Source organism: Proteiniphilum sp. (assembly GCF_034927365.1).
Taxonomy (GTDB): Bacteria; Bacteroidota; Bacteroidia; order Bacteroidales; family Dysgonomonadaceae; genus Proteiniphilum.
Window position 1 is genome coordinate 1 of the sequence record NZ_JAYFQD010000012.1, and the last position, 49,105, is coordinate 49,105.

Consider the following 49,105-nt stretch of genomic DNA (forward strand, 5'->3'; position numbering starts at 1 on the left):
GTAAAGCGTTACAAGTGTGGAAGGTTCCACATCGCACTGGTAGGTATAGCCATTCTCATAAAATGTTTTGGTCGTATTGTAATAATACGTTTGTGCAGCGATACCCAAAGGGCATACCAGCAAGGCAAATAAAATAACTTGGATCTTTTTCATAATCAACAATTTTTTGAGAGTTTGCGTAAATTTTTAAAGATACCCAGTCCCGGATTACCGAAGTCAAACGGGGTATTGTAAGCGGGGATTTGTTTTAATAGGGGAACCGTGTTATTCAGTATATGTGATTCCAACGATAAAGTTGATTGCCCTGGACGGAGATCCCCTTTCGGTGTTATGTAGTCTTTTAAGGTTGAAATAGATTTATAAGATTTATCCAACTCACCCCATTCGTTCCATTTTTTACTTCCAATGGCATCTAAATAGAGATAGTGGGCGTACCGGGTTTCAATCTCCTGGTTCAGAAGGGAATTCTTGTAAGAATCCTGTGTCTCTTGGTATGCCTGATAAGCGTGCCACATTTCGTGGAAAAGTTGGTCGTTTTCCATATTCATGCTCAGGGAGATTTTGCCGGTTGCATAGTTAAATGCCGAATCATCCCCGGGAATAAATTCAATAGGCAATGTTTTTCCGTTAAGGGAGTTTTTTAATCCGTTATATAATCCTTTCCCCAAACAATTCTTGATGATCTTGTCAAGCATCTTTTCTATTTCCTTCCAGTTTTCCTCTGTCATTTTTGAGTTTCGAAATATTTCTTTGGGATTCGCTTCGCCCGTATCGGTATCCTGTTCCGGATTTGTATTGTTATTGGAACTGCTTCCACCACCGCCGTCGGTGTCGCCGAACATGCCGTTATAACCACCGCCGCCGCTACCGTCACTGCCGATATCGAGTGTGGGAAGATAATAAACTGTCTTGCAATTTTGTCCGTGTACCTCAATGTCTAAGACGGTTATTACCCATGAAGCACAAATTTCAATTTCAATGGGGGAGGCGTTTCCCGCCCTGAGTGCCCCCTCTCCGGTATCGGCATCCGAGTATAGCCAACCGTTCACAAACTCGTCCTGCAGGCTGTAAAACAACACAAGCCCCCTGAGATTGCTGTCGCGGCTCAGGTAGTTGTTGTTTCCGGATAAATCCGTCCCTTGGATATACTCTGAATCAGGCGCTATCGCCATTTTAAACCCGTATATTTCGCCTGTTTGATTGTTTTGCAAAATTACCAGCCGGAGCAGTTGTTGCATTTCGCCACCGCTGTTTGCCGCTTCATTTATCGCCTCAATGTTACCAAAGGTGATTTCCCCGTTTTCATACTCCCATGGCAACTCCACCACCGACCATATGGAGTCATTGTGAAGCGTTGCCAAGTCCCAGTCAAGCAAAGGTTTCAAAGCGTGAAGCGTGCTGTCTCCGCTTCCGGCCAAGCGTAACCCGACATTATCACCCCTGTTTACATGTGTCTCATACCAGCTTTTTGCCTTAGCATCACCGTGAAGAGAAGAAATAAAACTAATTTTTGTTTTTCCATAGATAATTTGTTTTTATAGTTGAGTTCCCTGCGTGAATTTATCCGCATCCCGTACGGAAATGAGTTACAGGAAATAAAGAACATCCCGTTGAGACGATATTCCGATTCTTTGGACATAGTGAAAAAAGATTAGACGCCCCAAGTTAATAAAATATATTGATATATGTATAAATATACGCAGATTTTTTAAGATTTTTATACGGAAAATCCATGTTCGGGTTTCCGGGATGAAAAAGTGGAATAGCTCCGATTTTATTCTTTTGAGTGAAAAATCGGGGTGTTGAAATAAGTTCAATTAATATCTGTCAGGTGGAGACGTCTGCCGTGCCGATACGAAAATTTGGCGAATTTCAGTAATAGTTGCTTCCTGTCGGTGGAGTCGGATTCTACGAAGGCGCAATCCTGGATCACTATTATTAGAGCGGTGGAAATCAATATTTTCCACCGCCCGCGACAAATAAAACCAAATCTAACCAGATGACTGTATAAAAACTTTATCTTGACTCTTTATAGGTATATACTTCCGTAAATTTACTCCGTTTTGCCCCGCTTTGTATTAAATAATACGTGATGTGAACGCTTTTAGTTTCCGGATCGTAATAATTATTGGCTTCCGGCTCAATCTCTCCGGCACGACCGGATGCATTGGTTCCCTGTCCATAGTAATTGGTTACAGCTGCCGCTTTATTGGTAGTTGTGTCAAATTTAAAAATAGGGCTCCAGTTTCCATAATATGAGTAACCACTTCCGGTATAAAAATAATAACGGTATGGATTGGATATCGTGCCGGCAGGAATACTTTTTAAATGGACCTCAACCGTGCTGGCGCTTGTAGTTACAAGGTGTACCGTTAAAGGATAAACACCTACAAATGCAGCGTTTGTATAATCCTGGAAAGATCCTTCGACCGTATAAACACCATCATATTTGTTTTTAATGCCAATGGGGAACACGCCTTTACCGTAATTACCACTTATAATCCCAGATGTGACAGACTCGATACTTATACCCAACGCATAAGATTCAAAAAAATCGTCTTCGGTATATTCCGGAGGAAAAACATTGATAGTAAATACAGCCTTTTTTTCTCCTTTGGGGATCACGACTGTGTAACTGTCCACGTCAAACAAATGCGAGGGGAGCACGGTATAATCATTCTCCTTGATTGTGTCTTGATCGTTATGTGTCTCTATTATTTTCGCGTCAAATTTTAACGTTACGGTAATATCTTCGGGAGCTCCATTGGCGCCCGTATAGTTAACCGTTATAGGCCATTTTGCTATATCGTCTGCCTCTAATGCAGTTGACTTCAGCGAATAAGGAGTTGAAGTGCTTCTCGCCGGCAAATCAGCCAATTCCACTATTCCGTGCGAACCGTTGTCTTGAAAGACGCTTTCGGCATCGTTGACGCAAGAAAGAAGAAAGATGATGGATAAAACCGCAAGAAAGCCGGTTATTATATTCTTACTATTTCGTTTCATATTTATGCTATTTTATATTGTTTTTGAAAAATCAATCTTTATCCCAAAAAACAGGGTCTGAGAAGGCATTGGCTACTTTGGGCACGTTGGCGTTCAGGTTGTATTCCGCCTGCGGGTAAATCTGCCGTACCGGCAATTTATCGCTGCGGGTGGACTGCGACCGTATCGAAACGAATGTTGTTGTGGCATTCGTGCCGCTTATCCGGGGATAAGTTGTCCTTCTAAACTCATTCCACGCCTCATGCCCGTGAATATAATTCAAGGCAATGTATTTTTGGGTAATGATAGCCTCCAGACGCTGTGCGTCGGTCGTTGCCGCATCGTAATCCGCTAAATAATTACCGGCGTTTTCAGCCAGGTATTCGCCCAAGTCGGCTTCGGGATTCACGCCTTCGATATACGACCCGTTTGCTTTCTGGTTTAAATAGTCGAACGAAGCGAGGATCCCTTTTTCGAAATTCGTTTTGGCGTCGCCATCAAGGGTATGTCCGGTCAGTGCTGCTTCCGCGAGCAGGAAATATGTTTCGGAAGCCAAAAAGATGGGTTGCGATTGTGTGCGGTCTTTAAAAAGGCCGACCCGGGTACCGTCGTCATCTGCCACACCGGTTCCCGTCCAGGCATAATCAGGTGAATTAGGATTGTTCGTTTCGTCGGCCAATTGCCCCGAAGCGACACTGGGATACCCTTTATAGATCAGCGCTCCTCTTACATCATCCTGCAACACTGTTCCGTTATAAAACGTCAACACATATTTGGAGGGGATATAATAATTGGCGGCAGTAGTAATGGAACCGGCAATTGAACTATGCAATCCGGTCCAGTAAGGGTTTTGCGTACTACTGGCACTATAACCCGGGTTGACCGAGACGTCATCCTTGAGAAAGCCATCGGCGCTGAAAGTACTAAAAGCGCTCTGTACAAACGAGTCAATAGTTGTTCCGGAGGCTCTTACCAATAATCGCAATTTAATGTTGTTGGCAAACTGTTTCCACTTGTCAGGGTTGCCGCCGAACAGCGGATCGGAATACTCTTTGATGGCCAATACGCCGACCGCTTCCGCATTCTCATTTATTTCGGTGATCGCCGCATCGATCTCCTCTACCAAAAGTCGATACACTTCGGCGTCATCGTCATAAGCAGGCGTCAGATTCTCTTTCCCCTGAAGGCCTTCTGTCCAGGGTGCATCGCCATAGGTATCCACCAGGAGTTGATAATTAAACACTTTCAGGATACGGGCAACCGCAGCGAAGAGCGCATACTGGGGATCATCCTGTGCCTCCGTGATAATATACTGGTAATCGCGCAGATTTCCGAACACATTGTTCCACAGACCGGTATTATCGGTACTGGTAAAATTGTACGTGTAAGTACTTCCATATCCCGATATTCCCTTACCGGGCAATTGATATCCGACAAGAAAAGAACCGTACGAATTGTAGGTAACAATATTGCTTGCCGTACTTGCCAATGCCGCCGGCAATATATATTCGGGAGTAACCAGCGAAGCCGTCGGGCTGTTCGGATTGTCGTTGATATCCAGGTCGCAAGAATGGAATAAAATCAAACTTGCCGCCAATAAAATAATAATATATTTTTTCATATTCTTTTGATCTTTAAAATGTGAGTGATACGGTTGCCCCGAAATAGCGCGTCGGTGGTGTCTGGCTTAATGTGGAAACGCCGATTGCATTATTGTCGTTGGCGCTGTAATCGGGGTCGGTATATTCGTTGTCGGAGGAAGCCCACAGGAACAAGTTCCGTCCCTGCAGACTGATAGAAGCTGCCTGCAGCGGTTGTAACTTCCGGATCAGACGGTTGGGAAGTTGATAAGATAACTGTATCTCACGCCATTTCCAGTAATCTGCGGAGAATACATAGTTACTATATATTCCGCGATTATAGGTTGAGGAGGTCCAGAATCCCGAACCACCATCAGAAACGGTGATACTGGTATTTTCCACATAAGCGCCGGCTTTTTCATCCCAATAAGATGAATTGGGGAAAACAAAACGTTCGCGGTTATAGTAAGCACTGCGTGCGGAAGCGCCTGTAAAGTCCAATGTGGTTCCCAAATCAATGGCCGCCGCATAGAATCCGCCACGATACTCAAACAGGGTACTCAATGTGAAATCCTTCCATCGGACACTCAGGTCAAGCCCCAGGCGATGTCTCGGTGTCGTATTCCCGATAATCCGGGTCTCGCTGGCTTTCGATGGGTAACCGGTATTCACATCTACGATCACTCTACCCTGATCGTCACGGGCATAATCGCTGACAACGATCTGGTTCAATTCATACCCTTCCTGGGCATAAATCACACTGCTGCCGTTAATGGATATCCGGTCATCGGCATTGTCATCATCGAACAGTGTGACCAGTTTATTCTTATTATGGGTATAATTACCTCCTACGGTCAATGTCCAATCCTGCGTTCTGATCGGCGTAACGCGCAATGCCGCTTCTATCCCCCGGTTGGTCACTTCTCCCGTATTGATCAGGTAACTTGTAAATCCCGAAGAGGGGGATATTCCCGCGTAAACCGCTTGTCCTGTAGTGCTGGTAGCATAGTAGTTAAATTGCGCGTCTACCCTGTTGTTGAACAGTTTGAATTCGGTGCCGACTTCCCATCCGGAAGTAATTTCGGGTTTCAAATCATCCGATACCAGCGTACCGCTTTGCGAGAGGTAGGTGCCTTTGGAATAGCCGGTAATCGAACTGAAAGTCGGATCGGTAGCGTAAGGATTTAAATTCACATTACCGGTCTTGGAAAGTGCTCCGCGTATTTTCAGATAATCCAATACGGAGTTGTCTTTAAGCGTCTCGATCGCATCCGTGGGAATAAACGATATGTCTACTGACGGATAAAAATATGCCCGGTTTTCTTTTTTCAATAGAGAAGTGTAATCCTGACGCCCTGTGACATGCAAAAACAAATAGTTTTTATAACCGGCAAGGAAATCTCCCCAAAAACCGAGATTAATGTACCTTGAAACGGATTCTGAAGTGGAAGCTTCACCCACCCGGTTGCTTAAGTTATACAAACCGGGAATCAGCAATGCCGAAGCGCTTGCCGAAGTTGATTTTGAATTATATCCGTTGTAGGAATATCCCAGGATCAGGTTCAAGGAAAGATCACTGACTTTTTTATTCAATCCTACCTGGAAGTCATGATTTACCCGCGATGTATTATAATGCGCATCTCCGACAGAACCGGCCTGATTGGTACGTCCTACGGTATTGACCGAATAATCGCTGTAGGTAACTTTAGGCGTCCAGTATTTATTCTGATAATAGCGTTCGGAAATAGCACCCCTATACAACAGGTACAACCAGGAAACAGGCGAATACTTCAGTTCTGCTTTCCCGGTCAGATACGAGTTTTTTGTATCCTGTCGGTGTGTATCGGCAATCCAGTACGGGTTCCAGTACCAGGGATTAAACCAACCGTCGGGAGTCGCATATTTGTTGTTCTTCCAGTCCTTATAGCTTAATACCGGAATATTGGCCGGAATATTCAGCAAATCGCCATACACCCAGTTTGTTGCGTAAGTGATATCGTAATTATTTTGCACGTAATTGGCCGAATAATCGATATCCAGGTTAGACAATATTTTCCGGGTGCCATTCAACCGGGCAGAAAACCGGTTATATCTGTCACCGGGAGTAGTGCCGGTAGCATTCAGGTATTGCCCCGAGAGGTAAGTGGTTGATCTTTCATCGCCGAAACTGACGGATAAATCAGACTGGTTCTGTATGCCTGTCTCCCAGAAATCGTACCGGTCATTTACCGGACTATAGACTACGGTTTGCTGGTCTCCGTTTTCGAGCGGGTATCCCAGTTCACGCGTAGAACCATCGAAAGGCGGGCCGTATTGTTGGTTTTCCTCCCGGGAATACACTTGCCCGTCAGCAGTAGCACCGGCCCCAAACCGGTCCTGCAGCTTCGGGAAAAAACTCACCTGTTGCGCGGTGGTTGTCTGGGAAAACCGTATCACCGGTTTACCCGCTTTACCTTTCTTGGTGGTAACCAGCAACACGCCATTGGAAGCTTCCGATCCATACAGTGCGGCCCCCGAAGCGCCGCTAAGCACCTGTATTTCCTCAATATCTTCCGGGTTGATATTGTTCAGGATGTCGGCCGACACAATCGCATTATCAATGACGATCAGCGCTTCGTTATTACCGGTAAGCGAGCGGTTCCCCCTCAACACCAACCGATAGTTCGGATTTACACCACTGCTAATAGCATTTACCTGTAATCCCGGGACCTTTGCCGTCAGTCCTGCCGCAATAGAGACCGGCTTCGCGGCCGTCAGTTCCGCCGCCGTAATTTTTGTGGCGGTGTACCCCTGTTCTCTTCTTGTCCGGTGAATACCGCCGGAGACGACCACCACTTCGTCCAAAACTGCAACATCGGACTTCAACTCGACTCTTACGTTCGCACTTACCGGAACCTCCTGCGTGACATAACCTACATAAGAGATTACCAGCGTGCCGCCGGTGGGAGCCAGGAGGCTGAAATTGCCGTCAACATCCGTCACCGTACCTCTTGAGGTACCTTTGATATGAATCGTAGCGCCGATCACCGGTTCGCCCGATTCATCCGAAACCGTTCCCCGCACCTGTGTCTGTGCAGTTACAATCACTATCCCCGTAAAGAACAGTGCCCAAAATAATAATAGTTTCTTTTTCATACTCTACTTTTTTAATTAACTACTTCTAAATAAAACTTTTTTCTTTTTTATATGTAAACCTGAAATTTGCTATCTACAGATCGATTCATCTTTTACTTCTTACGGTTACCGGAAATAAAACTAATCGGTACCCCCCCAAAAAAAACTCCCCCGAAAACGTATCGGGGGAGTTCTTTCTCTTTTGCTTTTTCCTCTTCTATCCGACACGACGGTGCTTCCGCGACATGCACATATACATACCGCAACACATCATCATACACGAAATGTTGTTCCCCTTGTTGTTATATCGGATAAAACGGATTTCCATTATGCTCTTTTCCCTGTATAATTTTTGATAACCTCTGTTTACCTGCTGTTTTGATAACCTGAAATAAAAAAGCCCCTCCGAACTGCTATTGCATCGGAGGGGCCGTTATATGAAAATTGATTCTATGTTACGACAGAAAATATTCTTTTCCGGTTTATCCCGATACAATATGCCTGCATGGCATGGACATACACATGCACATGCACATGTACATGCAATACATCATATTGTGGGATGCATTGTATGCATTGTGATCGTACAGGATAGAATCGTTGTTCATCGTTTTGTGGTATCGTTTATTTCAAATACTTTTCCAGCGCTTCGGTTAATTTTTCTCCACGCAGATTTTTTTCGATGATCTTTCCTTCGGGATCTAACAGGAAATTGGAGGGAATGCTCCGAACGGCATACGACGCGGCCACTTCATTTTTCCACCCTTTCAGATCGGAGACCTGTGCCCAGGCAAGCTTATCGTCACTGATCGCCTTGAGCCAGTCTTCTTTCGATTCGTCCAACGAAACACCCAGGATTGTAAAGTTCTTATCCTTGTATTTCTCGAAAGCCTCCACAACAAAAGGATTTTCACGCCGGCAGGGGCCACACCACGAAGCCCAGAAATCCACCAGTACATATTTACCCTTGAAATCGGAGAGGGATACCGGATTTCCGATAGTGTCGTTTTGGGTAAATCCTGGTGCTACGGCACCGATAACTGTAGCGCGCAAAGCGTCTAATCTCTTTGCATATCTCTGTCCCAGGGCTGTATTCCTGACTTCCGGCGTCAGTAGGGAGAAAACGGAATCGTATGTCGCAATTTCCGGATCATGCCCGAGATAGACCGGGAGCGCTTTCGCCAGGGTGATATAAGAATCTTTATGGCTGTTCAGAAAATCATAGGCGACAGCTTTTTCCTTCTCTTCTATCGCATTCCATTTTTCATCGAGTTGCTGTTTAAATTCTTCCGATTTTCGTTGTTCCTCGGTGGCCGAATAATATTCTTTTTGTAATGCGGATTTCTCATCCTGGAAAACTTGTACCAGCGCATCATATTCTTTCGAAAGATCATTGAGTGGAGAACCGGTGATTTCTGCATTTTTGATGGAATCGGGACTTGTTAGGGTGATCTTTCCTTGTTCAACAAACAGAGTCAACCGGTCTCTCAATTTTCTGGAATACGTTTCAGTTCCTTCGTGGTCAATGGCTATTGTTGCCGAAAAAGGAGCGGAGTATTTTCCGGAGAACCGGAATTTTCCCTCTTCAATCAACACGGAATCAACCACCGTCTGTCCCGAGTCATTTTGAAATTCAAAAAATGCCTTCGCCGGTTTTTCCGACGCACCTATCGTCGCATGTATTTCATAAGCAGCTTCCTGCTTTTTACATGCAAATAAAACAAGAGCGCTCAACAGCGCAAAAAAAGCTGTTTTCTTCATCTGAGTAATTTTTATTATTGATATTTGTAATTTTTTAAATCGATATATTGAAACATAAAAAAAGCCCTCCAAACATGTATCGGAAGGGCTTTCATATTCTATTATTCTTGAATATCCCGGCTTATCCGACACAACAGCGCTCGAACATCATGCACATAGGGCAACACATTGCTCTGGATGCATTAAAACTCCTGTTGTTATGTCGAATAGAAATATGATTCATTTTAGCATGAAATTTTACAAAAGTTTACCCTTTTAAAGAAGGATTGGCAAATATAGAATAAAATAATAATATGTTCAAAATAATAACTTATTTTTTAACATTAATTAGTTTTATGTTGTGAATATTTCAATATCATTCCCGCTTTTATCCGTTCAATCTTTCATCATCCGCTTCCATTTGAAATAGCCGAATACCGAGATCACCGAGTAAATCGCGAAAAGGACAGAAGTAGGATAGAGGCCTTTCCATACATACAACCCGCAGGAGATAATGTTCACCAGAAACCATAATCCCCATTGTTCAAGATATTTATGGGCAAGCATCCACATGGCGAGAATACTCAGTGCGGTGGTAAAGCTGTCGCCATAGGGGACGGGGCTGTCGGTAAACCGGATCAGAACAAACGCCATCACTGCAAAAAGTGTTGTCCCTATCACCAAAAGCGGCAAGATATAGCGACGGGGTGTATGGCTGATCGGCAGCCCGGAATCTTCCGATTGCGATTTGGTCCACCGCATCCAGCCGTAGATACTGGCGAAGAAGTAGTAGACATTGATCCCCATATCTGCATAGAATTTACTCTGGAAGAAAATCCATACATAGAGAATGGGCATCAGTACGCCTACCGGCCATAACCATTTGCTGGCTTTGTATTCCAGATATAAATAAAGCAGCCCGATAACGGCACCGATGATTTCGATAGTCTGCATTGATTGTTTTTGTGTAAAGGTAAACGGATTTTTCCTGCAAAAGGAGAAAATCCGTTTATTGTATATAATATTTTAGAATCTGATAGTAATATTTGCCAATGCATTGGTACCTGCCTGGGGAAAGTAACGTTTTTCGTTTACCCGTTTTCCGTTCAGGTAATAGCTATCGTAATTATAGCCGTTGGTTTCATATTCCACATTAAACAGGTTGTTTACCCAGACACCCAGTACCACCGATTCAACGTGGGGGATTTTAAAGGAGTAGCTTGCCCGCAGGTTATTTACGAAATAGGCATCGATACTACGCTCTTTGCTCGAGGTATTATCCAGATACTGTCGTCCTACATAATTGCTGTGCAATGCTATTTCAAAACCGCGGTATGAGAAAGAAAGGATGCTGTTGGCGACAATGTCGGGTGAGTAGGCGATATCTGTGGTGCCCAGTTCATTGGAGCGCGCTTCAATCCATTCTTCGTTTTCATCGTAAACAGCCACATCCTGCTCGACAAAATTCTTTATCTTATTTTGACTGAATGTGATATTGGCATCCCAACGCAACAGTGGACTGATTTGCACGCCTCCGGTCAGTTCGACCCCCGTACGGTAGCTGTCGGGGATATTGGATGTGAGTATTTCCCCGATTTCACTGATCTTTCCTGTGAGGATCAGTTGATTTTTATATTTCATGTAATAAACGTTTGCCCCGAAGCTCGCGATAGATGATTGATAACGGTATCCGACTTCGGTGTCATACAACCGTTCACTGGTAGGGTGTTCGTTAGGTCCTGCATCGGTATAGTTGTTCCGGTTTGGTTCACGGTTAGCTACGGAGAAGGATGCGTAGAGGTGGTTATGATTATCCAACCGGTAGGTGGTTCCTACTTTAGGGTTGAAGAATGAGAAGGTATGCCTTTGTGTGATGTCACGCATAGCATTCTCCGTTTCGTCGAACTTGTCATCCCTGCCTTGCATATCGTACTTAATATAGCGATATTGTGCATCGGCATATATAAGCAGGTTGCGTACCGGTTCCACATTCAGTTTCAGGTAAATATTGGCATCTGTCTTCTCTCCGGTATTACGATACCAATCCTTGTCGGAGTCGAAGTTTTTGTTCGGGTGGCGCACCCATAATACTTTGCCGAAGTGATTGCCATCGTAATTGTTGGCACCGCCACCGAAAATCAGTCCGAAACGGTCTTGTGTGTAATTCAGCGCAAAGGTAGCTCCGTAAAAATCGTTATCAAGCCATTTCTGGCGGATAAGATCTGTCTTTTTCCGTTCCTCCCCGTTTTCCACGACAGGAGTGAGCAGGTACTCCACATATTTCCTGCCTGTACGGTACTCCTCATAATAGCCTTTTCCCGCTGTATAATGTAAAGCCGCATTCATATAGAGGGATGGAGAGAACTGGTGGGTGGCATGCAACTGATAATGCGTTTGTGTATAATTATCGGTCTGGTTATCGTAGAACTGTACATTGCCATCGTCGTCGATATATTGTCCCATCTCGTTGTAGGTGCGGGTATAGTTCAGCGGATCGCGTCGTACCAGATCCAGATCTACACCATTCCAGGCCAGGTATGTTTTCTGCTTTCCTCCGAATGTGACGAATTTAAGGATGGTATTATCACTCAGATATGCACCCGAGAGATAATAGGAATGCATGTCGACCGATGCCCTGTCGACATATCCGTCGGAAGCAATTGTGGAGTACCGTCCGTCTATGGCGAAATGGTTCCCGATAAGTCCTGTTCCCGCTTTCAATGTGTTGCGGTGGGTATTGAACGAACCGTATGATGAGCTAATTTCGGCATAAGGTATACGACTCACATTTTCGGTTTGCATATTCACACTTGCTCCGAATGTAGCGGCACCGGTGGTGGAGGTACCCACGCCCCGTTGTATTTGGATGGAGGAGAGGGAGGAGGCAAAATCGGGCATGTTGACGAAGAAGGCACCATGTGATTCTGAATCGTTCAACGGTACACCGTTTATAGAGATATTTATACGGTTAGCATCAGTGCCGCGTACCCGAAAATTGGTGTATCCTATTCCCGCACCGGCATCCGATGTAACAATAACTGATGGTTCGAGCAACAAAATATAAGGGATATCCTGTCCCGAATTCCGTTCGGAGATCGCATCCTTAGATATGTTACTGTGCGTTACGGGTGTGTTGGTACCTACCCGCGTAGCTGAAACAATCACCTCTTCCAGTTGAATTTGACTCAATGAGTCGGAAGGCACTTCATCTGCCTTTACCTGTGAAACCAATGCCAACAGTATTGCCGGCAATAAAAAAACCTTTTTCATTTACTTTTAATTTTAGGATGGACAAAGCGATTGGCGATGTACATCGTTGGTTAGTGAAATAAAAAAGGGGATTTGTAAAGATATATACCAGAAAACCACGAATCGTGGACTTTATTTCCCTACGCCGGCATTACCCGGATCAGGTGATTTGGGTATGATCTCAGCCCGTTTATTTGGGCACCCCCTGTCGAATAAGAGAACAAAGATAAGACTTTTTTGTTCAGAAAAAGCCATTTACCTCATCTTTTTAACATTCAGGATGGTTCTGATGAGAAAAATAACCGACTGGATAGATGATATTTTTGGATTTATTTGTAATTTCGTTCGGTAAAGTAAAATTTTCGGTTTTTATCTGACTTCTCGGTGTCAGGCAGGTAGATAAATTCTCTGCCTTGGGAAATTTCGATTAAACGAAAATATAAAAACAGGGTCTAGTAGGTATATGAGTGATGAAGAAAAACTGGTAGCGGAAGAACAGATGGTCGAGAATGAGTTTCAGGCGCTTTTGAACGATTATCTGAATTCAAATCACCGACGGAAGGTGGATGTGATCACCCGGGCGTATAATATGGCGAAAGAGGCACATAAAGGTGCACGCCGGCGTTCGGGAGAACCTTATATCATGCATCCCTTGGCAGTAGCCCGTATTGTTTCTAAAGAGATGGGCTTGGGTTCTACTTCTATTTCTGCAGCTCTCTTACATGATGTGGTCGAGGATACCGATTATACCGTGGAAGATGTCCGTGCTCTGTTTGGCGACAAGATTGCGCAGATTGTGGATGGGCTTACGAAAATATCCAAGGGGATGTTTGGTGAGAATGTGTCGGCACAGGCGGAGAATTTCAGGAAATTACTGTTGACTATGTCGGATGATATCCGGGTGATTCTTGTCAAAATTGCCGACAGACTGCATAATATGCGTACACTTTCGTCGATGGCGTCCGCCAAACAGTACAAGATAACCGGAGAGACATTGTATATTTATGCCCCGTTGGCGCATCGCCTGGGGCTTTTTGCTATCAAAACCGAACTGGAAGAACTCTGTTTTAAGTATGAACATCCGGAGACCTATGCCGACCTGACAAAAAAGATTGAGGAGACAGCTCCACAGCGCAACAAGATTTATGAGAACTTTGCTGTTCCCGTAGTCAAAGCGCTTGATAAGATGAATATAGAGTATGAGATGCGGGCACGTGTCAAGTCGGTCTATTCCATCTGGAACAAGATGCAGGCCAAAGGGATCGAGTTCTCCGAGGTATACGACCTGTTTGCGGTACGTATTATTTTTGAGGTGTATCCCGGTATGGATGAGAAAAAGCAATGCTGGGATATCTATTCCGCCATCACAGATATATATAAACTTCGTCCTGACCGTATCCGTGACTGGGTGAGTCACCCCAAGGCCAACGGCTATCAGGCGCTCCACCTGACGGTAATGGGGCCAGACGGGAAATGGATTGAAATACAGATCCGGAGTCGGCGTATGGATGATATTGCTGAAAAGGGTTTTGCTGCCCATTGGAAATATAAGGAAAACAGAATTGAAGAAGATAATGAACTGGATAAATGGTTGAAGACTATTCAGGAAGTATTGGCCAATCCTAATCCTAACGCTATCGATTTTCTGGATACGGTGAAGATGAATCTCTTTTCGTCTGAGATTTTCGTATTCACTCCCAAAGGAGAGATAAAAACCTTACCCCAGGGGGCGACGGCACTTGATTTTGCCTATACTATCCATACTCGTGTCGGAGATCATTGCTTGGGAGCCAAAGTAAACCATACTCTGGCACCGCTTAGTCAAAAACTGAGTAGTGGTGACCAGGTAGAAATACTCACCTCGCAGTCGGTCGATCCGCAGCCTGAATGGCTCAATTTTGTGACAACCGCCAAAGCGCGCACCAAAATTGAAGCTTCATTGCGAAGACAACGTCGACAAATTGCAGAGAAGGGTGAGAAAATGCTTGAAGAACTGTTCGAACATGAACCTATTGATAATGTTCTTCTTAACAAGATACTTCAGTCATATAAAGCCGAAAACAAGGAAGACCTCTATTTTTTGATAGGTAACAATGATGTTATGCTCCCTTCCGATAAGGATGCTTTTTTTAAGTTGAAAGTAGAGGAGGAGAAGCAGGATAATCTTTTCGTGAGGTATATGAAGCAGGCGATGAATGCGATAAAAAAAGCACCACCTTCTGATCAGAGAAATGTGAAGAGCGTGCAGAAGGAATTTGTGTCGCCTGTTATACCGGAAGAGTCGTTTGGTGAGAAAGAGAAGATAGACCGGAAGGCTGTTTTTCAGCTTACGGAGACCAATTTCCGCAAGAATTTTATCGTTTCTTCGTGTTGTAATCCTCTTCCTGGTGATGATGTATTCGGGTATGTAACCGAGAAGGAAGAGGTTGAAGTACATAAGCGTTCCTGTCAGACCGGCCTGAAATTAAAAGCCAATTTTGGCGACCGCATCATTGCAGTGAAATGGGGTGATTATCGCCAATATTCTTTTTTGGCATCCATCGTTTTTACAGGGATAGATCGGGTAGGGATATTAGGTACTATTCTGTCAAAACTGTCCGAAGATGTAGTGGTTAACATACAGAGTGTGAACGTTTCTTCCAATGACGGAATATTCGAGGGCGTATTTAACATCCATGTCCATAGTGCGGAAGAGGTAAACCAACTCTGTGCCAAGATAGCAAAAGTGGACGGTGTAAGCACCGTCCACAGATCTACTATTTAATTCTTTTTCTTTTCTTGCCGAACAGCAGGGAGGGAATCTTTCGGATAGCAAAGGCAATAAGCGTCGGTCTGGCTACTTTCCATGAAAGAGATCCTATGAGTGGAAGATTCGACATGATGAGGTTTAACCAGGGATTGGCTCTCTTCGTTATAAAAGGTGTGACTGAGTAGGATGACCCACTTGATAAATTGTCTATCGTCTCAGCCAGTTTTGCTTTTACTGAAGAAGAGATACCCTTGGTAAGCATTGTACCCCAGTTGTCGTTCAGATACTGCAATTGATAAGAGAGCCGTTGACTGGCAATGCCCCGCTCCTCACGTAACCGTTTCTTTTCCAGCCGAAGTTCCTCCAGTGGAGTTAGTTTATAGGTGCTCATTGATCACTTTTTTTATCGTCCTTGTCATCCTGTCTTATCAAAAAGCGTATCACACCGTTGGTCACTTTTTTATTGAAATGCTTTTTAAAGAGTAGCATAATCAGTAATACCAAAACGGAGAACGCCGACACAATGCCGAAACCAGCCCACAAACTGTCAAGCAGTTCACCCAGATAGAGGGCTGCGGTTACCAGTGCGAAAAAAAAGGCCACCAACGCAATCCCCGCTACAATCAATCCAAAACTGATTGATGCTGAGGCCAGGCTTATTTTCTCGTACACCTCCAGTTTGGCAAGTTCGAGCGAACTGGAGATGTATTTCGAAATATCATCCCGCATTTCCTCGAATAGCGTACTTACTTTTTTCTCTTCCATCGTTTTGTTCGGTTGAAGGATCGGATATTATTGTTTTGCCAGTTCTTTCTTTGCTATTTCGGCTATGTCGTCAATATCTTCCTTTAAATCCTGTACTTCGCTTTTTCCTCTGTAGATAGCGGTTTTTACATTAGCTCTTACCTTATCGGCAAACTCGTTGGCTTGCTCCAGCCATTCTTCTTTTCTGTCACTACCCATGATGTAGCCTACTGCAGCTCCGAGAGCAACTCCGATCCCTAATCCTAATAATAATTTTGCTTCTGATTTCATAATTTTACGTTTAATAGTTAATAGTTCAATCCCATTTATTAAATAGAACACATTACCCTCAAAATTGTTTTCGAAACAGAAATTTATAGTACCGAAGTTTTAGTCGGCAGAGATCGATTCGCCCAGTAAAGTCGCAGGAGTAAAGCCTGTTATCTCTACCTTGACAAATTCTCCAATACGGTGTTTCTTCTTGTCAAAAATGACAACTTTGTTCTGATCGGTACGGCCAAAAAGCTGCTCCCGTGAACGTTTTGAAAAACCCTCAGTGAGCACCTCGAATTCTTTTCCCATATCTTTTTCATTGCTCTGCCGCGACAGTTCCATTTGCAGATCAATAATTTCTTGTAGTCGTCTGCTTTTGATTTCTTCGGTTACATTATCCTCTAATTTCTTGGCGGCATATGTGCCGGGACGCTCAGAATACTTGAACATGAAGGCAGAGTCAAACCCCACTTCCCGCATCATGAAAAGTGTTTCCTGATGATCCTCTTCTGTTTCGGAATGGAAACCACACATGATATCGGTCGAAAGACCGCAACCGGGGATAATCCGTTTGATAGCGGCAATCCGGTCCATATACCACTCCCTGTCATATCTTCTGTTCATCAGCTTCATCATTCTGGAACTACCCGATTGTACGGGCAGGTGGATGTAGTTGCAGAGATTTCTGTATCTGGCAATAGTTTCCAGCGTCTCATCAGTCATGTCTCTCGGATGGGATGTGGTGAAGCGGACCCGCATTTCGGGTGCAGCCTCAGCTACCATCGCCAACAATGCGGGGAAGTCAATTTTTCTGTTGCCATCCACGAAACGGTAGGAGTTTACATTCTGTCCCAGTAGGGTAACTTCCCTGAACCCTTTTGCCTGCATGTCCTGCAACTCATGCAGTATGCTTTCCGGTTCACGGCTACGCTCACGCCCACGGGTAAAGGGTACGATGCAGTAAGTACAGAATTTGTCACATCCCCTCATGATGGAGATATACCCGGAGATATTACTTCCATTCAACTTCAATGGAATCACATCTTTATAAGTCTCTGTTTTTGAAAGTTGAATATTGATGGCTTTCTCGCCTCTCTCCGCAGCTCCTACTAAATTTGGCAAGTCGAGGTAAGCATCCGGTCCTACTACCAGATCTACATTGTGATCGTCAATCAGATCCGATTTTACCCTCTCAGCCATACATCCCAATACGCCTACAATAAGCGGTTCTTTCCGTTTTCTCTTCAGCGCATTGAAATATTCCAGCCGCTGTACTACACGCTGTTCTGCGTTGTCCCTTATGGAACAGGTGTTTATGAAGATGGCATCCGCATCGCGGTCGTTATCGGTGAGGCTATAGCCATCCATCTCCATGATGGATGCGACTACTTCCGTGTCCGCCACGTTCATTTGACAACCGTAAGTCTCTATGAATAGTTTCTTCTCTTTCACTACGTTTGGGTTTATAACTTATTTGTAAACTGTGATATATACATCTGTATAGTATGGGGAAAGTTAAAATGTCAAATTATCGACAGAAAAGTTGCAATATTCTTTTTCTTATACTAACTTTGCCTCAAGGAAAAATAAAAATTTTTTCATAGTTAAGGTTTTGGTTAATTGTTCGAGAGTAACTGTGAAGTTGCTCTCGATTTTTTTTATATTGACCAAGTAACCTCCAATTCAGAAAAAATCACTATTTTTGTCAGGCTGCAAAATTAAGCAAAATATGGACTCTCAAGAAATTATTTATATTATCCTTCTGGCATTTTTTATGATATTGGGTTTTTTTAATGATTCCCGTAAGAAAAAGCAACAGCAACAGCAAACGGAAGCAGAGCGGCAAAGAGAAGTTAAGTTCCCTACATTTTTTGAGAAAGAGGAGGAAGTGGAAGAAAAGGTTATCCTTCCCAATTTGCCACCTCCGGTACCTGCTGCCAATTCGGCTAAGGAGAGGTACGATAATTTTCAATCTTCCCTCGATCTGGTATCCATTCACGAAGAACCCTCCTCCCTCTCTACTTATACCTTTGATTATGATGCGAATTCATTTTATGAAGTGGATTCGGAGTCGTCCGATACACCCGATAATGCCCGTAAGGATAAATCAACTAAATCTCTCCATCCATTGCTTCTGGGTCTGCGAAGTGATACAGGCCGTGAGGAACTTAAAAAAGGATTGATATACGGCGAGATCATACAAAGAAAGTATTGAGGAACTATCGATTTTTATTTTAACACAAAAATATTTACTATTTATGGCATTACAATTTATTAGCGTTGAAGAGGCTGCGGCACTTGTGAAAAATGATGATAACGTAGGCTTCAGCGGATTTACTCATGCCGGATGTCCAAAAGTGGTTCCGGTAGAGATTGCAAAGAGAGCAGAGGCAGAGCATGCTAAAGGCAATCCTTTCAAGATTGGTATTTTCACGGGAGCATCTACCGGTGATTCCATAGATGGTACGCTTACCCGTGCAAAAGCGATCAAATTTCGTACACCTTATCAGACCAATAAAGATACACGGGATGCATTGAACAGAAACGAATTCGATTTTTTCGATCTTCATCTCTCTCAACTGGCGCAGGAAATTCGTTACGGATTCTTTGGTAAGATCAATGTAGCTATCATTGAAGCCTGTGATGTAACAGAAAAGGGGGAGATCATACCGACAACAGCCGTAGGCATTACCCCTACTATCTGTCGGTTGGCCGATATCGTGATCGTGGAGTTGAATAAAAAGATTCCTTCGAAATTGAGAGGCCTGCATGATATATATGAACTACAGGATCCTCCGAAACGTCGTGAGATACCTATTTTCGAGGTCCAAAACCGGATCGGGCTTGATTATGTGAAAGTAGATCCTAAGAAGATTTTTGTAGTTGAAACCGAAAGAGATGGAGAGGGAGGTGGTTTCGCTCCTGTAGACGAGGTGACTGCACGAATCGGTGAGAATGTGGCGAATTTTTTCGTAGGAGAGATAAACGCACGACGTATTCCTCCTCATTTCCTGCCTATCCAATCCGGCGTGGGGAATATTGCCAATGCTGTACTGGCCGCTATGGGAAGTAATCCGGAGATCCCTCGTTTCGAGGTGTATACCGAGGTGATCCAGGATGCGGTGATCGATATGATGCAGAAAGGGAATATCTCTTTTGCCAGCGGTTGTTCGCTGACCGTCAGCAATGAAGTGCTTCAACAGTTTTATAATGATCTCGATTTCTTCAAGAATAAATTGGTATTACGTCCTTCCGAGATAACCAATAATCCCGGTTTAGCACGCCGACTTGGTATCATCGCCCTGAATACGGCCATAGAAGTGGATATCTTCGGTAATGTCAACTCTACTCATGTGAACGGTACCAAGATGATGAACGGGATTGGCGGATCGGGAGATTTCACCCGCAACTCCTACCTCTCTGTTTTTCTCACACCATCTACTGCCAAGAACGGTGATATTAGTTGTATTGTACCCAAGGTAACGCATGAGGATCACAACGAACACTCGGTGAAGATTGTAGTGACGGAATATGGGGTGGCTGACTTGAGGGGAAAAGGACCATTGAGGCGAGCTGAAGAAATCATTGAGAAATGTGCGCATCCTGATTATCGCCCGTTGTTGCATGAATATCTGCAACGTGGTGTAAAGGGCCATATCCCGCAAGATATCTATGCTTGTTTTGCGTTCCATCATGCGTTGAAAGAAACCGGCAATATGCGAAATACCGATTTTTCGAAATACCAGTAAGGGTAAGATTATTCATTAAATCAAATTGATCAATCATGAAGTATATTCATTTAATTATAAGTGCTTTATTGATTTTATTGTCTTTTTCTTTTTCTTTTGGTCAGAATATTATTATTTCAATAGAAACGGAAAATCTGGTGACGGTTTTGAAAACCGATGGGAACAATCGTTTGAAGATTGTCTATTTTGGAAAATCTTTGTCGAATGTAAATGAATATGCCCGGACAGAAGAAGTTTTTAATTTTCACACCGGTGGCGCAAGTTCCAATAACAATGCCTATGCTGTAGCGGGAATTGATAATAATTTCACCGAACCGGCGATCGCAGTGGTACATGTAGATGGTAACAATTCTCTGGACCTGTTGTATGAAAACCACACAACTTCCGAGAGTTCTGATGGAGCCATACTTACCACTGTCACGCTCAAGGATCCCGTATATCCTTTCTTTGTCGATCTCTGCTATAAAGCGTGGAAAGATAAGGATGTGATTGAGCAATGGAGTGTAATCAGACATACCGAGAAAGGTGATGTGATGCTTAACAAGTACGCTTCAGCCAATCTGTACCTGAACAATAAGAATTATTTTCTGACAAGTTATAACGGAGACTGGGCTAAGGAAATGCAACCTGTGGAGACACATCTGCGGCAGGGAATGCATACCATTGAAAGTCGACTGGGAACGAGGGAACATTTGCTTACCTCACCCAATTTCATGTTGTCATTGGATGAGAAAGCAACTGAGACATCAGGAGTAGTAATGATGGGCCAACTTGCATGGAATGGGAATTTCTCATTGCAGTTTGAAACTGATGTGTTCAAGAATCTGCATATCGTTGCCGGAATAAACCCGTATCAATCCGCATATCAATTAAAGGCGAATACTCCCTTTGAGACACCTCATTTTGTCTATACTGTCTCTTTTGAAGGGAAAGGAAAGGGAAGCCGCAATTTGCAGGATTGGCTCAAAAAACACACTCTTCTTGACGGAGAGGGGGTGCGGTTGACATTGCTTAATAACTGGGAAGCTACCTATTTCGATTTCGACCAGGATAAATTGGTCGGTCTGTTTGGAGGAGCAAAAGAGTTGGGTGTGGATATGTTCCTGCTGGACGACGGATGGTTTGCCAATAAGTATCCACGGAATAACGACAGGGCCGGTTTAGGTGATTGGGAAGTAAATAAAAAGAAACTTGCTGACGGTATTCCATTCCTTGTTCGTGAAGCAGAGAAAGCCGGTGTGAAGTTCGGTATATGGATTGAACCCGAGATGGTCAATCCCAAAAGCGAACTGTATGAGAAACATCCCGATTGGGTAATCAGAGAGGAAAAGAGGCCCGAGATTTATTTCAGGAATCAGTTGGTTCTCGACCTGTCAAATCCCGAAGTGCAGGATTTTGTTTTTGGCGTAGTGGATCACCTGTTCACTGAAAACCCCACTCTGGCTTTTATCAAATGGGATTGTAATGCTCCCGTCTTCAATGGCCATTCGAAATATCTGGAGCGTAAGAAACTCCCTCAGTCACACCTGTACGTGGAATATTCGAAAGGATTACAAAGTGTCCTTGAAAGGGTGCGTGCAAAATATCCTACTGTACCCATCATGTTATGCTCCGGAGGCGGAGGCCGATCGGATTATAACCTGCTGAAATATTTCACAGAGTTCTGGTTGAGTGACAATACCGATCCGTTGGAACGGGTCTTTATGCAGTGGAATTATTCTTATTTTTACCCTGCTATAGCGATGTGTGCCCATGTCACCGACTGGAGCAAGGATCGGTCGCTGAAGTACCGGATAGATGTGGCATCGATGGGTAAACTCGGATTCGATATCCGAGCCAATGAATTGAATGAACGGGATAAGACCTTTGCCCGGCAGACCGTGAAGAACTACGATAATTTCAAGGACATTGTGTGGCATGGCGAGATGTACCGTCTTGCCAGTCCCTACGAGAACGATATGGCATCGCTTATGTATGTGAACGAAGGAAAGAGCGAAGCTGTCATGTTCAATTATCTTACCAATTGGAGATATTTATCGGAAGCTTCCCTCCGTCCCGTAAAACTACAGGGATTGGACAAAAACAGCACCTACAGGTTGACGGAAATCAATCTCTATGACGGTACAAGATCTCCTATCGATTCTCAAAAACTCTATTCCGGGGAATTTTTAATGAATGTAGGTTTTAATCCTACGGTGAATAGCGGCAGAGCCAGTGTAGTAATAAAGATTGAAGCTGTAAAATAAGCACGTTTATTTGATTACATCTTTATAAGGATGTACGGTATATATCACCCACTTATATTTCGCCAGGCAAAATATAAGTGGGTGATTTTTTATACAAGAGTAAAAATGAACCCGAATTCATTATAATCGTTGTTTTTTACATGTTTTACAAAATTTATTACATTTTTGAGCAAAATCTCTTCTCTATTTTTGTATCATTCAAAAAAGGATAAATCGACTGGGGATATGAAAAATTACAATACCTTATACTTGTTGTTTCTGGCACTGATCTCAGCGTTAGGAGGTTTTCTTTTTGGTTATGACTGGGTGGTTATTGGTGGGGCGAAACCTTTCTACGAAGTTTTCTTCGATATATCATCCATGCCATCCATGCAAGGATGGGTGATGGGTTGCGCCATCGTTGGCTGTATCATTGGAGTGACGGTATCGGGAAGTTTGGCAGATCGATATGGTAGAAAACCATTGATGATTATTGCTGCTATTATATTTCTGACATCTTCAATAGGAGCAGGTTGGGCTGGTTCGTTGAATTGGTTTATTTTTTACCGGCTGTTTGGTGGTGTTGGGATTGGTATCGCTTCTAATGTTGCGCCTATGTATATTGCCGAGGTATCGCCTTCGGGTATACGTGGTCGTTTTGTCTCTATTAATCAGTTGATGATCGTACTGGGGATTTTGTCAGCCCAACTTACAAACTGGCTGATTGCCGAGCCTATTGTGGAGGGAGAAAGTATTCTGACTTCGTGGAACGGACAAATGGGCTGGCGTTGGATGTTTTGGGCTGCAGCTTTTCCTGCTGCTTTCTATTTATTGATGATATTGTTCATTCCGGAAAGTCCCAGATGGTTGTCAACCCATACTAAGTTTGAGAAGGCGAGAAATGTATTTCAACGTATCGGAGGGGAGATGTTTGCTGTCGCACAGATGAATGAACTGCAAAAAAATATGTCGGCGGAGGGTGCCGAAAAGGGCAATTATGCTTTGCTGCGCCAGGGTAAGATGCCCAAGATACTTCTTATCGGTGTTGTTATTGCTGTTTTTCAACAATGGTCGGGGACCAATGTCATCTTTAATTATGCTCAGGAAATATTTTCTTCCGCAGGTTATAATGTGTCTGATATCCTGTTTAATATCGTTATCACCGGTGTCACGAATGTCATCTTTACATTTGTCGGTATGTACGCAGTAGATAGACTCGGACGACGGGCGTTACTGCTGATCGGCGCTGTCGGATTAGCTGTCATATATCTTATATTGGGTACCTGTTATTATTTTGAGGTAACGGGAGTTTCCGTGTTGCTGCTGGTGGTGCTTGCCATTGCCTGCTATGCAATGACATTGGGACCGGTCACCTGGGTGGTGATTTCGGAGATATTCCCGAATAAAGTCAGGGGAATGGCCATGGCCATATCTACTTTTGCCCTTTGGAGCGCCTGTTTTGTATTGACCTATACATTTCCACTGTTGAACAACTGGTTGGGATCATACGGCACTTTCTGGTTATATGGCTTTATCTGCCTGTCCGGTTTTCTGTTTATCTACCGGACTCTACCGGAAACAAAAGGAAAATCGCTGGAAGCCATTGAAAAAGAGCTTACGGTAAAATAAAAATCATATCATTTACAGATATATAATTGATGATTTCTAAATTTTGGTTTGCTGCGGCACGGAATAGCGGGCAAATGGAAAATGAAATTTTAAAAAGATAAATTGGCCATAATGGAGGAGATTACAAAATACCTGATCAAGCCTACCTTGTTTGAAAAGGGCATCGTAAAAGCCTGGGAAGAAACCCTGATGCTTCCGACGTATGAGACGGGAAAAGAAGAAAAAAATCCCATTTTTCTGGAAAAAAGAGTCTATCAGGGAAGTTCAGGTTCTGTCTATCCCTATCCTGTAATTGAAAAGATATCTGATGAGAAAAAAGATAAACCTTATAAGGCCTTGTTTCTTGAGAATAAATACCTGAAAATAATGATACTCCCCGAATTGGGGGGACGTGTGCAGATGGCATACGATAAGATCAAACAACGTCATTTCGTATATTACAATCAGGTGATAAAACCGGCTTTGGTCGGACTGACCGGTCCCTGGATCTCCGGAGGAATCGAGTTCAACTGGCCACAACATCATCGACCGAGTACCTTTATGCCGACCGATTATCTTATTGAAGAAAATAAGGACGGAAGTATCACGGTCTGGTGCAACGAGGTAGAACGTATGTTCCGGATGAAAGGGATGCAGGGCTTTACATTATACCCCGACAAAGCGTATCTCGAGATCAAGGTGAAAGTCTATAACAGGACGCCCTTCCCGCAAACGTTCCTCTGGTGGGCAAATCCTGCCGTTGTAGTGAATGACGGTTATCATTCCGTTTTTCCACCGGATGTGCATGCGGTATTCGACCATGGCAAACGGGAAGTATCAAGCTTTCCTATAGCCACTGGAGTCTATTATAAACAAGATTATTCCGCAGGTGTTGATATCTCCAAATATAAAAATATTCCCGTTCCTACATCTTATATGGCTATTCAATCCAAATTCGATTTTGTGGGAGGATATGAAAAAGATTCGGAAGCAGGATTGCTTCATGTGGCCAATCATCATATATCTCCCGGGAAAAAGCAGTGGACCTGGGGGTGCGGTGATTTTGGTATGGCGTGGGATCGAAACCTGACCGATGAGGATGGTCCTTATATTGAACTGATGACCGGTGTCTATACCGATAATCAACCCGATTTTTCATGGTTGCAACCGAATGAAGAGAAATCATGGTTGCAATATTTTATGCCCTATTCGGAGGTGGGTTATGTGAAAAATGCCAATAAGGATGTTGTGGTGAACGTGGAAGTGAAAAACGGTAAGACAACGGTTATTGTATATACAACAGCCGATTGTAAGAAACTGCATATTTCATTAAAAGATATATCAGGGAAGGTATATCTGGATGAACTCACGGATATGTCGCCGGCAAAACCATATAAGAAAGAGACTGCTACCGGTGGTCTCTTAGCCGAAGAGTTGACACTTGCATTGTATCGCGATGGGGAACTGTTATTGGAGTATAAGGCCGACAAACCGGAAAACAAGCCGATTCCCGATCCGGCGAAAGCAGCCAAAGACCCGAAAGAGATTACATCCATCGAGCAGCTCTTTTTAACGGGGTTGCATCTGGAACAATACCGTCATGCTACCTATAATCCAACGGACTACTATGGTGAAGCTCTACGGCGAGAGCCCGGTGATGTGCGTTGTAATAATGCCATGGGACTTTGGTGGATGCGGAAAGGACAGTTCAAAAAAGCGGAACCTTATTTCCGGACTGCGATTGAGACCCTGACCGAACGGAATCCCAATCCTTACGATGGAGAACCCTATTACAATCTGGGATGGAACTTGAAAATGCAGGGACGGGATGATGAAGCGTATAATGCATTTTATAAGGCAACATGGAATGCGGCATGGAAGGGTAATGCTTATTATGCCCTTGCACAGATCGATGCGTCAAGAAAAAAATGGAAAGAAGCGTTGGAGCTTGTTGAATTTTCATTGGTTAGTAACTGGCATAATCATAAGGCACGTCAACTGAAAGTATCGATCCTCAGAAAACTGGGAATGAAACAGGAGGCTTTGCAATTCATTGACGTCTCGTTAGCAATCGATAATTTCAATATGGGATGCCGTTTTGAACGTTATCTTTGGAGCGGCAATAATGATGATTTACTGGAACTACGGCAATTGATGCGTGATTCAGTCTATTCATATCTGGAATATGCATTGGATTTTGCCGCCAGCGGATTATATGAAGAAGCAATCCGGTTCCTGTCGTGTGTTATCATCGACGAAAACGATATATATCCAATGGTATATTATACATTGAGTTATTTATACCTCTTGTCGGGGAATGACGAAAAGGCGAAAGAATGCAATGTGAAAGCATCGAAGATGGATCCCGCGTTATGTTTTCCCAATAAGACCGAAGATGTGAATATCCTGCAAACTGCCATGCAGTTAAATCCCGACGACCCATTCGCACCTTTCTATCTTGGGAATTTCTGGTATGGTGTCCGTCAGCATGATGAAGCCATTGCCTGCTGGGAACGCTCCAAAGAACTAAATAACCGGTTCCCGACCGTTTTGCGTAATCTGGCGCTGGCATATTACAACAAGAAAAGCCGGAAAACGGAAGCGCAGGAGTTGCTTGAAAAAGCATTTGCCCTGGATAACACCGATGCACGTATTCTGATGGAATTGGACCAGTTGTATAAAAAAATAGGTATGGCCGCGCAGGAACGGCTTGATCTGTTGGAGAAGCATTGGGATGTTGCACAGGGACGCGACGATCTGGTCATTGAACGCATTACCCTCTACAATCAGTTAGGTGATTATGAAAAGGCAAAAGAACTGATTGACTCGCGGAAGTTCCATCCATGGGAAGGAGGAGAAGGTAAGATCACAAAGCAATATACCTTATGCCGCTTGGAACTGGCGAAACAAGCTATGGCAAAGGAAGAGTATGAAAAAGCAATTACCCTTTTACATGAGACGGATGCCTATCCTCATAATCTGGGGGAAGGAAAACTGTCCACAGTAGAAGAGAATGATGTGAATTACCTGAAAGGGGTTGCTTATCGTGGAGCGGGTAAAGAAAAGGAAGCTGAATGCTACTTTCAAAAAGCAACCGAAGGCTTTTCAGAACCCAAACAGGCATTCTATTATAATGATAAACAAGCTGATAAGATCTATTATCAGGGGTTGGCATGGCAGGCGTTAGGCGATGAGGATGAAGCAAAAAAGCGTTTCAATAAGTTAATTGCTTACGGAGAAGAACATATCTTCGATGAATGCCGGATGGATTATTTTGCGGTCTCATTGCCCGACCTGGCAATCTGGGAAGATGATTTGAATGTGCGGAATAAGATACATTGCTATTATCTGATGGGACTAGGATACTTGGGATTGGGGAATAGTACGAAAGCTAAGGAGTTTTTTTCAAAAACAATACAATTGGATATGAATCATATTGATTGTCATCTTTTTTTGAATGAAATAAGCCGATAAATACGAGATATAAGCCCGGAAAATATTCGGTTTTAACATAAAATGACGAGTTTAGTTGTTTTTTACATGTTTTCAAAAATAACATACATTTTTATCCTATAGTGAAGATATAATTTTACATCGTGCAAGTGGAGATCATGAATGAGCCTGTAAGATAATTTACGATGCAAATGAAGGCAAAGAAAGAATAATCCTTTAAGCGACATATTATGAGATATTTAATATCTATTGTATCATTGATTTTGGCCAACTTACTCTATTCCCAGAATAAGCCAATTGTAACTGGAAACGATGGCTCTTCCTGGACTCTTTACACCAGGTCTTCTGTTTATCAGATAAGAGCTTCTGAAGGTGCTCCCGTACAAATGGTCTTTTTTGGAGATAAAAGTCAGGACATAATTCTTCTGAGAGGGAGGCTCGGAGATGAAATTACGGTACGGGGAGGGTACTCCGGAGCTACTCCTATGCTTGAGGTTCTCTTTCCCGATAAGGTCAGGGATATAGAACTGATATACGATAGAGCTGAAATTAAAGAGATCGATGGATATCAGACACTGGTCATTTATCAGAAAGATAAATATTATTCATTGAGTGTAATCGGATACATACGGGTCCTTCCTGAATATGATATTCTGGAAAAGTGGATGGAAATTACGAATATAGGGAAAAAGGAGATTATCAAAGTCGAAAATGCTCAATCTGCGACTTTTTTCCTACCTTCAGATGATTATGAGTTGACACATCTTTCGGGAAGATGGGGATATGAATTCCAACCCAATGTGACCAGGCTCACACAAGGTCTAAAAACAATTCAGGTGAAAGACTTCAAATCGTATGGCTCCTCCTTCTTTGCCATCCGTCCGGCGGGTGAATATGCCGAGACAGAAGGCCGGGTATGGTTTGGAACTCTCCATTACAGTGGAAACTGGAGATTGGATCTGGAAAAACATATATGGGGCGAACTTCAGGTTACCGGCGGGATAAATTTCTGGGATCAGGATATTTCCTTAAGGCCCGGGCAACACTTTATCTCTCCGAAAATGTCAATCGGCTATACACGTGACGGAATGGAAGGTGTTTCTCTCAATCTGGCAGCATATGCCAGAGAGAAAATACTTCCTGCTTCTCATAGGGATAAACCCCGTCCGGTCCTATACAATAGTTGGTACGCAACCGGAATGAATGTGAATGAGGAACATCAGCTTGCGTTGGCAGAAGTGGCAAAGGAAATAGGAGTTGAGATGTTCGTGATTGATGATGGCTGGTTCAAAGGTCGTGTCAACGACAAGGGTGGTCTGGGCGACTGGACGGTCGATAAAAATAAGTTCCCCAATGGCTTGCAACCCATGATTGAAAAGATCAATGCCATGGGACTTGATTTTGGTATATGGATTGAACCCGAAATGGTCAATCCCAATAGTGACTTGTATAAAGTGCATCCCGACTGGGTACTGCATTATCCGAACAGAGCCCGACTGGAGGGACGTAATCAGTTGGTGTTGAATCTGGCGAGAGAAGATGTGTATAAATATCTGTATGAGAGCTTTTATAAACTATTGAGCGAAAATAATATCAAGTTTATTAAATGGGATATGAACCGGGCGATCTCTAATCCCGGATTTCCTTCTGCTAAGGAAGAAGATCAACGGGCTGTACGTATCAAATATGTAGAGAACTTATACAGGCTTATTGAATCATTAAGGGAAGAATTTCCGGATGTGTGGTTTGAGAATTGTTCCAGCGGAGGAGGAAGAGTCGATTTGGGTATAATGTCCCGTACCGACTTTAACTGGGCAAGCGATAACACCGATCCTGTGGATCGTATATTTATCCAACACTCCTATCTGAATGCGTTTCCTGCCAATACCATGATCAGTTGGATCACCCATGAGGATTGGCATGGACATAATCACTCCCTGGAATATAAGCTTAACGTAGCGATGGCTGGAGTATTGGGCATAGGCTATGATATTTCCAAATGGAATGAGAAGGAAAAGGCCATTGCCAAAGAAAAAATTACACAGTATAAGGAGATCCGGAATACGGTGCAGTTTGGAAACCATTACAGGTTGGTATCCCCTTATGAAAATAATAGAAGTATCCTCCAATTTGTAAGTAAAGATCTCTCTGAAAGTATTGTTTTTGTCTATAATCTGGCAGAATACCCTGGCGGTTATACATCCGAGACCAAAAAGACAAAAACTGTTTACTTAAGAGGTCTTAGCCCGGATCGTTCTTATGCGATTGAAGGTATGGAAGGTATCTATAAAGGAGACTACTTATTGAATTACGGAATTAATTTTTCGGTGAGTGGCGCTTTTAGAAGCCGCATCTTCAAAATTACCGCACAATAAGAGGTATTATAATATCAGTGCGAGCTTTCTCGATCGTTGAGCCTTTCAAGAAACGGATTGTCTTTCTCTGGAATCATGTGTAGTTATAATGATTTGAAAAGTAATCATCTATGAAACAGTTTGTCGTATTTTTTATTCTGACTCTGTGCTATTCTTACACGCTACATGCACAAGATTGCATGTCGCTGGCGGGAGAATGGGAATTCAGGCTGGATTCAACAGATGTAGGAGTAAATGAGGAATGGTATAACCACGACTTTACAGAGAGAATTATATTGCCGGGTACCACTGATAATGCTCAAAAAGGTATACCTAATGCTTTACAGCCTGCCATTATAAAACCACAGGTTTTACATTTGACCAGAAAACATAGTTATATAGGTCCGGCATGGTATAAAAAGGAGGTGGTAATACCCGCCGGCTGGAAACGAAAAGATATTCATCTGAAGCTTGAACGGGTAATTTGGGGTACTACCGTGTGGGTAGACAACAAAGAAGTTCCTCAAAAGGAAGAAAGTCTTATAGCACCGCATTATTTTGATTTGACAGACTACCTGACTCCGGGTAATCATACGATCTGTCTGCGTATTGATAATCGAAAGAAGTATGATATTTCAATTGATGATAAAGGACATGCTTATACCAATGAAACTCAGATCATGTGGAATGGGGTTATTGGGGAATTGGCCTTAATTGCAGAAGACAAAGTTGCGATCAGCCAGATCGACCTGTTTCCGGATATAAGTGGGAAAAATGTACAGATAAAAGTCCATATCAGGAATAATGGAAATGTGTCATCCTGTAACTTGTCTGCTTCTGTGAATTTAAAAAATGGACAGTCGGTGCTTAATGAGATCAAAAAAAATAATATGCCCTTAACCCCGGGAGAGAATGTTGTTGAATTGATTTATCCGATGAGAGATTCATTTAAATTGTGGAGTGAACTAACCCCCGATTTGTATGAACTTGCAGTCTCTTTAAAAGTAAAAAAATACCATTCCTCCAAACGGATGACATTTGGCATGCGTGAGATAAAACGGCAAGGTGCATCTGTATTAGTAAATGGGAAAAAGATGTTTATGCGGGGTACGCTTGAGTGTTGTATCTTCCCGTTGACAGGGCATCCACCTATGGAAAAAGCCGGATGGGAGAAAGTGATGAGAACGGCCCGGGAGTGGGGTTTAAATCATCTTCGTTTTCATTCCTGGTGTCCTCCCAAAGCTGCATTTGAAGTGGCAGATGAATTGGGATTTTACCTTCAGGTAGAACTTCCTTTATGGTCGTTATCGGTGGGAAAAGATCCGGCAACAAGTGCTTTCCTTTATGGGGAGGCAGATCGGATTATTGCCGAATACGGGAATCATCCTTCTTTCTGTTTTTTTAGTTTAGGAAACGAGTTACAACCCGATTTTGAGTTTTTGAAGAAGCTATTGTTATATGTTAAAGAGAAGGATAATCGTCATCTATATACAACCACCTCTTTTACTTTTGAAAGAGGACATGGTGGTTGGCCGGAACCGGATGATGATTTTTTTATTACGCAATGGACGAAACATGGTTGGGTTCGCGGACAAGGAATTTTTAATGAAGAATCCCCGCGTTTCGACAAAGATTATGCAGAGGCCATAAAAGATATGCCGGTGCCCTTAATCACACACGAAGTAGGTCAGTATGCCGTATACCCTAATCTGAAAGAGATTGAGAAGTACACCGGCGTGTTGGACCCTTTGAATTTTAAGGGAGTGAAATTGGAATTAGAAAGAAAAGGATTGCTTCACAAAGCTGAAGATTATTTGCAGGCTTCGGGAAAATTGGCCGCACTTCTTTATAAGGAGGAGATTGAAAGGACTTTGAAGTCTCCCGGATGCAGTGGGTTTCAACTATTGGATCTGCATGATTTTCCCGGACAAAGTACGGCCCTGGTCGGTTTGTTGGACGCATTCTGGGACAGTAAGAATGTAACAGAGGCCTCTGAATTCCGTCAGTTCTGTGCTCCTGTAGTTCCTTTGATCCGTTATCCCAAAGCAACTTTCACCAGTAATGAACTATTTGAGGCTTCCGTCGAGATTGCCAATTATGGGAATACAAATATAGAGGATCAACCTGTTTCATGGGCATTAAAAAATTCCAAAGGAATCATTGTGTCTCAGGGGAAAATCGAAGAGGTGAATATGCCGGTAGGAGGTTGTGCGGAAATTGGAAATATCAGTTGTAGCCTTTCACAAGTGAAAAAAGCAGATGAATTCACCCTTTCTATTAGCCTTGACGGAACTGGTTACATGAATACATGGAGGTTATGGGTTTATCCTGCAGCCTTGGAAATAGAAAGAGAGAATATCATCATTACTTCCGATATCAGTGAGGCGGAGAAGGCTTTGAAAAAGGGAGAGAAAGTACTGTTCAACCCAAGGTTTGAGACATTGGTTGGATTGGAGGGGAAATTTGTTCCTGTGTTTTGGAGTCCCGTGCATTTTCCGAAACAAGCAGGAACGATGGGAATACTTTGTAACCCCGACCACAAATTATTTGCCCATTTTCCTACCCGCATGCATACTGACTGGCAATGGTGGCATTTGTTGACAGAGTCGAAAACACTGGTCATAGACAGTGTATACAGGGAGGTGGAGCCCATTATTGAGTGCGTGGATAATTTTGCCAATAACAGAAGGTTAGCAACGCTATTTGAAACCAATTGTGAAAACGGAAAACTGATCTTTTGCAGTATGGATCTGTTATATAACGAAAATATTCCGGAAAAAAAGCAGCTACTCTACAGTATTCTGGAATATATGAAATCTGCTGATTTTAAGCCTCAGAAAGAGACATCTTTTGGAAAGATAAAATCATTCATTGATCCGATTGAGAAAGAATATAAAAGGGCTTCGGCCATATCAATTTATTGAAACCGTGTTTTTATCAAACATTATTACCGATTAATATTTATCGTATGAGGAAAATAGCAATACTGGTACTCTTATCTTTACTGATAGGCTGTAGCATGGGTCAGAAAAACAATATTGACCTGGCGGGAGAATGGCAATTCAGATTGGATCCTGAAGATAAAGGGATCAAGGAACAATGGTTTAATGCTTCATTTGATGACCGGATAATACTACCCGGCTCCTTACAGGAACGAGGGTACGGTTATGATGTGGGGATAGACACGAAGTGGACCGGATCTATCAACGACGGATCCTGGTTTGATGCTCCCGAATATGAAAAGTACAGACAGAAAGGCAATGTCAAGGTGCCCTTCTGGTTGAATCCTGATAAACACTACGTGGGGGTTGCATGGTACCGGAAAGAAATTAATATCCCCTCCGGATGGAAAGAAAAGAGAATTCAACTTGAACTGGAACGTACACATTGGGAGACGGAACTTTATGTGGATGGCGTGAAATTGAGCGGACAAAATGGAATGTCAACTCCTCACCGCTATCTTTTGGAGGATCTGAAACCGGGTAAACATCAAATTGCCATACGGGTGGATAATCGGGTGAATATAAATGTAGGGGTGAATGCCCACAGTGTCTCCGATCACACCCAAAGTAACTGGAATGGCCTTGTCGGTGATTTACATCTTTCTGCAAAACCAGAAGTATATATCGACGATTTACAGGTATATCCTGATGCAGTTAAGAAGCAGGCAAAAGTGACCGTTAACCTGAAAGGTAATTCAAAGTCAGGCAAAGGAAAAATCTCCGTACAGATGCAAACTTCAGACGGGAAAGCTATTGGCAAGAGTGTTAATTCCGAATTCGATATTACGGATAACGAAACAGAGGTAAATGTCACGGTGGATGCAGGAAAAGAGGTATTGCTCTGGTCGGAACATTCTCCTAACCTGTACCGTGTAAAGACAGTGGTTACTTCTTCGGGAGGAAAAGACGAGAGAACGACTCAATTTGGGTTCCGTGACTTTCTGAAAAACGGAACACGCTTTTATGTAAATGGACAACCTGTTTTTTTACGGGGAACACTTGAGTGCTGCATTTTCCCGTTAACAGGTTATCCTGCAATGGATAATAACTATTGGACGAAAATTTATGGTGTTTGTAAAGAATTTGGTTTAAATCATGTCCGTTTTCATTCCTGGTGCCCTCCGGAAGCTGCATTTAATGTAGCCGACAGTATGGGGATTTATTTGCAGGTGGAATGTGGCGGTTGGACAACTGTGGGTGACGGTGGTGATTCCGATGAGTGGTTCTATGCTGAGGGGGATCGGATCCTGAAAGAATATGGAAATCATCCTTCGTTTTGTATGTTGGCTTATGGAAATGAGCCGGGTGGATGGCATCAGGTAAAATATCTGTCGGGTTTGGTAGACTATTGGAAAGGGAAGGACAATAGACGGGTTTATACGAGTGCCGCCGGATGGCCCTATATTGAAAATGCTGATTACTGGAATGCTCCCAATCCCCGTATTCAGGCCTGGGGCGGAGGATTGAAAAGCATCATCAATGCCCAGCCGCCTCGCACTGATTTTGATTATAGGGATATTATTAAAAAAGATATGCCAACCGTCAGCCATGAAATCGGTCAATGGTGCGTGTATCCTAATTTCAAAGAAATCGAGAAGTATACCGGTGTATTGAAAGCGAAGAATTTTGAAATATTTCAGGAAACATTGGACGAGAATAATATAGGAGACCTTGCAGATGATTTCCTGTATGCTTCGGGCAAACTACAAACTCTCTGCTATAAGGCAGATATCGAGGCTGCCCTCAGAACACCCGGATTTGCAGGATTTCAACTCCTCGACCTTCATGATTTCCCCGGACAAGGTACTGCTTTGGTTGGTGTAGTGGATGCTTTCTGGGATACGAAGGGATACGTCGACGGCAAAGAATACAGTATGTTCTGTAACCAGACCGTTCCGTTGATCCGTTTTCCAAAGATGATATGGCTGAATAATGAGATGATGAATGTTCCCGTTGAATTTGCTCATTTCGGAAAAGAGCCTATAAAAGAAGCCAATATCACCTGGACAGTTTCTACAATGGATAACAAGGTTATAGGGAAGGGGAATTTTGTGAAAGATTTGCCTCTGGACAATTGTATTCCGATAGGGAATATCGAAGTTTCTTTTGACCAGATAAAAGAACCTGCACAATTGACTGTTTCGGTGGAGCTGGCAGATAAATCAGTGAAAAATCAATGGTACATCTGGGTATATCCGGAACAAAAGCAGCCAGTCAATAATCAACCTTATATAACATCCCGTTTTGATAATTCTGTTATCGATAGGCTTAATAAAGGGGAGAACGTATTACTCCTCTCCCCCAAAGGAAAAGTATCTCCCAAAAAGGGAGGCGAAATTGAAGTTGGCTTTACAAGTATTTTCTGGAATACTGCATGGACACATAATCAGGCTCCTCATACACTGGGAGTTCTGTGTAATCCCAAGCATCCTGCCTTGGCCTTATTTCCTAATCAGGGGTACAGTGATTATCAGTGGTGGGATATTGTTTCCGACTGTAATGCGATGGTTATGGATGATTTTCCTGCCGATTTCCGTCCTGTCGTCTCTCTGATAGACGATTGGTTTAAGAACCGTAGGCTCGGTTTATTGTTTGAAGCGAAAGTAGGTAAAGGAAAACTGATGGTGTGCAGTTCGAGTCTTGAAAGGGATCCGATTCAATACCCTGCTGCAGCACAGTTTAGGCAAAGTATCCTGGAGTACATGTCGTCTGATAAGTTTAACCCACAAAAAGAGTTGCAACCTGAATTGATAAGGGGATTATTTTCAGAGAAATAAATCCTTTGACAAATTAGATTAAATTATTGATTATTAAATATTTGGATAATTCTTAATGGATTATCCCTGGGAGTCGTATCACATTGACAACCACTTTATGGTTGAAAATGGAGAATTTTAGTGGAATGTAAACAGGAATCAAGTACGTTTTTTATTTATCAATATTAATATTATGAGAACGAAAACTTTGTTAGGTCTCTTTGTCCCTCTCTCATTGTTCGTAGCACTACCGCTGTTTGCTGTCGGCAAACCATTGACAGTAGAGAGGGAAAATGTGCAAATCAGCCGCCAGTATGATACGGATGATGAAATGGCTGTGATAGTGACTGTTGGAATAGTACAACAAAACGAAGGAAAAGTCAGGGGGAAAATATCAGACACAGGAGGTGACCCACTTCCGGGTGCTACAGTGCAAATCAAAGGTAGCACGAAGGGAGTTATAACCGATGTGGATGGTAATTTTGTATTTGATGGCATTAAAGCCAATGACATACTTATAGTTTCTTTTATCGGTATGGAATCCAAAGAAATCGCCTATAAGGGTGAGATTTTCTTAAATATCGTACTGGAACCTAAAGCTGATGAATTGAAAGAAGTAACGGTTGTGGCTTTTGCGAAGCAGAAGAAAGAGAGTGTGGTTTCTTCCATTACAACGGTGAAGCCGGGGGAACTGAAAGTGCCGAGTAGTAATTTGACTACCGCTTTTGCGGGTCGTGTCGCCGGTTTAATTTCTTATCAGACGAGTGGTGAGCCCGGTAAGGATAATGCGAGCTTTTTTATTCGTGGTATTACAACATTTGGTGCTGATGCAAAAAAAGATCCTTTAATCCTGATCGACGGAATTGAATTGGGTACTGATGACTTAGCCCGTTTAAATACGGATGATATCGCCAGTTTCACGATCATGAAAGATGCAACGGCCACAGCATTGTATGGCGCACGTGGAGCCAATGGCGTGATCTCGGTAATGACCAAGGAGGGGCGTGAGGGTAAGATTTCTGTCAATGCCCGTATTGAAAATTCTTTTTCAACCCCTACCCGGAAAGTTGATTTGGCTGATCCGGTTACTTATATGCGTATGCAGAATGAAGCGATAAAAACACGTGATCCACTGGGTTTGGCTTTGTACTCCCAGGAAAAAATTATCATGACAGAGCGTGGTCAGTACACCGATTTTTTTCCTGCTATCGACTGGTATAATTCTATGTTCAGAGACTTGATCATGAATCAGCGAGCCAACATAAGTGTGAGTGGTGGCGGTACAGTAGCCAGATACTACGTGGCCGCAAATGTGACCCGGGATAATGGTAATATGAAAGTGGATAAACGCAATAATTTCAATTCGAATATCAATCTGATGAAATATACGATCCGGTCGAATGTGAATGTCAACCTGACAAAGACGACTGAATTGGTATTGAGGATGAGTGCCGCATTCGATGATTATTCGGGGCCTATCGGAGGAGGTACAACCATGTATAACTATGTGATGCAGGCTAATCCCGTTTTGTTTAAGGCATATTATGAACCGGATGAGAAGTATGCATATGCCAACCATATCTTATTTGGTAATTATGGAAGTGCTAACTATGTAAATCCGTATGCGGAGTCGCTGAGAGGTTATAATGAATACAGTAAGAATACGATGTTGACACAGTTTGTATTGAATCAGGATTTGAGTAGTATTACGGAAGGATTGACAGCAAGCATGCTTGTTAATATGGATCGCTATTCGGAGTATTCTGTGAATCGAGCTTACAAACCATTTTATTATAACATTGATTCTTACAGTTTACAGAACCGGTCATATAAATTGAACTGCTTAAATCCTACAGCAGGAACGGAGTGGATTGACTATAATCCGGGGGATCGTTATATCAATAGTAGTGTTTACCTGGAAGCCAAAAGTGAATATACACACCTTTTTGAAGAGAAGCATAATGTCAATGCTTTGCTGGTGTATACCATGCGTAACCAGAAATTTGGAATAGCCGAAAGCCTCCAACTCTCATTACCATACAGGAATATCGGCCTAGCCGGCCGTTTGGCTTATAACTATAATTCCCGTTATTTTGGAGAATTTACTTTCGGGTACAATGGTTCTGAACGATTCTCAAAAAATAACCGCTGGGGATTTTTCCCTTCAGGAGCATTGGGATGGATGGTTTCAAACGAGGAGTTCTTTAAACCGATAAAAAAAATATTTACACAGTTCAAGTTGAAAGGCTCTTATGGAATGTCAGGCCAGGACCAGATAGGTAGTGGCAGGGATCGTTTTTATTATTTGTCGGATGTGAATATGAATGCCAGTCGTAATGTAAACTGGGGAACCCAGATGAATTATAATCCCGGAGGTATCAGTTTTAACCGTTATGCGAACGATCAGATCGGATGGGAGACCTCTTATAAGACAAATGTCGGATTCGAGGCTATCACGGCAGTGGGGTTGTCTGCTAATATAGAGTATTTTACAGAACGGCGTGAAAATATTTTATTGGATCGTATAATCCCGGCAACAATGGGTATTCTGCCGGCTGTAAAAGCAAACTTGGGTAAAGCGAAAGGTCATGGCGTTGATATGGAGTTAAATTATGAAAAGAATATCAATAAAGATCTGTGGATGACAGGTCGTGGTACTTTTACCTATGCCGTTAGTGAAGTGGTAGAATGGGAAGAGCCGGATTATAATAAAACCCCTTGGTTGTCGAAAATGGGGAATTCTTTGGGGCAAACCTGGGGATATATTGCAGAGCGCCTTTTTGTAGATGAAGAGGAGATTAAAAATTCACCTACACAATTTGGACGTTACATGGCTGGTGATATCAAGTATCGGGATGTGAACGGAGATGGAAAGATTTCAGAATTGGATAAGGTGCCCATTGGTCATCCCACCACACCCGAAATCAATTACGGATTTGGACTCACTACAGGTTATAAGGGATTTGATGCTTCATTCTTTTTTCAGGGTTCTGCCCGTCAATCTTTCTGGCTTGACCAGAGTAAGATTACTCCGTTTCTGGATGGTTTTCCCAATGATGGTATGAAAGGCGAAAATCAGGTATTGAAAATTATTGCCGACAGTTATTGGTCGGAAAACAATCGCAATATGTATTCATTTTGGCCCAGATTATCCAATCAGGCGATTGAGAATAATAATCAGACAAGTACGTGGTTTATGCAGGATGCAACATTTCTTCGATTAAAATCGGTAGAATTGGGTTATACCATACCCCAACCATTGACGAAAAAAATCAAAGTACAGAACTTACGACTCTATGTGAGTGGAACCAACTTATTAAGCTGGAGCCGGTTCAAGCTGTGGGATCCTGAAATGGCAGGAAATGGTCTGGGTTATCCGATACAGCGTGTCATTAATGTCGGTCTTAATATAGGATTCTAGAATAAAAATTGAAAATAAATAATTTTAATCGTATGAAACCGACATGTTTAAAATAATCATTAAACACCCGAAGGGAATGATTATTTTAAATATCAAAGGTTCCATACACCGAAATATAAAAAATAAAATAATCGTATGAAACGAGCATGAAAACTGTTCTCACACAAGAACATGATTAAAAGCGAGTTCCATATGATACATTTGAAAATAAATAATTTTAATCATATGAAATTAATATATAAATATCTGGTATGTAGCTGTATAGTGCTTATCGGAACATCTTGTAACTTTCTGGATGTGGTGCCTGATAACGTGGCTACGGAAAAACATGCTTTTGCGGATCGCTACACAGTGGAAAAATACTTGGCGTCCTGTTATTGGAGAATACCTAAAACCGTTAATTGGAACGAGAATCCGGGAATTCATGGCGCTTTGGAAATGATCTTTAATACGGAATATAGTGGTTCTGTTGGTATGAGAATGGGGCTGGGATTGGATAATCCGACCAGTGCACTTATGAATTATTGGGCAAGTAGCTATTCTTTGTATGCTGGCATTCGTGATTGCAATACCTTTATGGCGGGTATCGGTGGAGTCAGAGATTTGGATGAATATGAAAAGAAACGGATGATCGCAGAAATCAAGATGATAAAAGCTTATTTTCATTTTTATCTATTGAGTTATTATGGACCAATTTGTCCATTGCGTGAAAGCCTTCCTGTAAACGAATCAACCCGGGGTGTACGTGTCTACCGTGAGAAAATAGATGATTGTTTTCAATATGTGATTGATTTAATGGATGAGGTGATCGAAAGCGAGGCTTTGCCTTTGATCTTCACCAATCCTACCACAGAATTGGGCCGATTTACCCAACCGGCAGCCTATCTGTTAAAAGCAAAGATCCTTTTATATTGGGCCAGTCCTTTGTTCAATGGAAACACCGACTATAACAGTTTCCTGGATCATAAGCGAGAGCCTTTTTTCAACCAGGTCTATGATGCATCACGATGGACTGCTGCAGCAGAAGCCTGTAAGAAAGCGATTGATATATGCGAGTCTGCCGGTGTCCGTTTATATCAACCTTCTGATTATGTTCCGGTAAAAAAAATGTCGGATCAGACACATTTAGTGCAAACATTAAGAGGAGTAATTACTGATAGATGGAATGTTGAACTGATTTGGAGTAATACCTCTTACCCGGCAGATAACAGCCTTCAACGTGAATGTCTCACCTATTTTGAATCTGCTTTGTCATTACATGCTTATCAAAAGATGAGTGTCCCTTTGTCTACAGTCGAGTGGTTCTATTCTAAAAATGGAATACCCATTGAAGAAGATATAACTTATGATTATGAAAATCGCTTTAATCTGCGGATAGGAGATGAAGAGCACCGTTACTATATTCAGAAGGGAGAACAGACAGCAGTATTGAATTTTGACCGCGAGCCTCGTTTTTATTCAACCTTAGGTTTTGACCGTGGTAAATGGTATGGGAACTCCTATAAGAATGTGCCGGATGATGACGCAGAGGCATTATATCCAAAAAATCGATTCGGAGAGTTCTCCTCAGCCGGAGACCCTGGACAGTACAATGCAACTGGTTATTGGCCTAAAAAACTGGTTTCTATCAATACTTCGTATCGGGATGCCAATAGCATAACATGGGAATCATATCCTTTTCCTGATATGCGTTTTGCAGACTTATTGTTGATGTGTGCAGAGGCATTGAACGAGTCGAAGGATGTTCCGGATGCAGAAGTATATCGATATATTGATATGGTGCGTGAACGGGCAGGATTGGAAGGCGTACTTCTAAGTTGGCAGAAATATTCTAACCATCCGGAGAAACCAACGACTAAGGCAGGAATGCGTGAGATCATTCAACGCGAACGTAAAATAGAGTTGGCTTGTGAGAGTAGTTACTATTGGGATAGTCGTCGCTGGAAAACAGCACAGGCAGAGCAGAATCGTTTGATCCAGGGATGGAATATAAATGCTTCCGACGCAGAGAACTATTATATGGTTACACCTGTGTATATACAGTCATTCTCTTATAAGAATTACTTTGCTCCATTGCCGGAATCGGATATCGTAAAGAACCCTCAATTAGTTCAGAATCCGGGGTGGTAGTTCCTTTTTACTTTAATAGATAATTTAAATGATATGAAAACTAAATATTTATATTTTATTCTATTGCTTTTGTTTTTTTCTTGTGCCGAGAAAGAATTAACGCCTATTAGTGATAGTTTGGGGAAGCCGGGAATTGTTACCGATATTGTGATTGAACCCTCACACGGAGGTGCTATGATTTCATACAAAATTCCCAATACTGAAGATTTGTTGGCTGTGAAAGGATTGTACACGGTTTCTAATGGTAAGGAACGAGAGGCGATAGCCTCCTTTTATGAAAATAAATTGCAAATTCAAGGTTATCACGATACACTGGAGCACTCTGTAAGGCTCTATGCCATCAATCGCTCCATGGAACTATCAGATCCGGTTGAGGTGAAGTTTCGTCCATTGGAGTCTCCATTGAGCATGGCAATCAGAACGACCACCATTGAAGCTGATTTCGGCGGGGCTCGTTTTGATTGGAAAAACCCGGTAAAGAAACCTTTGAATATTGAACTTCTGGCGCCCGATTCGTTGGGACGAATGTCCACGATAAGTATATTGACCAGCGATATAGACAAAAACACCTATAGTATTCGTGGTTATGATCCTCAACCATATAGGTTTTCCATGATCATCAGTGATAATTTCGATAATTTTTCAGATACGATTTCTGCAGAGGTAACACCTCTGTTTGAAGAGAGGTTGGATAAAAAGAAGTATTCTGTCATGCAATTGAATAATGACAAGGTTTTTACGGAATGGGGATGTTTAAATATTCATATGTTCGATGATGATTTCTCTACTTTTGGGCATACTGCCAATAATGCTATTCCTGCAGGATTGACAATAGATTTGGGAACAACGGCAAAATTAAGTCGTTTTGTCATGCACCAACGTATTTTTGGCGATTCTTATTATAATCACGGAAATCCGAAAAAAATGGAAATTTATACTTGTGATCATCAACCTTCTCAAAGTGGGGATTGGAGCGAATGGACAAAGATTATGGACTGTGAAATTGTGAAACCGTCCGGTTCTCCCGGTGGTACGGTGACAGATCTGGATATGGAAGCAGCAAGGAATGGGCATGAGTTCGCATTTGACTTGTCTCAACCTCCAATGCGCTACGTTCGTATACTCTTCCTTTCCACGTGGGGAGGAACATCATATGTTCACCCGGCAGAAATAGCCTTTTACGGAGAAGAACAGCAGCAATGATTGGTTCAATAAATTAATAATAAGATTATGAAACGAGCACGAAAACTGTTCTTATACAAGAGCATGATTAAAAGCGAGTTCCATATGATACGTTTGAAAATAAATAATTTTAATCATATGAAAAAAATATATGGTCTCATCGTATTGATTGTATCCGTTTTGTCCTTCTCTTCATGTGAAGACTTTATGGATGTACATAAGGAATATATCGAAGGGGGTGAAATAGTATATGCTCCTAAACCTGATACACTCAGTTTTATCGCGGGAAAGGAGCGAATTTTATTCAATTGCCGTACTTATAATGCTCCCAATGTCCGATCCATTGATGTTTATTGGAATGAAGGACTTGATTCATTGATTATTCCTGTATCATTGAAAACAGGTTACGATAGTATTTCGGTTATGTTGGATAACATGGAGGAAAAGTCTTATACTTTTAATGTTCGCACTACCGATAATTTTGGATATAGGTCTTTGTTCTTGACTGATTTTGGCACTTCTTATGGTACTCTTTATCAGTCCAGGATAGTTAACCGTCGTGTGAAGGGTATATCATTATCTGATAACGGGGGAATAGTGAATTGGTATTTTGCACCGGCCGGTTTGGTAAGGAATGAAATACGATATGTGAAAAGTGATGGCTCCCAATCTATCGTAGAACTATCATCAAAAAAAGATGTTGTTGAACTTCCTGATGCCAGATCCGGTTCTTTCTTTGAATATAGATCGTTATACATTCCTGAAAAACAATGCGTGGATACTTTTGCCACAGATTGGAGAAAATATGAAACGCCATTTCCGGATGAATACAAGTACAATACGAGTTCATGGAAGGTATTATCTGTCTCTGACGAGGCGGCTGATTACCGAGGGATTACCTTGTTAGATGGGAATTTAAATACTTTCTGGCATTCAGCGTATGAAGGGGGAGATGCCCCTCTTCCACATTGGGCCGTCATAGATATGCAAGCACCAAGAAAAGTCTCCAGGGTCGAGATCTATCGAAGAGCAGGAAATTCAGATACAAGAAGTGTGGAACTGTACCTCTCGGATCAACCCGACAGTGGCTCCGGCAATTGGGTAAAAATAGGCGGTGGAATATTCGATAATAGCGTTAGTATCTCAATTGCAATACCAGAGTCTCTTAATACTGGTGTTCACCGTTATTTGAAGTTACTTCTTCCGGATAGTAATAATAGATCGATTACAAGTATTGCTGAAATCTATATTTTTGGTAATTGATAATCATATATAATAAAACGTTTTATTGTGTTTTCGGAGTAAAACAGTATATTTACGCTCAAAAGATGGTAATCCGGCGAGCATGGTAGTCCGGGGGGAATCGTTATGCATAGGATGGTCTCCCCCGGATAGTTTTGGACAGGTTTCTTTTACAATGGTAAAAGCCTGCTAATTTCTTTTCAGGGAATAATAAATTAAAATATCATAAGAGAGAATATGTAGATGAAATTTCCTGCTTTTTTTATAATAACAGTCTGTTTTTTAATCTCTTTCTCTGATTTGAAAGCACAACAGGTAATCTCACTTGAAGGAGAATGGGCGGTACAGCTTGATCCGGATAGTATGGGAGTACAAAATAAGTTTTTTGAGAAAATATCCGGAGATCCCATTAAATTGCCTGGCACTTTGGACGAAGCTGGTTATGGTACTAAAACTATTGGATCGGATTACGGTATTCTTACCCGTAAACACAAGTATATCGGGCCGGCATGGTATAACCGTGAAATCATTATACCGAAAAGTTGGAAAGAGAAGGATGTGATTCTATATCTCGAACGAGTGATGTGGCAATCGCAGGTATGGGTAGACGGTAAAACAGCCGATACTCAGGAAGGATTGGGTACACCCCATTATCATAACCTCGGCAAACTGTCGCCGGGCAAGCATCTGCTCTCGATACGGGTGAATAACGATATGATTTATAATATCGGTGACAAAGGTCATAGTTATGGTGAATATACACAAATCATCTGGAATGGTATAATTGGTAAGATGGAACTGTTTCCTCAGGAGAAAATCAGTATCCATAATCTGCATAGCTGGCCGGATGCAGCCAATAATCAACTCACCGTGACTTTTAATGCCAAAAACGAAACCGGACGAAACAACGGGAAATTGCTCTGTCGATTAATTGATAATCAGACCGGAGAAACGGTAGCCAGCTTTGAGGAAATTATAACGAACAGCGAATCTATTTTTGCTTATCGGAAAACGTTATCACTAGACACACCGGTGAAAACCTGGGATGAATTTACTCCCAATCTTTATACGTTGAAGGTGACGTGGGAGCAGGGCAAACTGCGTGAAGAGAAAAAAGCGATATTCGGTTTTAGAGATATCACTACATCCAGGTCGAAAATCGAGGTGAACGGACATCCCATATTTATGCGGGGTAATTTGGACTGCGTGCATTTCCCGTTAACGGGTTATCCTTCTTGTGATGAGGATGAATGGGAGCGTATTTACCGTATCTATAAGTCGTATGGATTGAATCATGTCCGCTTTCATTCCTGGTGCCCTCCACAAGCTGCTTTTGCCGCTGCTGATAAAGTAGGTATATATATTCAGGCCGAGGTGTTATGGATAGATTGGTGGATGTCTGTTATTAATACTGATCGTCCGGAGATGACAACCAGAGGACTTCCTAAAGGATTGGGCTATAACCCGGGCGCCGATGAATTTGTGCCTGCCGAATTGGAACGGATGATAGATGCTTACGGCAACCATCCGTCGTTTGCCATGCTTTGCATTGGAAATGAATTGGGCAATTCGGACTTTGATGTGATGCAGAAATGGATCGAGCCTTTGCATGAAAGAGATAACCGCCGTCTCTATTCCGTTTCTACCGCCCGAAAGATAATGCCGGTGGACCAATATATGGCTACACATAATATACCCAATGTGGGTGGTACCTATGGATTGCGGGGAACCGGTACCGATTTCGATTTGGAGGCAAATTATTCAAAAGCTACTATCCCTATCATAGCGCACGAAGTAGGCCAATATCCGGTTTACCCGTTGTGGAGTGAGATAAATAAATATACCGGTGTATTGGAAGCCCGTAACTTGTCTGGATTTCTGGAGACAGCGCAAAAAAACCATATCGCTCATCTTGATAAATCTTTTCATGATGCGAGCGGATCCCTGCAAACTATTTTGTATAAAGCACTGATTGAAACGTTCTATCGTACTTCTTCCTGTGCCGGCTTTCAAATGCTGAGCATGACCGATTACCCCGGTCAGGGAGAAGCATTGGTGGGTTGGTTAGATGCATTCTGGGATTCGAAAGGGATTGTAACACCCGATGAATTCCGGTGTTATTCCAACAGTGTGGTACCGGTGGCACGATTCAAGGATTATGTATGGACGAATGATGAAATCTTTTCTGCCCATATACAAGTAGCCAACTACGGAAAAGAGACATTGCATGCTCCGGTGGTTTGGATGATCACTAGTGAACCCGGGAGATTAATAGCTTCCGGTGAAATGGAGGCTGTCATCGAACAAGGAAAGCTGAACGACGTGGGTTCTGTTCAATATGCCCTGAACCCTATTACCGAAGCCGGAAAATACAGACTGGCTGTGACGGTAAAGGGTCAACCTTACCATAATCAATGGGATTTCTGGGTATATCCGCCTGTGATACCGTCTGAATCATCGGTCTTAGTCAAAGAGGAACTGGATGATGAAGCTATAGAGGTGTTGAATAATGGAGGAAAAGTATTGTTGTTGGCACATCAACTCGGCAAACAGAATAACACCTACGAGTTACATTTTACTCCGTTATTTTGGTCGAACTCCTTTTTTCCCGGGCAGAATAATAAGCTGTTGGGGATGTACATCCATAAATCACATCCTGCACTGGAACGGTTCCCTACTGATAATTTCAATAACTGGCAGTGGCAGCCGGTAAGCAAAGGACGTGCATTTATCATCAATAAGCATGAAAATCTGGAGCCTATTGTGCAGCCTATCAGTGACTTCCATATCAATGACAAACTGGCTTCCATTTTTGAATGTAAGATCGGTAACGGAAAAATGCTGGTATGCGGGCACGATCTGACGGTCGATTCACCCGTTGCGGCACAATTGAAAAAAAGCCTTCTGGACTATATGGGGCAGTCTAATTTTAATCCCAATTATCTGTTGGACGAAGAGAAAGCCCTTACAATGTTCGATTACACGCCAAAGGCCGAAACTGTGGTTCCTGCCGAATTTAAAGATGCCTTACTCTACGTTTCCTGTGGAGAGAAAAAGGAAACTAATGGTGGTGATCCCTGGCAAAAGGTATTGGATAAGGTTGAGGTGCTTGATAATGGCATGGACTACGAGGTCATTTGCGACAATGTGTGGCGTGATGAGAAAGGTGTGGCATGGACGGGAAGAGAAATTACTGTGGAACTGAGAACCCCCAATGGTATTATCGGAGATCTCTATATACAGTTTGAAGATTGGAACAATCAAAATCGAGCCGGGATCATCTCGGTGGAAGGCCGTGATTTCATCCTCGACGAACTGAAAGGGCAGAGTCGTTGGGTGAAACTCTTTGTGATGCGTGAAGATACCAACAAAGGAAAAATCACCTTTAAGGCAAAAGTGACCAAAGGGGGTAATCTGATGATTGGAAAGTTAGTGTTTGTAAAGAATTGAACGGCTCTGATCTCTATCCAGACAGTGCTTTCATAAGAGAATTTTATGTGTCTAATCATGACCAGTTCAATCCTAAGAAGAGAATTTGACTGATCAGTCTCTGTCATGGGTTATATTTCTGCCTGTACTCTTTAGGTGTTAAACGTGTCTCTTTCTTGAATGCTTTTGAAAAATGAAAAGGATCATAGTATCCAAGTCGAAAAGCAACCTCTTTGATCTTTAAGTCCGAAAACTGTAGGTATGAGCATGCACGTTGAATTTTGAGCTGGTTATAATATCCCATCGGAGAATAGGATGTTTTTTTCTGGAATATATTTCCAAAATGGGAAGGGGAGTAACCCAGATGCTGGGCAATATCTTCGAGATCAATGTTTTGTTCGAGGTTGTTTTTCATGAAAAGAATACTCTTCTGAATGACATCCATCTCCTTTGTATTCTTGATTTCCCTGAATTGCGTGATATACTTGATGGATGCCAGAAGGTAGGAAAGACAGTAACTGGTATATTCCAGATTGTCCGGATTATATCCCATATCTAAATTTTGATATATTTCCTCGAAGAGGGCAAGTCTGTCTTCGATACGGCCACTATGTGATTCTCCGGTATCTATTTTTTTTCCAATAATAGAAAAAAACATATCTGTATCTTCTCCATTAAAATGAATCCAGTAAATACTCCAGGGATCACGCGTATCTGCCGCGTAGGCATGTGCTTCATTCTTGGGTAAGATAAATAACTGATTCCTGTGCAATAATACTTTCTCATCCTTATACATTATCCATCCTTTGCCGTTTTCACAGTAAATGAGAATATTTTGATCCGCACCGTTGGTTCTTTCCCTGAAGTGATACTTTGCCTTGGGGTAATAGCCAATATGGGTTACGTGCAAATGTCTGGTTGCACTATTTGTTTTCATGTAGTCGCGAACATTATAAGGAAGTATGATCGCTTTTTCGTTTTTAAATCCATCTGCTATTTTCTCAATCATGATATTTTACATTTATATAGTGATATTTTACATATTTATGCGTATCTGACTGATATACTTTTGAATTATCTTCAAAAATAGTTTTTTTTTACATCTAATGCAAAAGATAATACATTTTAATCTTTTTCTATTCAATTTATTTTGTAAAAAAATAGGAGTGATTTGGCCTATAAGAATATTCGGTTATTACGGGGAACTTATTCTAAATTACCCAAAACATTTGATAACAGGAGATAGGGATGTGTAAAATTGAATCGGAAGAATTTGGTGTAATCGACGGAAAGCTTGCCTATCTTTTCAGGTTAATCAATAAAAGAGGGGTGTTCGTTGAAATTATCAGTTATGGAGCGATTATAAAATCGATGAATCTACCTCAGGAAGATGGGGTGTGCGGTAATATTATCCTTGGTTATGACAGGCTTGAGGAGTATGTCTCTGATAAGAACTACCTTGGAGCCACGATCGGGCGTTATGCCAATCGGATTTCCAATGCATCATTCATGATGGACGGAGCATCTTACCTTTTGGATAAAAATGATGGTTTGAATTGCAATCATGGAGGATTTTCCGGATTCCACAAAAAGATATTTGATCATAAGATCGAAGATGAGAAACTGGTATTAAGCGTCGATAGTGTGGATGGAGAAGGAGGATTTCCCGGAAATATAACGCTGACCGTTACTTATCAGTTGACAGATCAAAATGAACTGTTTATCGGTTATCATGCCTCCACCGATAGAAAAACACCGGTAAATATCACCAATCATGCTTATTTCAATTTATCCGGAGATGAAACAATATGGGATCATCAATTAAAAATTGAGTCCGATAGGATGCTCGAATCCAATGATAATTTTATACCCACGGGAACTTATATTGACATCAAAAATAATCCGGGTTTTGATTTTCGGGAATTCAAAACGATAAGAGAAAATATGAGTTTGAAGAAGGAAAAAATAGAAGGGTATAATTCATGCGAATCAGTATTTAAAAAATTAGATAAATGAATGCGATGGCGATTTTTCCCATCGTATGTATAAGTAATCCTTTTGTGGATCTTACTTTTTGCGCTCTTTGAATAGTTGTTTTTTCATTCAGCCAGTTGAAGAATGAC

28 protein-coding genes, 1 pseudogene and 1 riboswitch are annotated in these 49,105 nt (G+C 42.3%); of the genes and pseudogenes, 15 read left to right on the plus strand and 14 right to left on the minus strand.

What is annotated here, in order from left to right; all coding sequences use genetic code 11:
• The 8 genes from VB073_RS09070 to VB073_RS09105 all read right to left on the minus strand — a co-directional run.
• On the minus strand, positions 1-153 hold a 153-nt coding region (locus VB073_RS09070), incomplete at its 3' end, for a DUF5043 domain-containing protein (RefSeq protein WP_323403872.1).
• A gap of 2 nt (positions 154-155) precedes the next feature.
• Positions 156-1,418, minus strand: a complete 1,263-nt coding sequence (locus tag VB073_RS09075; RefSeq protein WP_323403845.1) for a hypothetical protein — start codon at positions 1,416-1,418, stop codon at positions 156-158.
• 598 nt (positions 1,419-2,016) lie between these two features.
• On the minus strand, positions 2,017-3,003 hold the full coding sequence (locus tag VB073_RS09080; protein WP_323403846.1) for a DUF1735 domain-containing protein: 987 nt from the start codon (positions 3,001-3,003) through the stop codon (positions 2,017-2,019).
• Between the two features lie 31 nt (positions 3,004-3,034).
• Positions 3,035-4,603, minus strand: a complete 1,569-nt coding sequence (locus VB073_RS09085; RefSeq protein ID WP_323403847.1) for a SusD/RagB family nutrient-binding outer membrane lipoprotein — start codon at positions 4,601-4,603, stop codon at positions 3,035-3,037.
• Positions 4,604-4,616: 13 nt separating this feature from the next.
• Positions 4,617-7,697, minus strand: a complete 3,081-nt coding sequence (locus tag VB073_RS09090) for a SusC/RagA family TonB-linked outer membrane protein (protein WP_323403848.1) — start codon at positions 7,695-7,697, stop codon at positions 4,617-4,619.
• Between the two features lie 603 nt (positions 7,698-8,300).
• On the minus strand, positions 8,301-9,437 hold the full coding sequence (locus tag VB073_RS09095) for a TlpA disulfide reductase family protein (RefSeq protein ID WP_323403849.1): 1,137 nt from the start codon (positions 9,435-9,437) through the stop codon (positions 8,301-8,303).
• 375 nt (positions 9,438-9,812) lie between these two features.
• Positions 9,813-10,370, minus strand: coding sequence for a nicotinamide riboside transporter PnuC (pnuC, locus tag VB073_RS09100; protein ID WP_323403850.1), 558 nt, complete (start codon positions 10,368-10,370; stop codon positions 9,813-9,815).
• A gap of 72 nt (positions 10,371-10,442) precedes the next feature.
• Entirely contained in the window at positions 10,443-12,686 is a 2,244-nt protein-coding gene (locus tag VB073_RS09105) for a TonB-dependent receptor (protein WP_323403851.1), read from the minus strand.
• Between the two features lie 99 nt (positions 12,687-12,785).
• Positions 12,786-12,881: riboswitch (TPP riboswitch) on the minus strand.
• A gap of 247 nt (positions 12,882-13,128) precedes the next feature.
• On the opposite strand from VB073_RS09105, the gene VB073_RS09110 reads away from it, so the two are divergent.
• Positions 13,129-15,429: a RelA/SpoT family protein gene (locus tag VB073_RS09110; RefSeq protein WP_323403852.1), complete on the plus strand. Its 2,301-nt coding sequence runs from the start codon at positions 13,129-13,131 to the stop codon at positions 15,427-15,429.
• On the opposite strand, the gene VB073_RS09115 is transcribed toward VB073_RS09110, so the two are convergent.
• The 4 genes from VB073_RS09115 to miaB all read right to left on the minus strand — a co-directional run bounded on the left by VB073_RS09115 (position 15,422) and on the right by miaB (position 17,883).
• Positions 15,422-15,805 (minus strand): hypothetical protein, encoded by a 384-nt coding sequence (locus tag VB073_RS09115; RefSeq protein ID WP_323403853.1) that lies wholly within the window; start codon positions 15,803-15,805, stop codon positions 15,422-15,424. The genes VB073_RS09110 and VB073_RS09115 overlap by 8 nt on opposite strands.
• On the minus strand, positions 15,802-16,179 hold the full coding sequence (locus VB073_RS09120) for a phage holin family protein (protein ID WP_323403854.1): 378 nt from the start codon (positions 16,177-16,179) through the stop codon (positions 15,802-15,804). Before VB073_RS09120 ends, VB073_RS09115 begins: the two co-directional genes overlap by 4 nt.
• A 27-nt stretch (positions 16,180-16,206) precedes the next feature.
• Positions 16,207-16,449, minus strand: coding sequence for a YtxH domain-containing protein (locus tag VB073_RS09125; protein ID WP_323403855.1), 243 nt, complete (start codon positions 16,447-16,449; stop codon positions 16,207-16,209).
• A 99-nt stretch (positions 16,450-16,548) separates the two neighbouring features.
• On the minus strand, positions 16,549-17,883 hold the full coding sequence (gene miaB / locus VB073_RS09130; protein ID WP_323403856.1) for a tRNA (N6-isopentenyl adenosine(37)-C2)-methylthiotransferase MiaB: 1,335 nt from the start codon (positions 17,881-17,883) through the stop codon (positions 16,549-16,551).
• Positions 17,884-18,160: 277 nt separating this feature from the next.
• Between miaB and VB073_RS09135 the strand changes: the two genes are divergently transcribed.
• The 13 genes from VB073_RS09135 to VB073_RS09195 all read left to right on the plus strand — a co-directional run bounded on the left by VB073_RS09135 (position 18,161) and on the right by VB073_RS09195 (position 47,003).
• Positions 18,161-18,646, plus strand: a complete 486-nt coding sequence (locus tag VB073_RS09135) for a hypothetical protein (protein WP_323403857.1) — start codon at positions 18,161-18,163, stop codon at positions 18,644-18,646.
• 43 nt (positions 18,647-18,689) lie between these two features.
• Complete coding sequence (locus VB073_RS09140; RefSeq protein ID WP_323403858.1) at positions 18,690-20,180, plus strand: succinate CoA transferase; 1,491 nt, start codon at positions 18,690-18,692, stop codon at positions 20,178-20,180.
• A gap of 35 nt (positions 20,181-20,215) precedes the next feature.
• Positions 20,216-22,426, plus strand: a complete 2,211-nt coding sequence (locus VB073_RS09145) for an alpha-galactosidase (RefSeq protein ID WP_416349524.1) — start codon at positions 20,216-20,218, stop codon at positions 22,424-22,426.
• A 225-nt stretch (positions 22,427-22,651) separates the two neighbouring features.
• A complete protein-coding gene (locus tag VB073_RS09150; RefSeq protein WP_323403860.1) occupies positions 22,652-24,034 on the plus strand; it encodes a sugar porter family MFS transporter in 1,383 nt (460 codons plus the stop codon).
• Positions 24,035-24,145: 111 nt separating this feature from the next.
• Positions 24,146-27,487 (plus strand): tetratricopeptide repeat protein, encoded by a 3,342-nt coding sequence (locus VB073_RS09155; RefSeq protein WP_323403861.1) that lies wholly within the window; start codon positions 24,146-24,148, stop codon positions 27,485-27,487.
• Positions 27,488-27,696: 209 nt separating this feature from the next.
• Complete coding sequence (locus VB073_RS09160) at positions 27,697-29,841, plus strand: alpha-galactosidase (protein WP_323403862.1); 2,145 nt, start codon at positions 27,697-27,699, stop codon at positions 29,839-29,841.
• A gap of 110 nt (positions 29,842-29,951) precedes the next feature.
• A complete protein-coding gene (locus VB073_RS09165; RefSeq protein ID WP_323403863.1) occupies positions 29,952-32,744 on the plus strand; it encodes a sugar-binding domain-containing protein in 2,793 nt (930 codons plus the stop codon).
• A gap of 44 nt (positions 32,745-32,788) precedes the next feature.
• A complete protein-coding gene (locus VB073_RS09170) occupies positions 32,789-35,599 on the plus strand; it encodes a sugar-binding domain-containing protein (protein WP_323403864.1) in 2,811 nt (936 codons plus the stop codon).
• A 172-nt stretch (positions 35,600-35,771) separates the two neighbouring features.
• A complete protein-coding gene (locus tag VB073_RS09175; RefSeq protein WP_323403865.1) occupies positions 35,772-38,999 on the plus strand; it encodes a TonB-dependent receptor in 3,228 nt (1,075 codons plus the stop codon).
• Between the two features lie 225 nt (positions 39,000-39,224).
• Entirely contained in the window at positions 39,225-41,129 is a 1,905-nt protein-coding gene (locus VB073_RS09180) for a RagB/SusD family nutrient uptake outer membrane protein (RefSeq protein ID WP_323403866.1), read from the plus strand.
• 33 nt (positions 41,130-41,162) lie between these two features.
• Positions 41,163-42,332, plus strand: a complete 1,170-nt coding sequence (locus VB073_RS09185) for a DUF5000 domain-containing lipoprotein (protein WP_323403867.1) — start codon at positions 41,163-41,165, stop codon at positions 42,330-42,332.
• A 117-nt stretch (positions 42,333-42,449) separates the two neighbouring features.
• Complete coding sequence (locus VB073_RS09190) at positions 42,450-43,574, plus strand: DUF4998 domain-containing protein (protein WP_323403868.1); 1,125 nt, start codon at positions 42,450-42,452, stop codon at positions 43,572-43,574.
• A 279-nt stretch (positions 43,575-43,853) separates the two neighbouring features.
• Complete coding sequence (locus VB073_RS09195) at positions 43,854-47,003, plus strand: sugar-binding domain-containing protein (RefSeq protein ID WP_323403869.1); 3,150 nt, start codon at positions 43,854-43,856, stop codon at positions 47,001-47,003.
• 103 nt (positions 47,004-47,106) lie between these two features.
• Here VB073_RS09195 and VB073_RS09200 read toward each other — a convergent pair whose 3' ends face one another.
• Positions 47,107-47,991, minus strand: coding sequence for an AraC family transcriptional regulator (locus tag VB073_RS09200; protein ID WP_323403870.1), 885 nt, complete (start codon positions 47,989-47,991; stop codon positions 47,107-47,109).
• A gap of 239 nt (positions 47,992-48,230) precedes the next feature.
• On the opposite strand from VB073_RS09200, the gene VB073_RS09205 reads away from it, so the two are divergent.
• A complete protein-coding gene (locus VB073_RS09205) occupies positions 48,231-48,998 on the plus strand; it encodes an aldose epimerase family protein (RefSeq protein WP_323403871.1) in 768 nt (255 codons plus the stop codon).
• Here the strand turns inward: VB073_RS09205 and VB073_RS09210 are convergent.
• Positions 48,979-49,105: pseudogene (locus VB073_RS09210) on the minus strand (transposase); the annotation flags it as partial. The gene VB073_RS09205 and the pseudogene VB073_RS09210 sit on opposite strands and share 20 nt — an antisense overlap.

Excerpts from the sequence above, each read along its gene's own strand:
- VB073_RS09080 (WP_323403846.1), bottom strand. The coding sequence starts at position 3,003 with ATGAAACGAAATAGTAAGAATATAATAACCGGCTTTCTTGCGGTTTTA.
- VB073_RS09085 (WP_323403847.1), bottom strand. The coding sequence starts at position 4,603 with ATGAAAAAATATATTATTATTTTATTGGCGGCAAGTTTGATTTTATTC.
- VB073_RS09090 (WP_323403848.1), bottom strand. The coding sequence starts at position 7,697 with ATGAAAAAGAAACTATTATTATTTTGGGCACTGTTCTTTACGGGGATA.
- VB073_RS09095 (WP_323403849.1), bottom strand. The coding sequence starts at position 9,437 with ATGAAGAAAACAGCTTTTTTTGCGCTGTTGAGCGCTCTTGTTTTATTT.
- pnuC (WP_323403850.1), bottom strand. The coding sequence starts at position 10,370 with ATGCAGACTATCGAAATCATCGGTGCCGTTATCGGGCTGCTTTATTTA.
- VB073_RS09105 (WP_323403851.1), bottom strand. The coding sequence starts at position 12,686 with ATGAAAAAGGTTTTTTTATTGCCGGCAATACTGTTGGCATTGGTTTCA.
- VB073_RS09110 (WP_323403852.1), top strand. The coding sequence starts at position 13,129 with ATGAGTGATGAAGAAAAACTGGTAGCGGAAGAACAGATGGTCGAGAAT.
- VB073_RS09115 (WP_323403853.1), bottom strand. The coding sequence starts at position 15,805 with ATGAGCACCTATAAACTAACTCCACTGGAGGAACTTCGGCTGGAAAAG.
- VB073_RS09120 (WP_323403854.1), bottom strand. The coding sequence starts at position 16,179 with ATGGAAGAGAAAAAAGTAAGTACGCTATTCGAGGAAATGCGGGATGAT.
- VB073_RS09125 (WP_323403855.1), bottom strand. The coding sequence starts at position 16,449 with ATGAAATCAGAAGCAAAATTATTATTAGGATTAGGGATCGGAGTTGCT.
- VB073_RS09135 (WP_323403857.1), top strand. The coding sequence starts at position 18,161 with ATGGACTCTCAAGAAATTATTTATATTATCCTTCTGGCATTTTTTATG.
- VB073_RS09140 (WP_323403858.1), top strand. The coding sequence starts at position 18,690 with ATGGCATTACAATTTATTAGCGTTGAAGAGGCTGCGGCACTTGTGAAA.
- VB073_RS09145 (WP_416349524.1), top strand. The coding sequence starts at position 20,216 with ATGAAGTATATTCATTTAATTATAAGTGCTTTATTGATTTTATTGTCT.
- VB073_RS09150 (WP_323403860.1), top strand. The coding sequence starts at position 22,652 with ATGAAAAATTACAATACCTTATACTTGTTGTTTCTGGCACTGATCTCA.
- VB073_RS09155 (WP_323403861.1), top strand. The coding sequence starts at position 24,146 with ATGGAGGAGATTACAAAATACCTGATCAAGCCTACCTTGTTTGAAAAG.
- VB073_RS09160 (WP_323403862.1), top strand. The coding sequence starts at position 27,697 with ATGAGATATTTAATATCTATTGTATCATTGATTTTGGCCAACTTACTC.
- VB073_RS09165 (WP_323403863.1), top strand. The coding sequence starts at position 29,952 with ATGAAACAGTTTGTCGTATTTTTTATTCTGACTCTGTGCTATTCTTAC.
- VB073_RS09170 (WP_323403864.1), top strand. The coding sequence starts at position 32,789 with ATGAGGAAAATAGCAATACTGGTACTCTTATCTTTACTGATAGGCTGT.
- VB073_RS09175 (WP_323403865.1), top strand. The coding sequence starts at position 35,772 with ATGAGAACGAAAACTTTGTTAGGTCTCTTTGTCCCTCTCTCATTGTTC.
- VB073_RS09180 (WP_323403866.1), top strand. The coding sequence starts at position 39,225 with ATGAAATTAATATATAAATATCTGGTATGTAGCTGTATAGTGCTTATC.
- VB073_RS09185 (WP_323403867.1), top strand. The coding sequence starts at position 41,163 with ATGAAAACTAAATATTTATATTTTATTCTATTGCTTTTGTTTTTTTCT.
- VB073_RS09190 (WP_323403868.1), top strand. The coding sequence starts at position 42,450 with ATGAAAAAAATATATGGTCTCATCGTATTGATTGTATCCGTTTTGTCC.
- VB073_RS09200 (WP_323403870.1), bottom strand. The coding sequence starts at position 47,991 with ATGATTGAGAAAATAGCAGATGGATTTAAAAACGAAAAAGCGATCATA.
- VB073_RS09205 (WP_323403871.1), top strand. The coding sequence starts at position 48,231 with ATGTGTAAAATTGAATCGGAAGAATTTGGTGTAATCGACGGAAAGCTT.